Source organism: Actinoplanes sp. NPDC048988, from assembly GCF_043197815.1.
Classification (GTDB): domain Bacteria; phylum Actinomycetota; class Actinomycetes; order Mycobacteriales; family Micromonosporaceae; genus Actinoplanes.
This window is the reverse complement of sequence record NZ_JBICTW010000006.1, coordinates 283,439-340,547: the sequence shown is the minus strand read 5'-3', so window position 1 is coordinate 340,547 and position 57,109 is coordinate 283,439. Positions and strand designations below refer to the sequence as shown.

The following is a 57,109-nucleotide window of genomic DNA, read 5'->3' as shown; positions in this document are numbered from 1 at the left end:
GAGCTGACGTCGACCCCGTCCACGGCGACCGACCCGGCGTCGGCCCGGTCGAGCCCGCCGATCACGTTGAGCAGCGTGGTCTTGCCCGAGCCGGACCGGCCGACCAGCGCCACCATGGTGCCCGGCTCGACCTCGAACGAGACGTCCCGCAGCGCGTGGACCGCGCCCGGCCCCTGACCGAAGGTCCGCCGCACCCCCTGAACCCGCAGCATCGGCGCGCTCACGCGTCGGGCCGGATCGTGACGTGGTCCGGTTCCAGGGCCAGCCGCACCCGGCGGGTCAGGGCCAGCGCCTCCCGGTAGTCGCGGGGCACCTGAATGCGCCCGGCGCGGTCCATCACGGCGTACTCCTCAGCAATGACGTGGGTGCCACCGTCGTCGGCGGTGGCCGTGCGGCGCAGCACCTCACTGCTGGTCCGCCCGTCCCGGATGGCCACGGTCCGCTCGACCTGCCCGCTCACGGCGGCGTCGTGCGTGACCACGACGACGGTCACCCCCAGCTCCCGGTTCACCTCGCGCAGCGCCCCGAAGACCTCGGCCGAGGTGGCGGTGTCGAGCTCACCGGTCGGCTCGTCGGCGAACAGCACCCGCGGCTCGTTGGCCAGGGCGGCGGCGATGGCCACCCGCTGCTGCTGCCCACCGGAGAGCTGCCCCGGCCGGCGCCCCGCGCAGTCCGCGATCCCGAGCATGCCGAGCAGGTCGGCGGCCCGCTTGCGGCGCACCCCCTTGGGCGTACGGGCGGCGGTCATCGGCAGGTCGACCATCTGCTCAGCGGTCAGATAGGGCACGAGGTTGCTGGCCGTCTGCTGCCGCACGAACCCCACGGTGTGCCGCCTATACCGCACCCGGTCGGCCCGCGACATGGCGAGCAGATCCCACTCCCCCACCCGGGCGCTGCCGGCGGTGGGCGCGTCGATCCCGGCCAGAATCGACAAGAGCGTCGACTTCCCCGACCCCGAGGCCCCCACCACGGCGATCATCTCGCCCTGGTTGACCGCCAGATCCAGCCCTTGCAGCGCCTGCACCTCGATCGGCCCGGTCTGATAGATGCGCACCAGACTCTCGCACACGATCAGCTCACCCGCCGCCACCGCCGCCGGCGACCCGTCGCCACCCCCGCCCATCACGAGCGGCACGTTACCCCCGCCCGTCCACCTCCGATCCAGGAGTCCCAGCCTCGCCGGCGCGCTTCCCGATCAGCCCTGCGTCGTTGTGCTCGACGAGCTGCCATGGCTGACCGAGCAGTCCCTCGCGTCGGAGTTACGGGAAGGCGCCCGCCAAGTCCCGGGCTTCGCCCCCGCGACCACCGGCCTGCTCGCGGTCACCCGCTCCGGCGCCGACCTTCCGGCCGGCGCCGTCGACGTCGTCTGGGGCCCCGACGAGCTGGTCGCGGCCTGGCGTCCCTGACCTGCCCGCCGCGGGGCTTCGTCAGGACCGTGAGGTTTCGAGGAGCTCGTCGGCCTGGCGTTGCAGGGTGTCGCGGTCGCCGACCTCGGCCGGGGGCAGGGCGTCGGGTAGCGAGTCCTCGACGAAGTGGACTCGGCGGTCGTACCAGCCCCGGACGCACCAGGCGATCTGGAGCAGGCCGCTGACGAAGACCAGCAGGGCCAGGCTGCGGCCCTCGCCCGTGCCGAAGAACGAACCGACCGAACCGGCCAGCGCGCCGCCCGGGGCGAGCAGCGGCTCGATGTAGCGTTCGGCCAGCGGGCCCACGATGAGGTAGCCGACCGGCATCGTCAGCATCATCAGGGTCAGGAAGACGGCCAGGACGCGGCCCTGCAGGTCGAAGCCGACCTTGTTCTGCACCACCGCGATCCAGTGCGACTCGGCCAGCACCTCGCCGAACGTCAGCAGGAACATGCCCACCACCGCCGTCGTGACGCTGCTTCCGGCGCCGATGACCGTCATGCCGAGGCTGGACACGCCCATGAAGACGATCATGCCGCTGGCCCGACGGGCCGTGCCGCCCCACAGGGTCATGGCCAGGGCGCCGGCCAGGCCGCCGACGCCGCCCGCGCTGAGCACCGCGCCCAGCGCCGGCGGCGAGTGCTCGATGAGCAGCAGCGGGGTGATGACGGCGAAGCCGAGCGTGTAGAGGACATGGTCGACGACGAAGTAGCGCAGGACCGCGCGCAGGCCGGGACGGCGGCTGAGATAGCGCCAGCCGGCTGTCACCTCCGTACGGAAGGACTCTTCCCGTCGCCGCCACAGGCGGTCCGGGAAGCGCACCCACAGCAGGGTGAGCACGCCGGTGAGGAACGACGCGACGTCGATGAGCAGGACTCCGGTCAGGCCGACGACGCCGAACAGCGCCGCGCCGATCATCGGGGCGAACGTGGTGCCGGCCGCGACGCCGAGCTGGGTGATGCCGACCGCGTGGCCCAGGTAGCGCTTGGGCACCAGCTGGGCGACGGCCGCCAGATAGGCCGGGCGCTGGAAGGCGCCGGCCAGGGAGGTGACGGAAACGGCCAGATACAGATGCCATTCCTGTACGGTGCCCGCGAGCATCACGGCGACGACGGCGCCCATGGCGAGCGCCGCGGTCATGTCGCTCGCCAACATCACCCGCCGCCGGTCCCACCGGTCGGCCACCGCGCCGGCGAGCGGCCCGGCCAGGATGCCGGGCAGCAGGCCGATGGCGCTGAGCACCGCGAACTGGGTCAGCGACCCGGTCCGCTGGTAGACCCAGATGCTCAGCACGAGCGAGCTCAGCCCGCTGCCGACGAGCGACACGAACTGCCCGAGGGCGACGACCCCGAACCGTTTCACGCTCGGCTCGGCGGCGGCCTTCGGCGCGGGCGGTTCCTCGCCGGCCGGCGGCTTCGGGGAGCCCAGGCCGGTCAGAACCGCGGCCAGTTCGGTGGCGTGCGACTTGATGAAGAAGTGACCGGCGTTGGGCAGCACTTCGAGGTCCACGTCGGACGCGAAGTGCTCCCATTCGTGATAGCGCTCCTGATAGTGGTCGGTGACCCGGTCGCGCTCGCCGATCACGCTGACCACGGGCGCCTTCAGCAGCGGCGCGGGCGTGCCGCGATAGGCCGCCGTGAAGTACTCCTCGGCGTCCCGCTCGTCGTGCTTGACGTTGCGGACCACGAAAGCCTGTTCCGCCGGATCGTCGACGTCGGTGAAACCGCCGCGCCCGCGCAGGTATTCGATGTACTCACGCTTCGAGCCCATCCGCTGCAGCCGGGTGAACCAGTCGAGGACCGGCCCGGTGAGCCGGGCCGTGGGCAGGCCCGCGCCCAGGCCCACCCCGGCCAGGTCGAGCCCGGCCGCCTCGGCCTGCCGGGCGATCTCGACGGTGATGGCGACGCTGAGGCAGTGGCCGTAGAGCACGAGCGGCCCGGACAGGTTCTTCATCTCGGCCACCACCCGCTCGGCCACCCGGGACGCCGGTTCGAACGGTTCGAACGGCCGGTTGCGGTCGTGGCCGGGCAGTTCGACCGCGTGCAGCGCCCATTCCGGCGGCAGCACGTCGGCCAACGGCTGGTAGGCGATGGCGCTGCCACCCGAGTACGGCACGGCCACCACGGTCCGTCCGCCCGGCGAGGCGTCGTGCCCCGTCAGCCGGTAGAGGAGCGGCCGGCCCTCGGTTTCGGCCGAGACGGCGCCGTGCCGTTCGTCGAGGAGCGCGGCCAGGGCCCGTACCGTCGGATGTTGATAGAGGTCGACGAGGGCGGGCGCCGGATCGATGCGCCGCACCAGCTTGACCGCCGCGAAGGAGTCACCACCGACGGCGAAGAAGTTGTCGTCGATGCCGAGCTCGTCCAGGCCGAGCGTCTCCCGCCAGGCGGCGGCGAGGCGCTTCTCGGTGGGCGTGCGGGCTGCGGCCGGCCGGCGCGTGGGGTCCTCCGCGGGCACCGGCAGCCTCGTGCGGTCGGTCTTGCCGTTGGGGCTGAGCGGCAGGGCGTCCAGGAACACGACCCGGGCCGGCACCATGTGGGTGGGCAGCACCTTGGCCAGAGCGTCCCGTACGTCCTGTTCGGTCCATGCCTCTCCGGCCCGCGGAACCACGTAGCCGATGAGCTGGGTCAGGCCGGAGGCGCCCGGATGCACCGCGGCCGCGCAGGCGGCCACGCCCGGCAGCGCGCCGAGGGCCGCCTCCACCTCGCCCAACTCCACCCGGTAGCCGTTGATCTTCACCTGGTCGTCGAGGCGGCCGAGGAAGTCGATCAGGCCGTCGCGGTGGTAGCGGGCGGCGTCGCCGGACTTGTACATGCGCGCGCCGCCACCCGCGAACGGATCGGCCACGAAACGCTCGGCGGTCAGCTCGGGACGGTCGAAGTAGCCGGTGGCGACGGCCAGGCCGCCCAGATAGAGCTCCCCGACGACGCCGGGCGGCACCGGCTGGCGGTGCTGGTCCAGGACGTACACCCGGCAATTGGGGAACGGCCGCCCGATCGGCAGGGGCGCCTCGGCCGGCAGGTGGGAGACGTCGCCCTCGAAGAAGGAACTGTCGGCCGTCGCCTCGGTGACGCCGTAGGCGTTGACGACCCGCCCGGCGAGCGCCCGCGCGCGCCGGAACTCCCCCACGTGCCACTTCTCGCCGCCGCAGATCAGCAGCCGCACGAAGCTCAGGTCGGCGCCGGTGTCCTCGACGTGGTCGAGCAGCATCCGCAGGACCGCCGGCACGATCTCGGTGCACTCGACCCGCTCGGTACGCATCAGGCCGTAGAAGGCCGCCGGGTCGAGCAACGTCTCACGCGGGACCACCACGAGCCGCCCGCCCGTGCACAGCGCCCGGAAGGTCTCGCAGACGAACATGTCGAACGAGAAACTGGCCTGCTGCTGGTACGTCCACTCCGGACGCAGATCGTAGGCGCGCTGCCACATCCGCACGGCGTGCACGAGGTTGCCGTGGCTGACGACGACACCCTTGGCCCGCCCGGTCGAACCCGAGGTGTACATGACGTACGCGGGATCGGTGCGGGTGGTGACGAGCGGCGGGTCCGTATCGGCGAATTCGCTGGTACGGCGTGGATCCAGCACCTCGGCGCCATCCAGTACGGCGTTGTCGTCCCACGCCACCAGAATGCGGGACCGGCTGTCGGCCAGCATGTAACGCAGCCGATCCTCCGGGTACGCCGGATCGAGCGGCACGTACGCCGCGCCGGCCTTCAGCACACCCCACATGGCGACGAACAGTTCGAGGCCCCGGTCGAGACAGATCGCGACCCGGTCGCCCGGTTCCACGCCCCGCGCGCGCAGCGCCCAGGCCACCTTGTTGGCACGGCCGTTGAGCTCCCGGTAGTCGATCGTCTCACCGAGGTGGGTCAGCGCGGGCGCGCCCGGTGTGGTGGCGGCGATGTGCTCGAGGAACTGCTGGACGGCGACCTCGCCGGTCAGCTCGAACCCGGTGTCGTTCCACTGCCGCAGAATGAGGTCGCGCTCGTCCTCGCCCAGCATCGGCAGGTGCGAGACCGCCGTCTCCGCCTCACGGGTACCGGCGCCGACCAGGGCGAGCAGGTGCCGGGTCAGCGCCTCGATCCGCTCGGAGTCGTAGAGCTCGGTGGCGTAGTCGACGTTCAGGGTGGCGCCCTCGGCCGACAGGTCGAGCCCGATCGTCAGGTGGTCCATCGTCGTGCTCGGCCCAGCATCGCCGAGGTAGCGCAGCTCCGCCGAGTCACCGAGCGGCGTGTTGTGCACGATGAGCACGACCGGCCCGAGCCCGTTGCCTCCGTTGAGGTTGCGCCGCCCGGCCGCCGCGAGGATGTCGGGATAGGCGACGTCCTGGTGCTCGAGGTCGGAGGCGAAGGCGTTTCCCGTACGCGAGACCAGCTCCCGGAAGCTCAGCCCGCCCGGAACGGCACCCCGCACCGGAATCACGTTGATGGCCATGCCGATGTGGTCCTCCAGCGCCGGCCGGGTCCGCCCGGCCACGGTCGCCAGCACGGTCACGTCCTGCTTGCCGGTGTACCGGTACAGCAACGTCTGAAGCCCCGCGAGCAGCAGAACGAACAGGCTCGACCGCTGCTCCCGCGCGAAGTCACGCCACCCCGCGACCTCGTCGAGGTCGAGTGCCCGGGAGAGCCGCGCGGCGGTGTAGACCGGCGCCTGCGGCCGCGGCCGGTCGGTCGGCAGCTCGGCGCTCAGGTCCACCCCGTCGAGCCGCTCCCGCCAATAGCCGGTAGCCGCGGGCTGAACCGGCGGCCCCGGCAGCGGAACCGTTCCGCCGGCCGGACTCCGCCCGTCGCGCAGCGCCCGATAGATCTCGGCGAGTTCGGCCCCGAAGAGCCCCGCCGACCACCCGTCGAAGACCAGGTGGTGTACGGCCAACAGCAGTTCCGAGCCCTGGACGCGCACCCGGGCCAGCGGCGCCACGCTCAGGTCGAACGGCTCCACCGCCTCGCCCTCGACCAGCGGAATGGCAACGTCGTCCTCGAACACGAAATGCGGATCGTCGCCGATCGTCGCCACCCGCGCCCGCAGCATCGGGTGCCGGCGGACCATCTCGTCGAGGGCCGGCCGCAGAAGATCGCGCCGCACCGCTTCGTCGAACCGGTACCGGATCCGGAGCGTGTGCACGGGACGACCGGCACCGATCTGCTCGGCGATCCAGAATTCCCGCTGAAGCGGCGTCAACGGCAACGGCACCGCCACATCCCACACACCCGGCTCGGCGTCCGCAGCGCGCCGACCGCTTCCCGCCGCACCCGTCGGCGCGAGCCCGCCGGCACGCGGCGTCGGCGCGGCGCTCGATGCGGGCGCGGCGCTCGACGCGGGCGCGGCGCTCGACGTGGCCGCGGCGGTCAGCTCGGTCAGTGTGGGCGCGGCGTAGAGGTCGCTGAGCGTCAGCGCAACACCGGTCTCCCGGTGCAGCGCGCCGAGAAGGCGCACGGCGACCAGCGAGTCGCCACCCGCGGCGAAGAAGTCGTCCGCCTCGCCCGGAAGCAGCCGCCGCCACAGCCGCGCGACGGCGTCCGCGAGGCCCACGACCGAGCGGGAGCCGGCATCCACCGTACCGCCCGTGACGGGTTCGGAGTCGCCGGCCGGTGCGGGAGGGTTCGCGGCGGCCAGCGCCTGGCGATCGGTCTTTCCCTGCGGCGTGCGGGGGAAGGCCGCGTGCCGGATGAAGGCCGAGGGGAGCAGGTGCGGGGGCAGATCGGCGGAGAGCGTTTCCCGCACGGAGGAGATGTCGTCGGCCGTGGTCAGCAGATGCGCCACCAGGCGGTCGCCGTCGCCCAGCACCACGGCGTCGGTGATGCCGGGCAGGCGGCGCAGGGCGGCCTCGACCTCGCCGGGCTCGACGCGGAACCCGCGGATCTTCAGCTGGCGGTCGACGCGGCCCAGATACTCCAGTTGGCCGTCGCGCCCGCGCCGTACGCGGTCGCCGGTACGGTATTCGCCGTTCGGGAAACGCTCGGCCGTCAGCTCGGGGCGGTGCAGATATCCGGTGGCCACGAACGGGCCGCCGATGTGCAGTTCGCCCTCGTCGGCCGGGACGCCGTCGCGGTCGAGCACGCGGCAGCGCACGCCGGTCAGCGGGTGCCCGATCGGCACCGGGCCGTCGCCGGCCCAGGTGGTCAGGTCGGCCACGGTCACCACGACAGTGGTTTCGGTCGGGCCGTAGGTGTTGAGCAGCCGCACGCTGTCCCCGGCCACGCGCTGCCATTCACGCACCGCCGACACCGAGACGGCCTCACCGCCGATGATGACCGTGTGGACCGCCGGCGGCAGCGGCACCTCGCCGCGGGTGAGGGCGCCGAGCACTTCCAGCCAGTACGAGGTGGGCAGGTCGAGCACGGTCACGCCCAGCTCGGCGCAGCGCCGCAGAAACAGCTCGGGCCGGCTGATCATCTCGTCGTCCCGGATCACCACGGTGGCGCCCACGCTGAGCGGCACGAAGATCTCCTCGACGCTGGCGTCGAAGCTGATCGGCGCGAAGTGCAGCCACCGATCCTCCGCGGTCACGCCATACCGCTCACCCGCCGCCGTGCAGAAGGCCGCCAGCGCCCGCCGCGGCACAAGCACCGCCTTGGGCCGCCCCGTGGACCCCGACGTGAAAATCGCATACGCCGGCGCCTCAGCCCCAGAACCGGTGGGTTGGTCCGCGGGGAAGGGCAACGTCCGCGGGCCGGGGTTCGGCGGGATGGGGTTGCCCAGGATCAGGCGTGGGGCGGCGTCCGAGACCATCGCGGCCAAGCGGGACCGTGGGTACGACGGATCCAGGGGTACGTAGCCGGCGCCCGCCGCGAGGATGCCCAGCATGGCGATGACGGCGTCGCGGCCCCGGGGCAGGGACAGGCCTACCAGGTCACCCTCGATGACCCCCGACTCGCGCAGCTGGGTGGCTACGGCGGCGGCCCGGGACAGCAGCTCGGCGTAGCTGACGGAGCCGGCGCCGTCGGTGAGGGCGGGGGCGTCCGGGCGCCGGCGGGCCTGGGCGGCGATGAGGGTGAGCGGATCCCGGGCGGGTTCCGGCGAGTGGGCGAAAGGCATGCGCGACACCCTCGGAAACAAAGTGGACACCGGAATTAACGGCGGATGATCAGGTCCTGAATTCACCTGACGTGGGACCGTTTCGCCCGCACGCCAAGAAAGCACTGGTCATCGGCGGCGCAAAGCCTATGGGTAATGGGAAGTTCATAATCATTAGTGAACATGTCATTTATCAATGACGAAGTGTCACTCGGTTTCGGCGCGTGTTCGAAAAAGGCGTGTGACGATGCACCGCATGCGTTTTGCCTCCTCGATCGTCGAACTCATCGGAAACACGCCGCTGGTGCGGGTGCAACGGGTGGCCGCGCACGTCGCGCCGACCGTGCTGGCCAAGGTCGAATACCTGAACCCGGGCGGGTCGGTGAAGGACCGGGTCGCGATCCGGATGATCGAGGCGGCCGAGCGGGACGGGCGGCTGCGGCCCGGCGGCACGATCGTCGAGCCGACCTCCGGCAACACGGGGGCCGGGCTGGCGCTGGCCGCGCACGGCAAGGGATACCGCTGCGTCTTCGTCTGCCCGGACCGGGTCAGCCAGGACAAGCGGGACGTCCTGCGGGCGTACGGGGCCGAGGTCGTGATCTGCCCCTCGACCGTCCCCCGGGAGCACCCCGACTCGTACCACTCGGTCTCCGACCGCCTGGCCGCCGAGATCGACGGGGCCTGGAAACCCGACCAGTACACCAACCCGGACGGGCCGGCCAGCCACGCCGCGACGACCGGGCCGGAGATCTGGCGGGACACCGACGGGCGGGTCACCCACTTCGTGACCGGGCTGGGCACCGGCGGGACGCTCAACGGCACCGGCCGGTTCCTCAAGCGGATGGGGCCGGTCCGGGTGATCGGCGCCGCCCCGGAGGGTTCCGTCTACGCCGGCGGCAACGGGCAGGGCTACCTGGTCGAGGGGATCGGGCAGGACTTCTTCCCGCTCACCCACGATCCGGCGGTGCCGGACGAGATCGTCTCGGTGTCCGACGCCGAGACGTTCGCGATGACCCGGCGGCTCGCCCGCGACGAGGGGCTGCTGGTCGGCGGGTCGAGCGGCGCCGCCATGGTGGCCGCCCTGCGGGTGGCCGAGCGGCTGAGCCCCTCCGACGTGGTGGTGGTGCTTCTGCCCGACGGCGGCCGCGGCTACCTCACCAAGATCTTCAACGACGACTGGATGACCGTCCACGGATTCGACGTGCCCACGCACGCCGTCACCGCGGCCTGAGAACCGAAAGACACCCCACCATGCCGATGAGTGACGATTTCGACCGGCGCCTGCGCGCCGTTCTGCCGCGGATCGCCGAACGGTTCGGTACGCCGTTCTACCTCTACGACGCGGCCGGCATCGACCGGACCGCGACGGCGTTCACCGAGGCCTTCGCCGGAATGGACTGCCGCGAGTACTTCGCGGTCAAGGCGCTGCCCAATCCCACGATTCTGCGGCGGCTGGCCGCGCACGGTTTCGGCTTCGACTGCAGTTCGCTGCCGGAGATCGAGCTCGCGCGGGCCACCACGGGCGAGCTCTTCTTCACGTCCAACAACACCACCACGGCCGAGCTGCTGGCGGCGCTGGAGGCGGGCGCCTTCGTCACGGTCGACGACGAGGTCGTGCTGGACAAGCTGATCGCCGCCAACGCCGTGCCGTCCGCGCTCGGTTTCCGGATCAATCCGGGCCCGCTGGCGCCCGACTTCGACGCCGAGCTCTTCGGCCATCCCCAGGCGGCCAAGTTCGGCATCCCCGTGGAACGGCTGGCCGCGGTCGTCGCCAAGGCGGCACACCACGGCGTACGGGCGGTGGGTCTGCACATGATGATCGCGGCGAATTTCCGTACGCCGGAACCCACGCTCTTCGCCCTTGATCTGCTCACCGCGCAGGCGTTGCGGCTCAGCGTCGAGGTCGCCCTGCTGAACGTCGGCGGCGGCATGGGCATCCCCTACCGGCCGGGCGAGACGCCCCTCGATCTCACCGCGCTGGCCGCCGCCGTCCGTGACCGCGTCGGCGCCTGGCCGGCCGGTTTCCGGCCGCGGATCTGCTTCGAGAACGGCCGCTACATGACCGGGCCGCACGGCGTGCTGGTGACCCGGGTGGTCAACCGGATGTCGAAGTACCGCGAGGTGGCCGGCGTGGACAGCACGGTGAACGCGCTGCTGCGCTCGGTCGTGTACGACGGCGTCTACCACCACGTGACCGCCCCGTTCGCCGACGGGCCGGTCGAGACGGTCGACGTCGTCGGCTCGCTGTGCACCAACATCGACCGGCTGGCCGTCCAGCGGGACCTGCCGCCGGTGGCCGAGGGCGACCTGCTGATCGTGCACGACACCGGCGCTCACGCCCACGCGATGGCGTCGGTCTACAACGGGAGGCTGCGGCCGAAGGAGCTGCTGCTGCACGCGGACGGCTCGGTCGAGCTGATCCGCCGGGCCGAGACGGACGACGACTACTTCGCCACCCTGAGCTTCGAGCCGGAGATGATGAGCCCGGAGATGGCTCGGTGATTTTTTGGGAGCGCTCCGGTTGAACCCTGCGCGGGGTGGATCACGTACTGACCGGCGTCGACATGCATCGCCTGGAGATTCCGGTCCTACGAAAGGTCAAGCATGAGCCGCTCTCGCTACCGCGCGCCGGGACACACCTGGTTGTCCCGCCGCCGAGTCCTCGCCCTCGCCGCGACCGGCGTCGGCGTCTCGGCGGCCTCGGTCGCCGGGCTGAGCCTCGCCGGTGAGAACGAGCCGGCCGGTGACGGATCCCCGCTGGTCATCTCGATCCGGGACGCCAAGAAGGGCACCATCGACGTCTTCTCCGGCCAGAAGCTGAAGACGATCACCGACAAGAAGCTCGTCGCCAGCCTGCTCAAAGCCGCTTCTCGCTAAGGGGATCCCAGATGTCTTCACACCGCGAGGCGCCGGAGATCAGCAAGGATCCGGTGGCCGACAGCTCCGACCTGTACGCCTTCGTCAGCCCCGACGACCCGGACACGGTCACCCTGATCGCCAACTACGTGCCGCTGCAGCTTCCGGCCAGTGGCCCGAACTTCTTCGAGTTCGGCGACGACGTCGTCTACGCGATCCACATCGACGCCGACGGCGACGCCCGGGCCGAGGTGACGTACGAGTTCCGGTTCCGCACCGAGCTGCGCAACAACAAGACGTTCCTCTACAACACCGGCCCCATCGAGTCGCTGGACAGCGAGAACTGGAACCGCCGCCAGTTCTACTCGGTGACCAAGGTCGACAAGCACGGCAAGAGCACGGTGCTGGCCAATAAGCTGCCCTGCCCGCCCTGCAACGTCGGCAAGGTCTCGATCGCCGACTACGACGCCCTGGCCGAGGACGCCGTGCACAAGCTCAAGACCGGTGAGAAGGTCTTCGCCGGCCAGCGGGCCGACGCCTTCTTCGTCGACCTGGGCGCCATCTTCGACCTGGGCACGCTGCGCCCGTTCCAGGACAAGCACCTGGTCGGCCAGCAGCTGTTCAACTACGCCGGCAAGGCGGTGAACGCCACCGACAAGACGAACGTGCACAGCATCGCCCTGCAGATTCCGGTTCATCTCGTACGCCGTGACGGCAAGAAGAAGGTCCGCGGCCGCGACGCCGGCGCCGTCATCGGCGTGTGGACGTCGGCCAGCCGCCAGCAGGTCCAGGTCCGCGACGGCTCCTCGTCGGGCGACGTGGCCGTCGGCCCGCAGGTGCAGGTGTCCCGGCTCGGCAACCCGCTGTTCAACGAGGTCATCGTGCCGATGGCCGAGAAGGACAAGTGGAACAGCCTGCCGCCGAGCGAGGACAAGCGTTTCGCCGGCTTCGTGGCCACCCCGGAGCTGGGCGCGCTGCTGCCGGTGCTCTACCCGGGCCTGTTCGACAACCTGGCCGCGCTCAACAAGACCAAGAAGCCGCGGGCCGACCTGCTGGCGATCCTGCTCACCGGTGTCCCGGACGGCCTGATCGACGGCTTCCAGAACAACACCGGTGACGTGCAGGCCGACATGCTGCGCCTGAACACGGCGATCCCGCCGGCCAAGAAGGAGAACAAGTTCGGCGTCCTGGGCGGCGACGTGGCCGGCTTCCCCAACGGCCGCCGCATCGCCGACGACGTGGTCTCCATCTCGCTGCGCGCCATCGCCGGCGCGACGGTGCCGCTGGTCGACGCCGGCTTCAAGCCGGACGCCGCGGCCGCGCTGGTCGAGCAGGGGCTGAGCATCAAGGACTCGAGCGCCAAGCCGCTGAAGAAGTTCCCCTATCTGGGAACCCCCTTCGACGGCTTCTCGAACCCGTCATGACGCACACCCATCACCACACCATTCACCACACCATGGCCCCCTCGGGCCAGGGCACGGTGATGCTCGACATCGGCGGCGACATCGGCGCCCTGATCATCCACACCGACGCCCGCTGGCACGGCCACGAGATCGAGGTGAGCCCGGCCGCCGACCCCGCGCACCGCACGCACGCCGCGGTCCGGGCCCGCCACATCAGCGGCGGCGTCACCTATTGCGCGGTCATCGACGCGCTGCCCGCCGGTACGTATCTGATCTGGCAGGCGACGGTCAACCCCTTGACCCATCTGGAGGTACGCGGCGGGGCCGTCACGGAGTACGCCTGGCCGGCCCACGCCGTACCGGCCCGGGGTCTCGTCTCGCCCTGATCGCCTGGGCGGCGATCAGAACGGCGGCGGACGGCAGAAGCAGGGCCACGGCGACGTCCCCCGTGGCCCTGCTCGGCGACTGGACGGGTGAACGTCTAGAAGGGCGGGGCGTCCGACCCGGGCGAAAGCGGAAGCCGCTCGCGGTTGCCGTTCCGCTTCGCCGCCGGCCACCGCTCGTCGATGACGGCCGCCGCGGCCCGGCAGTCCGGGCAGGCGTCGTCCCGCCCCGGAACCCACGGGTACGGCGAGGCGGTGACCCGCTGGTGCCGGCCGCAGAGCGTCGCCCCGAAATACCCGTGCCCGTGGACCAGACCGTCCGCCGTCCCGTCGGCCCGCTCCCACCGCCGATCCACCGGCTCGTACTGCGGCCGCGTCACATCCCCCGGCCCAGCCCAGACCGTGGCCCGCGCATGACACCAGCCGCAGGCCCACTCCTGATGCGGCTCGGCACTCGGCAGCCGCCCCATCTCCCGCCCACACACGTCACACCGCACGCCGGCATTATGCGAGGCCGCGGGCTCTTAGGCTAGCCTTACTTGATCTTTTGAGTAGGGAGCTCGGCGGTTGTCCAGAAAAGCGAAGCCCGGCACGGCGATCCTGCGCCGGGCGGTCGTCCGCAACGGCAAGCGGCTCTGGACCGGTACCGCCCTGGCCGGGCTGTACCAGCTGTGCGCGGCGCTCGTGCCGGTGCTGATCGGGGTCATCGTCGACCGGGCGGTCGGCCGGGGCGACTGGGCGGCCCTGGCCACCTGGATCGGGGTTCTGGCCCTGGTTTATCTCGTGCTGGCGCTCTCCTACCGCTTCGGCGCGCGCAACCTTCAGCGGGCCATCGCCGAGGAGAGCCACCAGCTGCGGGTCGAGGTCGCCGCCAAGATTCTGCACCCGCGCGGGCTGCGGACCGACCAGCGCTCCGGCGACCTGCTCACCGTCACCACCACCGACGCCGAGTACACGTCCTACTTCCTCGACCACATCCCGCGGATCACCAGCGCCTTCGTCGCGGCCGCGGTCAGCGCCGTCACCCTGCTCGTGATCTCGCTGCCGCTCGGGCTGATCGTGCTCGTCGCGACGCCGATCGTGCTGGCCACCCTCAACCTCACCGCGCCGCTGATCGCGCGCCGCGTCGCCGACCAGCAGGATCAGGCCGGCAAGGCCACCTCGCTCGCCACCGACCTGGTCACCGGTCTGCGCCCGCTGCGCGGCATCGAGGGGCAGGACGCCGCCGCCGAGCGCTACCGGGTCGTCAGCCGCCGGTCGCTGGCCGCCACCGTGCGCGCCTCCCGCACCCAGAACGCGTACCAGGGCGCCTCTTCGCTGCTCAGCATGCTGCTGGCCGGCGGCGTCGCGATCACCGCGGGCTGGTTCGCGCTGACCGGCCGGATCACCATCGGCCAGTTCATCACCGTGATCGGTTCGGCTCAGTTCCTCATCGAGCCGTTCGGGGTGCTCGCCGTGGTGCCGAGCTGGGTGGCCACGGCCCGGGCGTCGGCCGACCGGGTCGCCGCGGTCACCGGGGCCGGGCACATTCTGCGGGAAGGGACCAAGACCGTTTCCGGTACGCCGTACGAGCTGCGCCTGGACGACGTCTCCCACGGACCCCTCTCCCGCCTCGACCTGCACGTCCGGTCCGGTGAGTTCGTCGGGGTGGTCGCCCATCGGCCCGCCGACGCGGAGGCCCTGGTGCGCCTGCTGGCCGTGCCCGAGGCGTACGACGGCGCCATTCTCCTGAACGGTGAGCGCCTGGAGACGGTGGACCGGGACGAGGCGCGGCGCCTGCTGCACGTCGAGCCGCACCAGACCGACCTGTTCACGGGCACGCTGGCCGCGAACATCGACCTGCGCGGCGGCGGGCGCCTCGACGACGCCCTGCGGGCGGCCTCGGTCGACTTCCACGAGGAGGGCCTCGACGCGGAGGTCACCGAGCGTGGCACCAACCTGTCCGGCGGCCAGCGTCAGCGTCTCGCCCTGGCTCGCGCGCTGCACGCCCGGCCACCGCTGCTCGTGCTGCACCATCCGACGACAGCGGTGGACGCCGTGACCGAGCAGGGCATCGCCGACGGCATCCGCGAGCTGCGGGACGGGCCCGGTTTCGCCACCGTGGTCGTCACCAGCAGCCCGGCCCTGCTGGCCGCGGCCGACCGGGTCGTCGTCATCGGCGACGGCACGGTCACCGCCGAGGGACGGCACGCCGACCTGAGCGTGCGCGACGAGGACTACCGGCGGGCGGTCCTGCGATGATCCTCCCCGTCGCGAGCCCGCGCGAGAGCCGGGCCTGGCTCGGCCGCGAACTGCGCGCCCGCCTCGCCTCCTCGATCGCCGCCCTGCTCACCGGGTTGCTGGCCGCGGCCGCCTCGATCGCCCCCGCGTACGCGCTGGGCCTGCTGGTCGACCGCATCCGGGCCGGCGGCGACACCGGGGCGATAGTGCCGGTCGCCGTGGTCATCGTGACCGCGGCCGTGGTCGGCGGCGTCGCGACCGGGCTGGCCGGCTTCCTGATCGGCCGGCTCGGCTCCCGGATCCTGGCCGACCTGCGGGAGAGCACCGTCGCCACCGCGCTGCGGCTGCCCGCGCTGGTGCTCGACCGGGCCGGCCGCGGCGATCTGCTGTCCCGGGTCAGCGCGGACATCGCCGCCATCGACCGGGCCGTCAAGGAGGTCCTGCCCGGCATGATCTCGGCGGTTCTGCTGGCCGGGCTGACCCTGGTCGCGATGGCCGGCATCGACTGGCGGCTCGGCCTGGCCGGCGCGGTCGCGGTGCCGCTCTACGTGATCGCCCTGCGCTGGTATCTGCCGCGGGCGGCCCCGTCGTACGCCGAGGAGCGGGTGGCCATCGCCGCCCGCTCGCAGCTGTTCGTCGAGGGCATGCAGGGCCTGCCCACGGTGCACGCCTACCGCCTGGAGGACCGCCAGCTCGACGGCATCGCGGCCGCGTCCGGCCGGGCCCGGGACATCTCGATCACCGTGTTCGGCTTCTACACCCGCTTCGTGGGCCGCGTCAACCGGGCCGAACTGGCGGGGCTGGGCATGGTGCTGGTGGCGGGCTTCTTGCTCGTACGGGCCGATCTGGTGTCCGTGGGTGAGGTGTCCGCCGCCGCGTTGCTGTTCCACCGCCTGTTCGGCCCGATCACGCTGCTGATGGCCACCTTCGACCGGGCCCAGGACGCCGGCGCCAGCCTGGCCCGGCTGGTCGGCGTGCTCGGCATGGACATCGAACGCCGGACGGCGGTGACGGCGCCGGCGGGACGGGAACTCGCACTCGACGACGTCACCTTCGCCTACGCTTGCGACCCCGTCCTCAGCGGCGTCTCGCTGCGGGTGGGGCCGGGTGAGCGGGTGGCGCTGGTCGGCTCCACCGGCGCCGGCAAGACCACGGCGGCGTCGCTGGCCGCGGGCATCCTCAAACCTTCCCAGGGGTACGTCACGGTGGGCGGCGTCCCGGTGAGCGAGCTGCCGCCGCAGACCATCGCGATCGTCAGCCAGGAGACCCACGTGTTCGCCGGGCCGCTGAGCGAGGACCTGCGCCTGGCCCGCCCCGAAGCCACGGACGAGGAAGTCGCCGCGGCCCTGGACCGGGTGGGCGCCCTGACCTGGGCCCGGGAACTGCCGGACGGCCTGGACACGGTGGTCGGCGACGGCGGCCACCAGCTGACGGCCGCGCGGGCGCAGCAACTGGCCCTGGCCCGCGTGGTGCTGCAGGACCCACCGGTGGTGGTGCTGGACGAGGCGACGGCCGAGGCCGGGAGCGAGGGCGCGCGGGACCTGGAGCAGGCGGCGACGGCCGCCCTGGAGGGCCGGACGGCGCTGCTGGTGGCGCACCGCCTCACCCAGGCCGCCTCGGCCGACCGCGTCATCGTCATGGAACACGGCAAAATCGTCGAGGACGGCCCGCACACCGATCTGGTGGCGGCGGGTGGCCGCTACGCGCAGCTCTGGGCGGCGTGGTCGAGCCGGGCCTGAACCTCCAAGCTTCGTCCAGCGACCGCACAGCGGGCCCATAGAGTTCCGCACTACACCGGAGGTGAACGAGGCTTCGCCCAGAGGGAGACTCCGGTGACCAACCCCCACCCGCCCATCGGATGGCAGCAGTACCAGCCCTATCAGCCCTACCCGCACCCGTCCCCGCCTCGCCGCCGGGCGAACCACCGGCTGGCGTTGGCGATCGGCGGCGGTGTGGCCGCCCTCGTCGTGGCCGCCGGCGGCGGATTCGCGGCGGGCTGGTCCGCCCACCCGTCCTCCTCGGCGTCCCCCGTGCTTCCGTTCACGCCCGGAAGCGACTCGCGATCCGGCGACGGCGGCCTCGGATCGGGGGCGGACTCAGGCTCCGACCCGGGGTTCGGCTCCGGGGCGGACTCGGGGTCCGGTTTCGGGTCGGGATCCGGCTTCGGGGCCGGGTCCGGCTCGGGCGGGGATGCGACCGGTTCCGCTACGGCCGTGGGCGGCGCCACGTCCAGCCAGGTGGCCGCGGTCGCCGCGAAGGCCGACCCGGCGCTGGTCGACATCACCACGGTGCTGGGCGCCCAGAACGCCGAGGCCACCGGCACCGGCATCGTGCTCACCGCGAACGGCCTCATCCTCACCAACAACCACGTGGTCGCCGGCGCCACCAGCATCACGGTCACCGACATCGGCAACGGCAAGAACTACCGGGCCGCCGTGGTCGGCTACGACCGCGGCGCCGACATCGCCGTACTCCAGCTCTCCAACGCTTCCGGCCTGGCCACCGCCACCCTGGCCTCGTCGGCGACCGTGCGGACCGGCGACCCGGTCGTGGCCATCGGCAACGCCGGCGGCACGGGAGGCACCCCGAGCGCGGTCGGCGGCGCCGTCACCGCCCTCGGCCAGTCGATCACCGCCTCCGACGAGTCGACCGGTTCCTCGGAGAAGCTGACCGGCCTCATCCAGGTGAACGCCGACATCAAGGCCGGCGACTCCGGCGGCCCGCTGCTGAACACCGCCGGCCAGGTGATCGGTGTCGACACCGCCGCCTCGGCCGGCTTCAGCTACCAGTCCTCGGGCCACGCCGGCTACGCCATCCCCATCGCCACCGCCGTCAAGCTGTCCGACCAGATCCGCGCGGGCCGGTCCTCGTCCACGGTCCATGTCGGCGCCACCGCCTACCTCGGCATCGAAACAACCGACAGCGCCAGCTACGCCACCACGGGCCCCGCAGTCCTGGGCGTCGTCGCCGCTTCCCCCGCCGCCACCGCCGGCCTGACCCGAGGCGACGTGATCACCTCGGTGGCCGGCACCAGGGTGGCCTCGGCCACCGCCTTGACCACCGTGCTGGACCGCCACCACCCCCACGACAAGGTCAAGCTCACCTGGACCGACGTCTCCGGTCAGTCCCACACCGCCACCGTCACCCTGGCCACCGGCCCCGTCGGCTGACCGGCGCCGATCCTCGGGCGGTCACCTCGGACAACCCTCGCGCAGCTCGCGGACCAGGGACGAGACGACCGCCTTGAGGCTGCCGTCGTTCGCGTCGGCCACCCGGAGCTGGCGCTGGTAGCTGGCGCCGCCGGCGACTATGTCGCGCAGTTTGGCCAGTTCGGCCGTGCAGCCGAGGGATTCCGCGATCGGCGCCAGGGCCGGCAGCAGTTCCTCCAGGTCCTTGGTGACCAGCAGTTCGTCGCCGGCGGCGTTCTGGATGATGATCGCCTCCATGCCGTAGCGGGCCGCCCGCCATTTGTTCTCGTGGACGAACCAGGGCTGGAGCCTCGGTACCTCACGGCCGGCGTCGAGTTCGGCCGAGAAGTGCTCGACCAGGCACTGCGTCAGGGCGGCGATGGCGCCGATCTCCCAGGCGGTGGAGATGCCGTCGAACGTACGGACCTCGATCGTGCCCCACGCCGGCGAGGGGCGGATGTCCCAGCGCAGCTCGTTCAGCTCCGCGATGACACCGGTGTGCGTCAGGTCGGCCACCAGTTGCTCGTACGCCGGCCAATCGGTCAGTTGCGGCGGCAGCCCGGCCGTCGGCAGTTGCTGGAACATCAGCGCCCGGTTGGACGCGTAACCGGTCCGCTCGCCCGCCCAGAACGGGCTCGACGCGCTCAGCGCCTGGAAGTGCGGCAGATAGGTGAGCAGGCCGTCGATGATGGGCAGCACCTTGCGGCGGTCCTCCACGGCGACGTGCACGTGCACGCCCCAGATCATCATCTGCCGCCCCCACCAGCGGGTACGGTCGATGAGAGTGTCGTACCGGGGCTTGCCCGGCGTCACCTGCTGCTGGAACCACTGACTGAACGGATGGGTCCCGGACGAGATCAGGTCGACGCCCATCGGCTCGGCCAGGTCGCTGACCCGCTGGGCGAGCCGGGTGAGGTCGTCCACGGCGTCACGGGCGCGCCGGTGCGGCGCGCTGACGATCTCGACGGTGTTGGTGAGCAGTTCGCTCGTGACGTGCGGAAAGCCGTCCGCCACACCGATCGCGGCCAGGAGTTCGGGCGCGGCGGGGGCGAGCTCCCCGCTGCGCCGGTCCACACAGGCGATCTCCCACTCGATCCCTAGACGCGATCTGTCCGACCGGGCGAAGTCGATTCCCATTCCCACACTGTACGTAGTCAGGTCTGGCCACAGCGTCACGACGACGGAGACCAGGAGGGTTATCGATGTCTGCCACAGCGGCCCCTGTCCGCGCATCTGACTTTCGGCCGAACGACCACCTCGGCCGAAAGAGATAAATCGCGCCAACCTCACAGGATCCTCACAGCTGTCCTCTTTGGATGTTCGGAGCGACCGCCGCACCGGCGGGCGCCCGACCGGAAGGACCCCATGACCGATCCGATCAAGCACCGCCGGCGATCCCGCGTCATCAGGTACGGCGCGGTGGCGACGACCCTCGCGCTGACCGCCACCGGCGTGGGCGTGGCCCAGGCCGCGGCCGCCCCTCCCCCGGTGTCGTTCGTCGCCGCCACCGGGCACGTGACGGCCGAGCGCTACGACTACGACGGCGAGAAGTACTTCGACTTCGACCTGGGCCTGCACGTCATCGCCGGCAAGGACCCGCTGGAGATCTGGGCCCGCCGCGCCGGCTACGACAAGCCGATCGTGGCCGAGCGGACCGTGGTCCAGAACGGCAAGAAGAAGAAGGTGGCGCTGCCGGCCGGCCTGGTCACCGACTTCAACGGCCTGAAGGACTTCACCACGATCACCATCACCGACTCGGCCGGGGCCGTGGTGACCGAGTACAAGACGCCGTTCTGCGGCAACAGCTGGGTGTCGGCGCGGACCCGGCCGGACGCCCCGGCCACCAACCCGTACCCGACCGGCTGCGGCGGCTACAACCCGTTCACGCTGGGCGCGGTCTGGGGTGTGCAGGCCGGCTGGGACGCCGCGGTCACCGACCAGCCGCAGACCGAGGCCTTCGACCTGCCGGTCGGCGAGTACACCGCCACGGCCAAGGTGAACCCGGCGTACGTCTCGCTGCTCGGCATCCCGGCCGACCAGAGCACCGCCAAGGTCGACGTGACAGTGGTCGACGCCGAGACCGACAAGGGTGGCCTGGCCCGGCTCAAGGCCTCCGAGGCGCCGGCCGCGCCGAGCGCGGAGGACGAGCACGCCGAGGCGGGGCCGCAGGTCTCCACGTACGTGCCGGAGCTGCGCGCGCCGGCCAAGCGGCCCACGCCGCTGAAGGCCGCGCCCAGCGGCGGCCCCCGGCCCGACCTGCGGTCGCTGCCGGCCTGGGACATCGCCCTGTCCACCGAGGAGGGCAAGGACTACGTCAACTTCGGCGCGACGGTGTGGAACGCGGGCACGTCACCGCTGCTGGTCGACGGCTTCCGCCGTACCGGAACCGAGCTGATGGACGCCTACCAGTACTTCTTCGACGCCAAGGGCAACCAGGTGGGCAGCCGCCCGGCCGGCACCATGGAGTGGGATCCGCGCGAGGGGCACAAGCACTGGCACTTCACCGACTTCGCGCAGTACAACCTGCTCGACTCGAGCCAGAAGCTCGCGGTGCGCAGCGGCAAGGAGGCGTTCTGCCTGGCCAACACCGACGCCGTCGACTACACCATCGCGAACGCGAAGTGGCGCCCGGAGAACACCGACCTGTCCACCTCGTGCGGCGCCAACACCGTCGTCGCCGTCCGTGAGGTTCTCGACATCGGCAACGGCGACACGTACAGCCAGTACCGCCCGGGCCAGTCGTTCGAGATCACCGATCTGCCCAACGGCACCTACTACATCCAGGTGCTGGCCAACCCGGCGAAGAAGCTGGCCGAGCTGGACACCACGAACAACTCCGCCCTGCGCCAGATCATCCTGGGCGGCACCCCCGGCAACCGCACCCTGACGGTTCCGCCGGTGCACGGCATCACCGGCTGATCCCGGCCCTCGTCTCGCGGGCGTGGTCGAGCTCCCACACGCCCAGCCGGGCGAGCAGCGCGAGGGCCCGGGGCCGAACCGGCGCCGCCGGGTCCTCGCGTGGGTCGGCGAGATCGGGGCGGGCCGCCAGCGCCGCCGCGAGGGCGCCGGCGGACGACGGCGAGCGCATGAGTTCGACGGCCGGTCCTCGCTCCGGGTAGCTGTCGGCGATAGCGCCGACTCCGGGCGGCGGGGTGGCGCCGACGGTCGCGGCCAGGGCGCCCAGCAGGAAGTCGGTCAGCTCGCAGCGGCCGGCGGGCAGGCCGGGCAGCACTCGCGCCACCTCGGCGCCGGCGCTGCCCGGGCTGTCCACGGCCATCTGGAGCAGCAGGGTGAGGGCGTCCGCGGCGTACCGGTCGGGGACGCCCTCGGTCGCGACCAGCTCGGCCAGCGCCGGCACGGCCGCGGTGATGGTCAGGGCGCCGCCGGCCACGGCCTCGAACAACGCGTCGGCCCGCCGGAATCCGCGTTTCGGGGCCGGCCGGCAGCGCAGCCCTGGGGGCAGCACGACCTCCGGAACGACCGAGACCGGCAGGGCGGCCCGGATCGCTTCCGACTCCTCCTGGGTCATCTCGTGCACCCGGCCGTCCTGCGGGAAGATCCGCAGCGTCATCAGCGAGGCGCCCCACGAGCCCGTGGACGAGCCGCCGTGGAGCCGGGCGATCGCGGCCACCGCCGCGATCTCGTCCCTCGGCTGAACCGGCGGGCCCTCGGACGGAGGCTCCTGCAGCACGGAGAGGGCATTCCAGCCGGTGTCCGGCTCGGGCTGGCGGCGCACCGCCACGAAGCGGTGCCCACGAGCCGCGAGCAGCTCGGCGGCCGCCCGCGCCGAAGCCTCGTCCGGCACGGTGACGGTGTAGGTCTGGGTATAGACGCGCATCTTGGCCGGAACCCTATCCCATTGATTGACATCGATGAGTTGCCGAGCGAGGATGCCTGGGAGCGCTCCCGGCGAAAGGGGACCGTCATGCGACGTCTGTGGATTCTCGCGACGGCGGTGCTGCTGGCCGTCACCGGCTGGGCGGTACCGGCCCGGGCGGCCGTCGACTCCAACATCAGCTTCGTCGGGCGCTGGAACAGGACCAACGCCTCGGCCTACGTGCCCTACTGGGCCGGCGCCTACCTGCGGGTCGGCTTCACCGGCCGGACGGTGAAGCTCAAGCAGCGCAACACCGTCGACCTGTGGGCGAGCATCGACGGCCGGCCGTTCACCGCCGTCAAGGGCTCCGGCACGATCAACCTGACGCCGACGGCCCTGGCCGCCGGCAATCACACGCTGATCGTCAGCTACCGGCAGGTGGCCGGCTCCTACACCGGCGACGCGGTGTTCCAGGGGCTGATCCTGGACGCCGGGGCCACCACGTTCAAGCCGCCCGCGCGGAGCCGGATGGTCGAGTTCATCGGCGACTCGATCACGGCGGGCACGACGAGCAGCCAACTGGCGGTGACCGGCTACGGCTTCAAGACCGGCGAGAAGCTCGGCTACGACCACAGCCAGATCGCCATCGGCGGCATGTGCCTGTCCGAGACCGCCGACGGCTGCTGGGCGCACGAGACCCGGTACTGGATGTCCAGCGGCGGCCAGGCCGGCACCGACGCCTGGGACTTCTCCCGCTACACGCCCGACACCGTCGTCATCAACCTGGGCACCAACGACAAGAGCCACGGCGTGAGCGGCGCCGACTTTCAGGCGAAATACACCACTTTCCTCAGCCGGCTGAGGGCGAGGTTCCCGTACGCGAAGCTTCTGGCCCTGCGCACTTTCATCGGCCGCTACGCCGCGGAGACCCAGGCGGCCGTACGGGCACGCACCGCCGCCGGCGACGCCAATGTGGCGTACGTGGACACCACCGGCTGGCTGCCCGCGGACGGTCTCAGCGACTCGGTGCACCCCAACGACAAGGGCCACCAGGCCATCACCGACCGGCTCGCCCCGATCATCGGCGCTTCCTCGTCGCTCTGCGCGACCGCCACCCCGGCCGTCGCCACCGCCCCCGCCGCCGCGGCGACCACCGTGTGGATGGCCGGCGACTCCACGATGATGAACGCCTCCGCGTGCCCGATCGGCTGGGGCAGCCAGCTCGCCTCGTACCTCACCTCGGAAGCCACCGTGCGCAACAGCGCCGTCGGTGGCCGCAGCATTCAGACCTGGCTGTACGAGGGCAACGTGACCGGCACGAAGAACGCGGCCGGCGAATGCGTGCTCAGCTCGACCTCCTACAGCTCACGGTGGACGGCCATGCTCGCCGGCTTCCAGCCCGGCGACCACCTGATCGTCCAGTTCGGCATCAACGACGGCACGTCGGCCTGCCCCCGGCACGTGGGCTCGGCGCGCTTCAAAGAGCTGCTCGGCGTGATGGCCTCGGCCGCGAAGGCCCGCGGCGTGAAACCGATCTTCGTGACTCCGGTCGCCGCCATCACCTGCAGCGGCGGTACGGCCGTGGGCAACCGGGGCTTCGTCACCGAGACGAAGGACGCGGCCGCCGCCAACGGCGTACCGGTGATCGACCTGCACGCGCGCAGCGTCGCCCTCTACAACACGCTGAAGCTGTGCCCCAACAACGGCGACTACACCACGGGCGCGGTCGGCGCCTTCTTCTGCAACGACCACACCCACTTCGAGGCGGCCGGGGCCAGACAGATCGCCGGTGTCATCGCCACCGCCCTGCGCGAGCAGAACCTCCCGCTCGCCGCCTACCTCAGGTGACGTCCGTTTTCTTCAAGACCTCACTTCCTTTCCGCCGTACGGTCGTCGCATGGCACCCACTTTCCAAGCGATCGGCCTGGCCGTGGCCGACATGGCAACCTCCCTGGCCTTCTACCGCCGCCTGGGCCTGGACTTCCCGCCCGGCGCCGAGAAGGAACCACACGTCGAGACGACAGTCGCGGGCGGCATCCGCCTCATGTGGGACACCCACGCCGCGCTGAAGTCCTTCGAACCGGACTACCGCCCCGGCGAGCCGTCCGGCGGCTGGGCGTTCCTCTGCGCCGACCCGGCCGAGGTCGACCGCGTCCACGCCGAACTCGTCGCGGCCGGCGCCACGTCGGTCAAGGCGCCCTGGGACGCGCCCTGGGGGCAGCGGTACGCCCAGGTCGCCGACCCCGACGGCAACGTGGTGGACCTGTTCGCCTCATCGCAGTAGGGCGCTCAGCGGCACGCCGGCCATCGCCCGCACCTCACGCGCCAGGTGGGCCTGGTCGGCGTAGCCGGCGTCGGCGGCCACGGCCGCGAACGCCGCCCCGCCCCGGGCCAGCGCCACCGCCCGTTGCAGCCGGAAGACCCGGTGCAGCGTCTTCGGCCCGTACCCGAAAGCGTGGTTGGCCCGCCGCTGGAGCTGCCGCGCGCTGAGCCCGCACCGCTCGGCCACCACACCGACCGGCACCCCGGCCCGGGCCGCACCGGCCACCGCGACCATCACCCGGTCGGCCCCCTGCCAGTGCCGCCACGCGGCCGCCGTCAGCGCGGCCAGCGGATCGTCCGCCTCGGCGACGGCCCGCACCTCGGCCGCCGGCCACAGGTCTTCCAACGGCACCTGCCGATCGACGACCTCGCAGGCCGGCACCCCGAGCACCCCCGCACCGGTGCCGGCGCCGAACCGCAACGCCACATGCCGCCGCCCCACCACCGGCATCCCGAGCTGGGCGGTCGTGTCGGGCCCGGCCACGAACACCGTGCCCTCCCGCCAGATCAGATCGAGACATCCGTCCGGCAGGATCCGCGTGGGCCCGTCGCGCGCCTCCGTCACACTGCGCCACGCGACGACGTACGGCAGCTCCGATTTCCATTCCTCGTACATGCCCCGACCTTGCCACGGGGGTACGACAGAATTACCGGATCTCGTTTCCCCGCTGGTCGAGCTTGTGCGACTCCCAGTAGCGGTCCCACTCGTCACCGACCTGCCGCGGCTGTTTGCCCTGCGGGAAGCGCACATACCCCTCGGGCACCGGGTCACCGTCCGGCACGCAGGCCCGCCCGGTGTAACTGTCCACGGCGGCCACCGGGTACTCCCCCGAGCTGCAGATCGACTCCTCGAACGAGCATCCGGCCACGCCGGTCATCATCAAGGCCACCACCAGGAACCGTCTCATGCCGTGAAGTCTTGTCGCCCGCGGAAAAGCGTGCATGGGTACGCGTACTCAACCGCTATCGTGCCGCCATGGCCGACACACACGAGCGCTTCGTGGCCTCCGGGCCGCTGCGGATCTGGACCGAGCGGACCGGGGACCCCTCCCGGCCGGCCGTTCTCATGGTGATGGGGTCGGCCGCTCAGGGCATCAGCTGCCCCGACGAGCTGGTCGGCCGGCTCGTCGAGCGCGGGGCCCAGGTCATCCGGTTCGACCACCGGGACACCGGGCAGTCCAGCGTGATCGACTTCGACGCCCACCCGTACACCATCGGCGACATGGCCCGCGACTGCCTGGCCGTGCTGGACGGCTGGGAACTCCGCACCGCGCACGTGGCCGGGGCCTCCCTGGGCGGCATGATCGCGCAGTGGCTGGGCGTGCACGCGCCCGAGCGGATCCGGTCCCTGACGGTGATCTCCAGCTCGCCGATGGGTCACGATCCCCGCGAGCCCACGGACGATCTGCCGCCGCCGACCGCGGAGTTCCGCGCACACCAGGCCCTCGGCCTGCCGCCGGGCGTGGAGTCCGACGTGGCCCTGTTCCGGGTCTTCAACGGTCCGGTCCGGCCGTTCGACGAGGCGGCCGCGCGGGCCATGCTGGAGCTGGCCCTGTCCCGGGCGATCGACCCGGCGGCCGCGGCCAACCACCACCGGGCCGTCTGGCGGGACGACCCGAGCCTGGCTGCCCCACTGTCGTCGATCACCGCACCCACCTCGGTCGTGCACGGCGACCAGGACCCGATCTACCCGCTCGGTCACGGCCGGGCCGTGGCCGCCGCCATCCCGGGCGCGACGCTGCACGTCGTACCCGGAATGGGCCATGTCCTGACCGCCCCCGGCCTCCCCGAGGAGGTCGCCGACCTGATCCGGTTGTGACCCACCCGAGCACCGGCATCGGGTCCGGCGGCTCAGGACACCTGGGCCGGCTCGAGCGGCCGGCCGGGCATTCATCCCGTTCCCCGCGGCCAAACCGGCCGCAGTCCGGCCGAACGCGGCCGGCCCGGCTCCGGACATCACCTCGTCACCGACGCCCGCAGTGTCCCGTTGGCGACGGCGGTGACCGGCGGTGACCGCAACGATGTCATCCACAGCTCATCCCGCTGCTTCGCGCCATCCCGCTGATCCGCATTGAACGCGGACGGCCCCGCGGCCGGACCCTGAAGATCCACGCCGACCAGGGTAACGACCAGGACGGGAAGCGCGCCGGGGTCCGCGAACTCGGCACAACCCCGGCCCTCGTCCGCCGCGGCACCGAAAACTGCCCATGAGCTGGGCCGGCTTTCGGGAGCAAGGCGGCGGGACCCAGTTCGACAACTCGCTGAAGAGACCGCCCAAGCGCCACCGGCAGACTGGCGCCGGCACGCGGTTCACCAAGCTGGCTGAACAGCGCAGTCAGTTGGCGCGCAGGAAAGCCGTCAGGCGGTCGGCCTCGTCGGTGAGGTCGGTTTGCTCGGCGCGGGTCAGGGGGCACAGTGCGGTCGCGGTGACCGGGCCGGCGGGTGGGGCGGTCCAGGTGGCGGCGACGCGGCCGTCGATGAGGACGACCCGGGTGCCGGCGACCGAGAGGTTGCGGTGGTCGTCGTCGATGATGCGGGTGCGGTCGTGGTAGCCGAGGATCGCGTTGTCGAAGGCCGGCAGGAAACGGACCTGGGCGCGTCGGCCAGGTCGGGCAGGCGGCGGCCCCGGTCGTCGCGGAACTCGGTCAGTTCGTCGCGGAGGGCCGCCACCGACTCGGGGAGGCCGGCCAGGCCGCACCACGCGCGCAGGTCGGCGGTGGCCGCGGGACCGAAGGCGCTCAGGTAGCGGCGGATCAGGTCCTCATCGGCCGGGCCCGGTGGCTCGTCGCCGGGAATCCAGCTGGACAGGGGCAGGTAGCGCCCGCCGGTTGTGCTTCGCCAGACACCGCGCGGTGGCAGCTGGACCGTGGGGAGCAGCGCCGTCAGCGCGGTCTCGCCCAGCACGCGCGGGGTGACCGTGGGCCGGTGTACAGCCAGCTCGCGGCCGGCCTCGCCGACCGAGCGGGGGCGGCCGTCGGCCAGCCGCGCCTCGGCCCGGGCGGCCAGCTCGTCCAGGTCGACTTCGGACAGGACAACTTCGGACAGGTCGACTTCGGACGGGTCGACTTCGGACAGGTCGCGGCGGTACGCGCCGAGGACCCGCTGGCGCAGCAGGGCCTGATGCCGAGGACGCCACGCTCGGGCGTCCTCGGCGGTCACCAGGTGCACGGTGCGGCGCATGAGGTGCATCCGTACGACCGCTCGCTCCTGAAGCAGCCGCGAGAGCTCCGCCGGGTCGAAGGCGCTCAGGCCTGCGCCTGCAACCCGCCCAGGTGGGCCACCGCGTCCCGCACCGGCATGCCGGTGCGCTCGAGCAGATGCTGACGGGCGAGCGTCGCCCGGTTGAGGGCCCGTGTGTCCAGTGGCTCTGTCACGGGCCCCAGCCTCACAGAGACAGCGGCGGGATGTTGTGGTTGACGCGGAACAGATTGGCCGGGTCGTAGCGGCGCTTGATGCCTTGCAGGCGGGGATAGTCGGCCGGGGACCAGGCCAGGGCGGCGGTCTCCGGGGTGGCGTCGGGCGCGAACATGAAGTTCAGGTAGCGGCGGCCGGTGGACCACGGGGCCAGGGCGTCGATCAGCTGCTGCTCGTGGGCGTGCAGCGCCTCGGCGTCCGGTGGGCCGCCCGCCGCGACCAGGAACACGTTGTACAGGGTGTCGTCGCGGTTGCCGACCGCGTTGGGGACGGCGGGTGGCCGGGCCAGCGCGCCGCCCAGGTGCCTGATCTCGGCCAGGATCAGGGGGCCGGTCCGGCGCAGGATCTCGTCCACGGCTTCGGCCGGGAGGGCGCGGAGCAGGGCGCCGTGTTCATAGAGGGGCAACGGGTCGACCGGGTCATTGTGGACAGACGCGATTGCGGTGTACGGGAGTTCGGCCACCGCGTCGATGACCGGCTCGCCCAGGGCGCGGAAGGGCGCGATGAGCCGTTCGCCCTCGGCCGGATCGCCCAGGTAGGTGATCCGCAGGTGGGCCACCGGGCGGTCACGCAGCGGCTCGGGGACGAACGGCAGCGGCGGCAGATGCAGCAGGCCGACCGAGGCCGACATCTCCTCGGGCAGGTCGGCCGTCCACCGGCGGAACAGGTGCAGCACCTCGCCGGCGAGCTCGCCGGGGAAGAAGATGCCGCCGCCGTAGAAGGTGCGGATCGGGAACAGCCCGAACTCGAGGGCCGTCACGACCCCGAAGTTGCCCTTGCCGCCGCGTACCGCCCAGAACAGGTCCGGCTCGCTGTCGGCGGTCACCCGGCGCAGCTCACCGTCGGCGGTGACGATCTCCAGCGCGGTCACATGGTCGGCCGCGTAGCCGTGTTTGCGGCCGAAGGGCCCGAGGCCACCCCCGATGGTGTACGAAACCACGGTCACCGTCGGGGAGGAGCCGTTCAGGGCGGCCAGGCCGAGCTTGCCGGCCTGCTCGATGAGGTCGGCCCAGACGACGCCGGCCTCGACCCGGGCCGTGCGGGCCGGCTCGTCGATGGTCAGGCCGGTCAGGCGGCGGGTGGTGACGAGCACCGAGTCGGCCGACGGGACCGAGCTGCCGTGCCCGGCGCCCAGGACCGCGACCGGCAGGTTGAGGGCGGCCGCGTAGCGGACCGCCGCCTGGACGTCGGCCGCGTTCATGGCCCCGACCACGACGGCCGGCGTGTGCACGACCGTCAGGTTGTAGGTGTGCAGCTCGTTCGCGTAGCCGTCGTCGGAGGGGGTGAGGACCGGTCCGGTCACGCCGGCGCGCAGATCAGCGATGGTCACGCAGGGGTCCTTCACAGAGAGGCGGTCAGGCCGCCGTCGATGAGAATGTCGGCGCCGGTGACGTTCCCGGCCCGGCCACCGGCCAGCAGCAGCACCAGGTCGGCGACCTCCTCGGGCTGGGTGAAACGGCCGGTCGCGGTGCCGCTGACCGCGGCCTTCGCGACGTCCGACGGGGCCATGTCGCCGGCGCCGCCGACGGTCTCGGCCACGCCGCCGGCGCCGAGCCACAGGTCGGTCGCCACCGGGCCGGGGCTGATCGTGTTGACCCGGACGCCCTGGGGGCCGACCTCCTTGGACAGCGCCTTGGAGAAGTTGGCCAGGGCCGCCTTGGCCGCGCTGTAGTCGATGACCAGCGGGTCGGGCAGTGAGGCGTTGACCGAGCCGACGGTGACGATCGTGCCGTGGCGGTCGAGCAGGTAGGGCAGGGCCGCGCGGGTCACCCGTACGGCGGACAGGAAGTTGATCGTCAGGGCTTCCAGCCACTCGTCGTCGGTCACCGAGAGGAAGCCGCCGGTGCGGGGACGCACCCCGCCCACGTTGTTGACGAGGATGTCGAGGTGGCCGCCGAGCGCGGCCACGGCCGACTCGACCAGCGCCGCCGGACCGTCCGGGGTGCTCAGATCGGCGGTGATCGGGTGCACGCCGGGAGAAGGGGTGCTGTGGCGCGCTCCGGCCACGACGGTCGCGCCCTCGGCGGCCAGGGCCCGGACGATCGCCAGCCCGATGCCCTTGCTGGCCCCGGTGACCAGGGCGGTCTTGCCCTTCAGCGCCAGGTCCATCAGAGGCCCTGCTTCTTCAGCCAGGTGAGCGCGGTCTCGGCGACCTCGCCCCAGCCGGAGTCGATGGTCAGCGAGTGCGCCTTGTCCGGGAAGTCGATGATGTCGGTGACCGCGTGCGAGTGCCGGTACTGCTTGAGGGTGGCGCGGACGACGTTCTCGGGAACGGTGTGGTCCTTGCCGCCGGCCATCAGCAGCAGCGGGCCACGCGACTCGTTGGCGGTGTCCACCTTCGCCGGCGAGTGCGGGTTGAAGTTGGCCGTGGCCGCCTCGAAGAGCGGCTTGCCCGGCGCGGGGATCGACCACTGGTCGTACAGCCGCCGGGATTCCTCTTCGGTGATGGCGTTGCCGAACGCGTACCGGAACTGCTCGGCGGTCAGCGCGACGGCCTTGCCGCTGTTGGCCGGGTTGCCGAGCACGGGGAAGCTGGACCGCAGCGCGGACAGCGGCACCGGCAGCACGCCCTTGATCTGGGCGGCGTCGATGGCGACGGCGGCGGCTCCGAGGTCGAGGCCGAGCAGCTTCTGGGCGATCATGCCGCCGAACGAGTGCCCGATCAGAATCGGCTTCTCGGGCAGTGTGCCGATGACCTCGCTGTAGTGGGCGACGACGTCGTCGATGCCGTGCCCGGCCAGCGCGTCCGGGTTGGCGCGGGTCTCCTCGACGGTCGGCGCGTCGCCCGGCCAGCCGGGGGCGATCGGCTGGTAGCCGCGCTCGGTGAACAGGTCGATCCAGGGCTGCCACGAGGAGGAATGCAGCCACAGGCCATGGATGAAGACGACGGGAAGAGTCATGCCCCGAGACGTTAGGGAGCGTCAGTGGGCAAAGTGTGGGCATCGATCTTCTTGCGTACGCCCGACGCCTCCGGCCGCCCCAGGTCGTCGAGGACGGCCACGGCCGACCGCCAGGCGGCGACCGCTTTGTCGGGCCGGCCCGCCCCGGCGTGGGCGTCGCCCAGGTTGCTCAGCACCTCGGCCTGGGAACGCCGGTCGCCGATCCGCACGCACAGCTCGGCCGAGGCGGTGAAGCACTCGACCGCCTGCTCGTGCCGGCCGAGACCGGTGTGCGCGAGGCCCAGAGTGTCCAGGGTAGCCGCTTCGCCGTGCCGGTCGCCCAGCTCGCGGAAGACCACCAGGGCCTGCTCGCACCGCTGCCGGGCCTGTTCCGGGCGGCCCAGTCTGGCCTGCAGGAAGGCGTTCTCGTTGAGGCACTTGGCCAGGCCGGCGCGATGACCCGCGGCGAGGTACAGGCTCTCGGCCCGGAGGTAGTGATCGAGGACCCGGTCGTACTGCCCGGGTTTGACGTACGTGTAGCCGATGCCCCGCTCGACGTGGGCCTGCCGGACCTTCTCGCCGAGCTCGGTGTAGCGCTCGATGGCGTACGTGAAATGCGCCCGCGCCTCGTCGGCCCGGTCGGCCCGGGCCAGCGCGTGGCCCAGGTCGCGGTAGCTGTCGGCGAGCAGCAGCGGGTCGTCCAGCTGCTTGGCCGCGGCCAGCGCGGTCCGGCGGGTGGTGACCTGATCGTGGCGCAGGTCCTGGCGGCGCTGGAACGTGTCGAGCGTCCAGGCCAGCCGCCAAGCGGCGAGGCCGGTCGAGCGGTCCACGAGCGCGCGCAGCACCCGGTACTCGGCGGTGAGCCAGCCGAGCGCCTGGTCCTCCCCGGTCAGCTTCTCGGGGCGGCTGCCCGGCGCGGGCTCGGCGAGCGGAAGCGGGTCGAGGCCGGGGGCCAGCAGCATCGCGGCCCGGTGGGCGGTGTGCAGATAGTGGTCGAGCAGCCGGGACTGTGCGGCCTCGTCCGTGCCGGCCAGGTCGGCGGCGTAGGCGTGCAGCAGGTCGTGGGCGCCGTACCGTCCGGGCGAGGTCTCGCTGAAGAGCCCGGCGCGGACCAGGTCGGCGAGCAGGGTGCGTGCCTCGGCCGGGCCCAGGCCGACCAGACTCGCCGCGGCCGCGACCGTGATGTCGGCCCCGGGGTGCAGCCCGAACAACCGGAACAGCCGGGCCGGCCCGTCGGCCAGGATCCGGTACGACCAGGAGAACACCGTCCGCACGTCGCTGTCCGGGTCACCGGTGGTGAGCTGGTCCAGGCGGTCCGCCACGTCGAGTTCGCCGGCCAGCTCGGCCATGGTCAGGCCGGGCTGGGTGGCCGCCCGGGCGGCCACGATGGCGAGGGCCAGCGGCAGGCCGCCGCACCGCCCGATGATCTTGTCGACCGCGGCCGGCTCGGCGGCGATCCGCTCGGCGCCGAGCCGTGCGGCCAGCAGCTCGCGGGCCCGGCCGGTGGAGAAGGTGCCGAGGGCGATCGGGCGGGCCCCGTCCGAGACGACCAGGCCGGCCAGCCGGTCGCGGCTGGTCACCAGCACCACGTGGCCGGGCGTGCCCGGCAGCAGCGGGCGCACCTGCGCGGTGTCGCGGGCGTTGTCGAACAACAGCAGCATCCGCCGGCCGGCCAGCCGGCTGCGGTAGAGGGCGGCCCGTGAGTCCAGGTCGGCCGGGATCTGGTGCGCCGGAACGCCGAGGGAGCCGAGGAGGCGGATCAGCGCGTCGGCCGGATCCATCGCGGCTCCCGGCCCGAAGCCGCGCAGGTTGAGGTAGAGCTGACCGTCGGGGCACCGATCGGCGACCCGGTGGGCCAGCTGAACGGCGAAGGCGGTCTTGCCGACGCCGGCCATGCCGCTGATCGCGCCGACCCGCTCCCGGTCGGGCAGCGTGAGAGCGGCGGCCAGCTCCGGCCCCCGGCCGCTGAAGCCCGGCAGGGCATGCGGGAGCTGGGCCGTCACCGGCCTCTTCGAGAGTTTCCGCGCGGCCGCGACCAGTTCGGGGCCGGGCTCCACGCCCAGATCGGCGGCGAGCCGGGCCCGGGCCTCGTCGTATCGGCGCCGAGCATCGGCCGGCCGGCCGGCCCCGGCCAGCATGAGCAGGAGGCGGGCCTGCAACGACTCGTTCAGCGGGGCCCGGTCGGCCGCCAGCTCGACCGCGCCCACCAACCGGGCGGACGCGCCGGTCACCAAAGCCGCCTCGGCCGCGGCGGCCTCGTACTCCCGGTCCAGCGCGGTGAACAGGGCCTGGCCGCGCACCTCGGCCGGGAGGGTGGCGGCCGCGGGTCCCTGCCACAGCTCCAGGGCCTCGGCGAACGCCTTCTCGCCGATCAGCGCCCGGAAGCGCAGCAGGTCGACCTCGTCCGGACCGGCCGCCAACCGGTAGCCGCCGCCGGCCCGGACCAGCCAGCGGCCCACGCCCCGCACGGCCAGCTCCGGCTCGAGGGCCCGGCGCAGCAGGCCGACGCTGCGGTGCACCGCGTTGACAGCGGTCGCGGGCGGGTCGTCCCACCACAGGGTGTCGACGATCTCGGCCAGGCTGACCGGCTGCCCGGCCCGGGCCAGCAGCACGGCCAGCACCGAGCGCTGCTGTGGGGCGCCGAGGTCGATCTCGGCGCCGTCCCGCCAGGCCCGCACCGGGCCGAGAACCGTGAACCACATCCGCCCCATGAGCGCGACGCTAGGACCCGTCGGCGCCGCTCGCGAGCGTCACATGACGGTTGCGCACGATGGCACCCAACTGCGCCCGGGAGGTGATCGCCAATTTCGGGAAGATCCGGTGCAAATGCGAGCTGACCGTACGGTGTGACAGGTACAGCCGTTCGCCGATCTCCCGGTTCGTCATGCCGTCCGCGGCCATCTGGGCGATCTGCAGCTCCTGGGCGGTCAGCCGTTCGTGCGCCTCCACGGTGCGGCGCCGGCTCGTCTCGCCGGAGGCGCGCAGCTCCTGCCGGGCCTGCTCGCCCCACGGGGTGACGCCGAGGCTGTCGAAGGTGTCGCGGGCGGCCCGCAGCAGACCGCGGGAGTCGGCGATCCGCCGCTGGCGGCGCAGCCATCGACCGTACGCCAGTTGGACCCTCGCCCGGGCGAACGGTCCTTCCTCGAGAGCCGCCCGGAACAGTTCCTCGGCCCGGTCGTCGCCGGCGAGAACGGCCCGGGCGTGCCGGAGGCCGCCGTGCAGCGCGGCCGACGGGGTCTGCCGCCCGAGCTCCTCGATCTCGGTGACGATCCTTTTCGCCTCGTCCCCATGTCCACTGTGCACCGCGGCGTCGGCCAGATCGGCCAGGGAAAAGCAGCGCAGCGCCGGATGGAAGGCGGGATCGGCCGGGTCGTGCATGTGCTGGAGATGCTCGTACGCCTCGGCGTAGCGTCCCGCGCCGAGCGCGGCCAGCCCCCGGGCGAGCCGGGCCGTGGCCAGCACCGGGCGGACCCCGCCGGACAGGGCGCCCTGCTCGGCCACGGTGGCGAAGCCGCGCGCGGCCTCCTCGTCGCCGCGCAGCGCGGCCAGCACCGCCGCCGTCGACTGGCCGATCCCGACGAACAACGGCTGGGACGTCTCGACGGCCAGCCGGGCGCATTCCTCGGCGGCCGGAATGCCGGCGTCCAGATCGGCCAGGTGGGCCGCGCTCCACGCCTGCGCGCCCAGAGCCCGGGCCAGCAGGCCGAGCCGGCCCTGCTTTCGCAGCGCCGGCAGGGCGGCCGCCGAGCAGGCCTGGGCCAGGTCGAAGGCGCCGACCAGGATGGCCGCCGAACCGACGAGCCGCATCGCGTCGGGGTCGTCCCCCGCGCGTTCGGCGCTCCGCCGGAGACTGGCGATGACCTTGGCGCCCCGCTCGATGGGCGCGGCGAACGCGAGGATGGCCAGCAGATCCGGGTTGTCCCCGGCCACACCGAGCGCCTCGGCGGCGTCGACGATGCGGGGCCGGGCCGCGGGGTCGGCCCCGGTCCAGAACGACCGCAGCGCGGCGCCGTTGAGCAGCCGCAGGGCGACGTCGATGTGCCCGCCGGCCGCCACCCGCTCGGCCGCGGCCGCGATCGCCTCCGGCCGGCGGTGTTCCTCGCGCAGGCCGCCGCCGAAACTCGCCTCGATCCAGAGCAGCTGACCCCGTTGCCGCGCCGACAGCTCGGCCGTCTGGGCCGCGTGCACCAGGCGCGTCACGACGTCGCGGCGGCCGAGCTCCACAGCGGCTTCGGCCGCGCGCAGCAGCCGTTCGGCCCGGCGGGCCGGGTCGGCGGTGAGCTGCGCGGCCCGCTCCAAGGCCGACAGCGCCGCCGTCGCCGCGCCGCGCCGGCGGGACAGCGCGGCGGTCTCCTCCAGGCCGGCGGCCACACTCTCGTCCGGCTCGGTCAGCGCCGCCGCCCGGTGCCAGACGGCCCGTCCGGGCTCGCCGGCCAGCACCCGGGCCAGGGCGGCGTGCGCGGCGTGCCGCTCGGCCAGGCTCGCCCGCTGATGGATGGCCGAGCGCATCAGCGGATGCCGGAACCGGATCCGGGTCTCGTCCGGCTCCAGCAGCGACGCCTCCACCGCGGGACCGAGATCGGCCGCTGTCGCCGAGGCCGCGCCGAGCACCTCGGTCAGCGCGTCGCCGTCGTTGACCGCGGCCACCAGCAGCAGGGTCCGGGTGGCGGCGGGCAGCTGGGCGACCCGGGCCGCGAACGCCTCCTCCAGACGGTCACTGAGCGGCCGCAACGCCTCAGCCGCGGGCGCGGCGGCCAACTCCACCAGGGCGAGCGGATTGCCGGCGGCCTCCTCGAGCACCTGGCGGCGGATCCCCGGCGGCAGCGCGCCGGCCCGGGCGTCGAGCAGGGCGGCGGCGGCCTCGTCGCCGAGCCGTTCGAGGCGCAGCACCGGCAGGCCGGCGCCGAAGGCGGACGGGAAGCCGTCGCGCACCGCGGCCAGCATCAGCACCGGGTCGGCGTCGAGCCGCCGGGCCACGAAGCTCAGCACCTCGGCGCTGGCCGCGTCGAGCCAGTGCGCGTCCTCCACGACCAGCAGCGCCTTCCCGTCGGTGTCGCCCAGCACGTTCAGCGCGGCCAGGGCGACGAGGAACAGGTCCGGAGTGGCCGCCGCGGCCATGCCGAACGCGGCCATCAGGGCGTCGCGCTGCGGGGGCGGAAGGGACTCGGCGCGGTCCAGGACGGGCCGCAGCAGGTTGTACAGACCGGCGAAGGGCAGCCGCGACTCGGCCTCGACACCGGTCGTGGACAGCACGAGCAGCCCCTCGGCGGCGGCGACCCGGCGGGCCTCGGCCAGCATCGCCGACTTGCCGATCCCGGCCTCGCCACGGATCACCAGCGCCCCACCCCGGTCACGGCCGCCGCGGACCAGGCCGTCCAGCAGCCGAAGCTCGGCGTCCCGCCCGTACAGGGACTGCTCCTCCATGCCTTCACTCCCCCGCTTTCGCTGATCGTGAGCTTAGGCGGTGGCGAGTCGAGGACGGAGAGGACGACCGGCCGATGACGGTCCTACGCTCGGCGCAGACGACCGGATCGCCCCCGGCGTCCACCGGGCCACCGGCGGGCCGGAAGGTCGACTGGTCGCCGGCCGGAGTGGACCGGGTGTGGGTGGTCCGGGGCGGCACCGAGTTGTGCAGCTTCGAGGTCGTCCGGCCCCGGGATTCCTAACCCACGACGTACGAGAAAGGCTCCGGAATCGAGTTGCGAATGGTGAGGTACCGCGGCCGGCTGGGCTACGGCGGCGTCGGCGGCACCCCGTCCGACACTCAGACGAAGATCAGCAAATACGTCAACGGCGAGAGCATCGACGCTACGGCGCGGGGGCGGGCGCCACATCGCCTGCGCCGGATGAGGCGGTCAGCAGGCCGGGCAGCTCCGACATGTGCGTGAAGACCAGGCTGGCGCCGGCCTCGCGCAGCACCGACGGTGACGCGTGGGTGGGGCTCACCGGCGCGAATCCGAACACCGTCGCCCCGGCCGCCACGCCGGCCGTGATGCCGGCCACCGAGTCCTCGATGACGACCGCGGCGGCCGGGTCGACGCCCAGCGCCTCGGCGGCCGCCAGGTAGACGTCGGGCGCCGGCTTGCTGCGGGGCACCTCCATGCCGCTGAAGACCCGGTCGCCGAAGTAGCCGTCCAGGCCGGCCAGCTTCAGCTGCATCTCCACCTTGCCGCGGTCGGCGCCGCTCACGCAGGCGAACCGCTCGCCCATCAACGACGCCACGGCCCGTACCGTCTCCTGTACGCCGTCGATCGGGACGAGGCTCGACCGCAGCGCCTCGTCGCGGCGGCCGCGGAAGCTGGCCAGCCAGGCGTCGTCGATGCGGAACCCGGTCTGCTTCTGGATGATCGCCCACTCGTCGCGCAGCGCCTTGCCGACGAACAGGTCGATGCAGTCGCGCTCGGAGATCTCCCAGCCGAGGTCGATCAGCATCGTCCGGAGGACGCCGTTGGTGATGGGCTCGGAGTCGACGAGAACGCCGTCGCAGTCGAAGAAAACAGCTGAGATCACGGGGTATTTTATCCGGCGGCCACGAGAGCCTTGATGCTCACGGTGGCCGCCCCCCGCGCCCACTCCTCGAACGGCAGCGGCCGGATCGAGAGTGGACAGTCGGCGGCGGCGCCGAAGGCCCGGCGCTGGAAGCCGGCCCGGATGTGGGGCTCGAACAGGTCGTACGCGGCCAGGCCCTCACCGGAGACCACTATCCGGGCCGGGCCGACCAGGTTGGCCACCGCGGCGATGCCGGCCCCGATGGCGTCCCCGGCCCGGGCGAAGACCTCGCAGACGGCCACGTCGCCGCGGCGGGCCAGCTCCACCGCGTCCTCGAACGTCAGGTCGGGCCGCCCCGACGCCGAGCGGGCCTGCCGCACGATGGCGTCGGCGCCGGCGATCGCCTCGACGCAGCCGCGGCTGCCGCAGTGGCAGGCCGGGCCGTCGACGTCGATGCCGATGTGGCCGATCTCGCCGGCCACGCCGTGCGCGCCGGAGACGAGCCGGCCGCCGACGACCAGGCCGCAGCCGATGCCGGCGCCGACGGTGACGAGCGCGAACGACTCGGCCCCCACGCCTTCGCCGAACCAGTGCTCGGCGATGGTGAGCGCCTTGACGTCGTTCTCGACCGTGACGGCGAGGCCGGTGATCTTCTCGGCGCGTTCCCGCAGCGCGACGTCGTGCCAGCGCAGGAACGGCGAGTAGCGGACCAGGCCGGTGACCGGGTCGACGTCGCCGGAGACGGCCAGCCCGAGCCGGCGGGTCCGCGGCCGATAGCCGCCGGGGCCGTCGAGCAGGTCGTCGACGAGCTCACCGAGCTGGGTGAGCACCTGGTCGACGTCGGCCCCGGCCAGCCGGCGGTGCGCCGACACCCGTACCTCGGCGCGCAGGTCGCAGACCACGCCGATGAGTTCGTCGGCGGTGATCTTCACGCCGACGAAGAACTCGCTGCCGGCCCGGATGGCCAGCGGGCTGGCCGGGCGGCCGGCGCCCGGCCCGGTGCGCTCGGTGGCGGCCATTTCCTCGAGATAGCCCAGATCGATCAGCGGGCGGGCCGCTTTGGTGACGGCGCCGGAGGACAGGTCGAGGCGGCGGGCGAGGGCGACGCGGGTGATCGGCCCTTCGGTCAGGACAGCGGTGAAGACGGCTGTCACTGCGGGCGCTACGGCGTCAGCCTCGGGAAACATGGCCGAAATCTAAGCTCAATAATTTCCTTCGTCAAGTATTGATTTAGTCCTCAATACGGACCTACGCTCGCCGCGCCGCATCGATGCCCTTCAGGAGACTCCCATGCCTTCCACTGATCTCTACTACGATCGGCCGGCCGAGCGCTGGTTCGAGGCCCTGCCGATCGGCAACGGACGGCTAGGCGGCATGGTGTACGGGGGCATAAGCACCGAAATCATCCGCCTCTCCGAGTCGACCGCGTGGTCCGGGGCGCCGTCGGACACCGATGTGAGCCCGACCGCCCTCTCGCAGCTTCCGGTCATCCGCGGCCTGCTGTTCGAGGGCCGGTACGCCGAGGCCCAGCAGCTCGCGGCCGAACATCTGCCCGGACGACCCACTTGTTTCGGTACGAACGTGCCTCTCCCCCGCCTGCGCCTGGATTTCGACGGTGTCTCGGCCGAGCGCTACCGCCGCGGTCTCGACCTCGACACCGGCCTCGTCCGCGTCGACTGCGACGACCACGTACGGGAAATCCTCGCCTCCCACCCGCACGGCGTCATCGCCATGCGGATCACGGCCGGCCGGCCCCTCGGCTTCACGGCCACCCTCGACGACACCATCCTGCCCGGCGCCACCACCGCCACCGACGACGGCCTCGCCTTCAGCGGCCGCGCCGTCGAGACACTGCACAGCAACGGCGAGGACGGCGCCGTCGTCGAGATCCGCTGCCGCTTCGTGCTCGAGGGCGGAACCCTGCGGCGCGACGGCGACACGGTCGCTGTCGCCGGCGCCGACGCGGTCGTCGTGCTGATCGCCGTCGGCACCGACTGGGCCGGCGAAGACGCCGCCGGCCGGGCCGAGAAGCTGCTCGCCGCCGCGCCGGACTACGAGACCCTGCGCGCCGCCCACATCGAGGACCACCAGAGCCTGATGCGGCGGGTCCGGCTCGATCTGGGCGAGCCGGTCGCGCTTCCCACTGACGTACGCCGGGAGCGCCTGGCCCAGGGGCACCGGGACGACGACCTGATCGCGCTCTACTACCAGTACGGCAGGTACCTGACCGTGGCCGGCTCGCGCGCCGACTCGCCGCTGCCGCTGGCCCTGCAGGGCGTCTGGAACGACGGTTTCGCCAGCGGCATGGGCTGGAGCAACGACTTCCACCTCGACATCAACACCCAGCAGAACTACTGGGCGGCCGAGTCGGGCCACCTCGCCGAATGCCAGACCCCGCTGTTCGGCTTCCTCCAGCGCCTCGCCGAGACGGGAAAGGGTACGGCCCGGCAGATGTACGGGGCGGGCGGCTGGGTCGCCCACACGGTCACCAACGCCTGGGGCTACTCGGCGCCCGGCGCCGGCATCGGCTGGGGCCTGAACGTCACCGGCGGGGCCTGGCTGGCCCTGCAGCTGTGGGAGCACTACGAGTACGGGCTCGACGAGGACTACCTCCGCGAGCAGGCGTATCCGGTCCTGCGCGGCGCCGCCGAGTTCCTGCTCGACTACCTGGTGCCCGAGCCCACTAACGGCTGGCTGGTGGCCGGCCCGGCCGAGTCGCCGGAGAACGCGTACCTGGCCCCGGACGGCGCCCGGTGCTCGGTGGCGATGGGCAGCACCGCCGACCGCGCCTTCGCCGAGGCGATCCTGCGCATCTGCACGCAAGCCGCCGACATCCTCGGCGTCGACCCCGCACTTCGCGCCCGCGCCGAGGCGGCCCGCGCCCGGCTGTCCCCGTTCCGGATCGGCCGCCACGGCCAGCTCCAGGAGTGGCTGCACGACTTCGACGAGGCCGACCCCGCCCACCGGCACACCGCACACCTGGTCGCAGTCTTCCCGGAACGGCAGATCACTCCCCGCCGTACCCCCGAATTGGCCCGCGCGGCCGCGGTCACCATCGAGCGGCGGCAGGCCGCGCCCGGTTGGGAGCAGACCGAGTGGGTGGAGGCCAACTTCGCCGCCTTCCAGGCCCGCTTGCTGGACGGCGACAAGGCGCTGCACCACATCACCCGCCTGATCGCCGACGCCAGCGAGACCAACCTGCTCAGCTACTCCCAGGGCGGCATAGCCGGCGCCGAACAGAACATCTACTCCTTCGACGGCAACTCCGGTGGCGCCGGCGCCATAGCCGAGATGCTCCTGCAGTCCGACGGCGCCGAGATCGAGCTGCTGCCCGCCCTCCCCTCAACCTGGCGCGACGGCTCGGTACAGGGCCTACGAGCCCGGGGCGGGTTCACCGTGGACCTGACGTGGCGCGACGGCCGCCTGCACGAGGCCCGCGTCCGCGCCGATCACAAGGCCACCGCCCGCCTCCGCTACCGCGACACGGTCACCGGCCTCACCTGGGAGCCGGCACAGGAGCACATCGTCGACCGGACGCACTTCCGGGCCTGACGACCCGCGTCATCGATGAGGCCGGCGGGGTATCGCCGGCCTCATCGAGGCGCTTCGTCACGAAACCGTGGCAGCGCGCGGGCCGGAAAATGTCAGAGGGCGCCGCTAGCCTGCTGGCATGGCCAAGACGGAGCCCGTTGTGCTGGAAGAAATGATTTTCGCCGACGCCGGGGAGTTGCGGGCGTGGCTGGCTGAGCACCATGACACGTCGCCCGGTATCTGGCTGGCGCTGACGAAGAAGGGTGGCGCCGTCACCACGCTCACGTGGCAGGACGCGGTTGACGAGGCGCTCTGTTTCGGGTGGATCGACGGGCAGGCCCGCAAGCACGACGAGACGATGTCGTGGATCCGGTTCACGCCCCGGCGAGCTCGCAGCTCCTGGTCTCGGCGCAACGTCGGGCACGTGGCCCGGCTGGAGGCGGCGGGGCGGATGCACCCGGCGGGCCGGGCCGCGGTCGAGGCGGCCAAGGCGGACGGGCGGTGGGAAGCCGCGTACGCGCCGCCGTCGGAGGCCGTGGTGCCGGATGACCTGCTGGCCGCTGTCGCCGCCGAGCCGGCCGCTCAGGCCATGTTCGAGGTGCTGACCAGCGCCAACCGGTTCGCTCTCATCCACCGGCTGAACGCGGTGAAGCGGGCCGAGACCCGGGAGCGGAAGATCGTCGAGTTCGTGGCCATGCTGGCCCGGCACGAGACGATCTACCCGCAGAAAGCCCGGCCGACTGCCTGAGCAGCCGGCCGGGCTCGCGCGTGACTACTTGTTCGTCGACTTGTACCGGTCGTACGCCTTCTGGTTGAGCTCCAGGTAGCGCTTCATGCCGATCCCGTCCAGGCCCTTGACGAAGGCGTCCCAGTCGGTGTCGATGTTCTTCGAGCCGGTCACGAAGGCCAGCTCACCCTGGCTGACGTAGCTGTCCAGGTTGGTCTTCAGGGTGGCCAGCTCGGAGACGTCGCTCGGGTCGACCCAGATCTGCGCCTCGGGGAAGACCTTCGCCTTGTCGACGTGCGGCTCGTACAGCTTGGACGCCTCGAACAGCCGGCGCTCCAGCCCCTGCTCGGAGTAGATGTCCTTCGGCACGGCCTGCTCGTTGCGCAGCTTGGTCGTGACGTTGTACTGCGACATGGACGACCAGGCGACGTTCTTCGGGACGTCGGCCGAGTCCTTGGCCTTCCAGGTCGGCTTCACGCTCTCGTCCAGCGCGATGTCGCCGGCGGCGGGCTTGACCCAGGCGACGTTCTCGGGGCCGGCGTTGACGGTGAGCTGGCCCTCGTCGGTGTAGATGTAGTCGAGCATCTTGAGGGCCGCGATCCGGGCCTCTTTGCTGGACTTGTTGGTCAGCATGAAGGTGTAGCCGGTCGAGGTCGGGTTGTTGTACGCGGTGTAGCTCTTGCCGGCCGGACCGGTCAGCGGCGGCGCGGCGTCGTACTGCTTGTCGCGGCCGTCCTTCTGGCCCAGCTGGACGAAGATGCCGGGGTAGAGCACCGGCGAGGAGCCGATCCGTACGGCCTTGGGGTCGTTGCCCGTGGCCTGCAGCGCCTCGGCGTTCTGGGTGAACGAGGCCCGGTCGATCAGGCCTTCGGAGTACAGCGAGTTGATGTACTTGAGGCCTTCACGCCACTCGGGCTTGTCGACCGGCGTCTGCACCGTGTCGCCGTTGAGCTCGAGCAGGGACGGGACACCGTTGCTGGCGCCGAACGGGGCGTACGCGAAGGCGCCCATCAGGTAGCCGATCAGCGTGCTGTCCTGCGTGTCGGTGGTCATCGGGATCTCGTCGGCCTTGCCGTTGCCGTTCGGGTCCTTGGTCTTGAAGGCCCGCAGGACCGCCCGCAGCTCCTCGGTGGTCTTCGGCATCGGAAGGTTGACCTTCTTCAGCCACTCCGAGTTGATCCAGAGCTTGTTCCAGTACGTGCAGTGGAAGCAGTCGGACCACTGCGGCAGCGCGTAGATGTGGCCGTCCGGCGTGGTCGACATCGCCTTGAGAGTCGCGTTGCCGTCGAGCGCCTTCTGGACGTTCGGCGCGTACTCCTTGATCAGGTCTTCCAGCGGTACCGCGACACCCTGCTGGCCGAGCTTCTGCACCTCGGGCTTGGTGAAGGCGTCGACGTACGGGGTCAGCATGAACAGGTCCGGGTAGTCACCGCTGGAGATGGCGATCTGCCGCTTCTCCTTGGCCGGCCCGCCGTCCATGGTGGTGGTCGTCCACTGGAACTTGATCTTGAACTTGTCGCTGACCATCGTGGTGGTGGCGTTGGTGTCGAGCTTGGTGTCGGCGTCGGCCGCGGCCATCGCCGTGATGATCACCTTGTCGCCGTCCATCTTCGCCTGCGGGGCGTCGTCCTTCTTGCTGGACGAGCACCCGGCCGCCACCAGCGTCGCGGCGACCCCGACGGCTATGAATGATCTCCTCATGATTCCTTCCATTTCTGTGAATCAGCCCTTGACGGCGCCGACGAGCACGCCCTTGGTGAAGAAGCGGGCAACGAAGGGGTAGATGATCAGGACGGGCAGGCTCGAGATGACGATGAGCGCGTACCGCAGAACGTTTGCCAACTGCATTTGATGCATCGACTGGGCCAGATCGACGGAGCCGGCCCGGCCCGGGGTGTTGAGGATGAGAATGTTGCGCAGCACGATCTGCAGCGGGAACAGATCGGGGTCTTTGAGGTACACCAGGGCGTCGAAATAGGTGTTCCACTGATAGATCGTGTACATCAGGGCGAGCACGGCCAGCAGCGGCTTCGACAGCGGCAGCACCACCGACCACAGGGTCCGCAGGCCGCCCGCCCCGTCGAGCTGCGACGCCTCGTAGAGCTCGTCCGGGATCGTGTTGGCGAAGAAGGTGCGCGCGATGATCACCTGCCACACGCCGATCGCGTTGGGGATCAGCAGGGCCCAGCGGGTGTCCAGCATGCCGAGGTCGTGCACGACCATGTAGGTCGGGATCAGGCCGCCGGAGAACAGCATGGTGAAGATGAGCAGCGTCATGATGACGTTGCGCCCGTAGAAGTTCTTCCGGGACAGCGGGTACGCGATGGCCACGGTCAGCGTGACGCTGATGATGGTGCCGGCGACCGCGTAGATCAGCGAGTTGTAATAGCCCTGCAGAACTTCGGAGTTGTTGAGGGCCGAGCGGTACGCCTCGAGGGAGAACTCGACCGGCCAGAGGCTCACCCGGCCCGCGTTCACCGCCTCCGGGCTGCTGAACGAGCTGGCCACGATGTAGATCAGCGGCAGCAGCACCAGCGCCAGCAGCACGACGAGCATCAGCGTGACGACGATCAGGAAGATCCGGTCGCTGAACGGCTCCCGGACCTTGGCCGGCTTTTTCGAAAGGGTCGTCGCGCTCATCGCCACAGTCCGTTTCCGGTGACCCGCTTGGCGACGAAGTTGACCACCAGGAGCAGGCAGAGATTGACCACTGAATTGAAGAGACCGACGGCCGTGGCCATGCTGAAGTCGGCGTTGATCAGGCCGGTCTTGTAGACGTACGTGGGAATGATTTCCGATTGGGCGAGATTGAGGCTGTTCTGCAGCAGATAGGCCTTCTCGAACCCGATCGCCATCATGTTGCCGACGCCGAGAATGAGCATGATGACGGCGGTCGGCATGATTCCCGGCAGGTCGATGTGCCGGATGCGCTGGAGCCGGCTGGCCCCGTCGACCTTGGCCGACTCGTGCAGCGCGGGGTCGATGCCGGCCAGCGCGGCCATGTAGATGACCGCCGAATATCCGGCCGTCTGCCACACGTCGGACCACACGTAGACGTGCCGGAAGAAGTCCGGATCGCCGAGGAAGTCGATCGGGCCCACCCCGACGTTGCCGATCCCGTCGTTGACGATGCCGTTCGGCGCCAGCAGCAGGATCGTGATCGAGACGACCACGACCGTGGAGATGAAGTACGGCGCGTAGGTCACCATCTGCACGGTGCGCTTGAACCAGCCGTTGCGGATCTCGTTGAGCGCGATGGCCAGCAGGATCGGGATCGGGAAGCTCGCCAGCACCAGGTAGAACGCCAGGATGAAAGTGTTCTTGAGCAGGGTGCCGAAGACCGGGTTGGTGAACAGCCGCTGGAAGTTGTCCAGCCCGACCCACTCGCTGCCCCAGGGACCCAGCACGGGGCTGTAGTCCTTGAACGCGATCACGTTGAAGGCCATCGGGACGTACTTGAAGATCACGAAGTACGCGATCGGGATGAGCGCCAGCAGGTAGAGCTGCCAGTGCAGCCGCCACGACTTCTGGAACTCGGCCCGCCGGCTGCGCCGGCGCACGACCGGCGCGGAGGGCCGTTCGGCCGCTCCGGCCTGCGGAATCTTGTGCGGCGTGATGGTTGCCATCAGACCTCCTGTGGACGGCCTGAAGGCCCGGTCCGCACCGGAACGGCCCTCGTGGCCGAGGTCATCGGCTGATGGCCGATCTCGGGAAACATGGCCGAAACCTAAGCTCAATAATTTCCTTCGTCAAGTATTGATTTCCTTAAGTCGGCGGTCCTAAGCTCGTCGCACCTTGTGCCCGCCCTCTCACCAGCGCCGAGGCCCCCGACACCGACCCACCGACCGGTCGAGGGCCACTGTGGATGTTCGGCGCGGGCCGGGCTTCGTACCCCCGCTTCAGGAGGTAACACCGTGAGGTTCCGTTCCGCCGCCGTCCTCGGTTTGGCGATGCTCCTGCCCCTGGGCGCCGGCGCTTCCGCCGCGCAGGCCGACCCGGGCCCCAAGCCCAGCCCGAAGGCCACCGGCGCGACCCGGGTGCCGCCCTCGGCCGCACCCGCGACGAAAGCCGCCGGGCCGGGCGCCTCCACCCCCGACCCCTGGGCCGTCAAGCCCTACATGGGGTGGAGCAGCTTCAGCATGCAGGTCTACTCCGGCAACGGTAAGTGGATCACCGGCGACCAGCTCATCAAGCAGTCCGACGCCATGAAGGCCAAGCTGCAGAAGTACGGCTACAACTACATCAACGTCGACGCCGGCTGGAACGACGGTTTCGACGCCAACGGCCGGCCGAAGCCCAGCACCACCCTCTACCCGCAGGGCTTCCAGAAGGTCATCGACCACGTCCACAAGAACGGCCAGAAGTTCGGCCTGTACATGATCCCGGGCATCTCCCCGGACATCTACAAGGCGAGCCTGCCGATCGCCGGCGCGCCCGGCTGCACCACGCACGACATCGTCAAGCAGCCGATCCAGCAGGCCGACTACTGGAACCTGGGATACCGGATCGACTTCTCCAACCCGTGCTCGCAGAAGTACATCGACTCGATCGCCGACCTGTTCGGCTCGTGGGGCGTCAACTTCGTCAAGTTCGACAGCGTCACCCCCGGCTCCGGCATCAGCGACCTCTCGCTCGACGCCCGCGACGACGTCGCCGCCTGGTCGTCGGCGCTCAAGCGGAACAAGATCTGGTTCGAGCTGTCCTGGGCCCTCGACCCCAAGTACGCCGACTACTGGCGCTCCAAGGCCAACGGCTGGCGCATCGACTGGGACGTCGAGTGCTACTGCGCCGACGAGGCGCTCACTCAGTGGCAGAACATCGCCCGGCTCTTCCCCGACCTGGCCACCTGGTGGCGCAACGGCGGCAACGGCGGCTGGAACGACCTCGACTCGCTCAACATCGGCAACGGCACCATGGACGGCCTGACCCAGGACGAGCGCCGGACCGCGATGACCCTCTGGGCCATCTCGGCGGCTCCGATCTATCTCGGCAACGACCTGACCAAGCTTGATTCGTACGGTCTGAGCCTGCTCACCAACCCCGAGGTGATCGCGGTCGACCAGGCCGGCACCCCGGCCCGCCCCGTCTCGGCGACCGCCCAGCAGCCGATCTGGTACGCCCTGAACGCCGACGGCAGCTACACCGTGGCCCTGTTCAACCTGGGCCGCACCGACAAGGACATCACGGCGAACTGGTCGGACCTCGGCCTCACCGGCGCCGCCACCGTCCGTGACCTGTGGGCCCGCAAGGACCTGGGCCGCTTCGCCACCGGATACACCGCCACCACCGTGCCGATCCACGGCGTGCGCCTGCTCAAGGTCACCCCGCAGGCCGGGGCCAAGGTCGCCGTCAACAACGACGCCCTGCGCGTCGGCTACACCGGCGACTGGTCGCGCAACGGCGGCCAGGAGGTCGCGGCCACCTCGCAGCCGCTCGAGCTGACCGTCACCGACACCGGCGCCACCACCCCGCCGTCGACGTCGGGCCCGGTCCGCACGATCACCCACGACAACACCGACACCGGCATCGCGTACGCCGGCACCTGGTCGCAGAGCAGCGGCCGCGGCCTGGGCGACTACAACGACAACGTGCACTACACCGAGCGCAACGGCGACTCGTTCCAGTACACGTTCACCGGCACCGGCGTCTCGTACGTGACGGAGATGGACACCTCGCAGGGCGAGGTCGACATCTACCTCGACGGCGCCTTCGTCAAGACCGTCAACACGGGCCGTGAGCAGGGCCAGCCGCGCCTGTCCCAGCAGGCCGTCTTCTCGGTCAACGACCTGCCCAACGGCAGCCACACGCTGATGGCGGTCAAGAAGTCCGGCCAGTTCATGCTGCTCGACCGGATCGACGTGCTCCAGCCGAGCCTGCTCGACCCGCCGACCGCGTCCTTCGACAAGAAGGCCCCGGCCGACGTCACGGTCAAGCTGCTGCGCGACGGCAGCGAGTTCATCGGCGTCAAGGGCCTGACGAAGGGCACCGACTACACCGTGTCGGGTTCGACCGTGACGCTTCGTTCCGCCTACCTGGCCACCCTCGCGACCGGCAAGGCGCAGCTCGACTTCGCCTTCCGCGGCGACTACCTCGACGACGTCCACGCGACCAAGGTCAACGGCGATTCCGTGTCGTACGCCTTCAGCGGCACCGGCGTCGAATGGATCACCGCCGTCGGCCCCGACCAGGGCCTGGTCGACATCTACCTCGACGGCAAGCTCACCAAGCGGGTCGACACGAGCAGCGCCGCCCGCGCCACCCAGAAGACGGTCTTCGCCGTCACCGGCCTGAAGAACACCAAGCACACCTTCAAGGCCGTGAAGGTCTCCGGTGACGTCCTGCGCACGGACGTCATCCGCTACACGACCAAGTAACCCCCCGCTGAAAGGGCCGGGACGCAGCGCCGCGTCCCGGCCCTTTCGTATGGTTGCCTGGCGGCGGGGAAGCCCTCAGGCTGGGAACATGATCAAGATCAGCGTTTTCGGGGGCCTGCGGGTGTGGCGCGCGGGCACCGAGGCCGCGCTCGGAACGGTCCGCGCCCGGACCGTGCTCGCCGTCCTGCTGGCGGCGCGCGGGGCCACTGTCGGGGTGGCCGAGCTGATCGACACGCTCTGGGGCGACCGCCCGCCGGCCAGCGCCGAGAACCAGGTCCAGCGCCTGATCGGGCAGGTCCGCCGGTTGTTCGAGCCGGACCTGCCGAACCGGGAACCGGGCGCCTGGCTCCTCCCGGTCGGCGAGGGCTACCGACTGCGGCAGGACGCCCGGACGTCGGATCTGATGGCGTTCTTCGAACTGGCCGCACAGGAGCGGATCGAACAGGCGCTGACCCTCGCCCAGGGACAGCCGTTCGCCGGGTTGCCGGCGAGCGTGCGGGAACTGCCGGCGTTCACCGCCATCGAGACCGCCCGGATCGACGTGGCCGTCCGGGCCGCCGACCCTCGGCTTCTTCCCCTGGTGAGCGCGGTCGCGGCGTCGGCGCCGTTCCACGAGCCCCTGCAGGCCCGGCTGATCCGGTTGCTGACCGCGGCCGGGCGACGGGCCGAGGCGCTCACCCGCTACGAGCAGGTACGGCAGCGGCTGGCCGAGGAGCTGGGCGCCGGCCCCGGCGCCGAGCTTCAGGCGGCGCACCGGGAAGCGCTGACCGAGCCGGACGCGCCCGACGGGTCCCGGCCGGCCCAGCTCCCGCTGCGGGTGACCGCCTTCAGCCCTCGGGCCGACCTGACCGCCGCGCTGGAGGCGGGACGCCGCACCGGCCTGATCGTGCTCAGCGGCATGGGCGGCGCCGGCAAGACCGCCCTGGCCGTCGACTGGGCGCACCGGATCGCCGGCGACTACCCCGACGGCCAGCTCTACCTCGACCTGCGCGGCTTCGCACCGGGCGAGCGCCAGCTGCGCCCGGCCGAGGCGCTGGCCACGCTGCTGATCAGCCTGGAGACCGGACCGACCGGCCGCGACGATCCGGACGCGCTGAGCGCGCGGTTCCGGTCGGCGCTGGCCGGCCGGCGCATGATCGTGCTGCTCGACAACGCCCGCGACTCGGCCCAGGTCCGGCCGCTGCTGCCCGCCTCGCCGGGCAGCCTGGTCGTGATCACCAGCCGCAACCGCATGCCCAGCCTGGTCGCGCGCGAAGGAGCCTGGCCGGTGCACGTCGGGCGGCTCAACCGCGCGGCCGCCCGGGACGTCCTCGCCCGCCGGCTGGGCGCGGCCCGGCTGGCGGCGGAACCGGCCGCAGCCGACCGGCTGGTGGACCTCTGCGCCGGCCTGCCGCTGGCGCTGTCCATCGCGGCCGCCCGGATCGCGATCAGTCCCGAGGGGAGCCTGACCGACGTCGTGGCCGACCTGGGGCTCCCCGAGCACCGGCTCGACGTGCTCGACACCGGGGAGCACGACAGCGTACGGTCGGCCTTCTCCTGGTCCTACCGCGTCCTGTCCGAGCCCGCGGCCGGGCTGTTCCGGCTGCTCGCCGTCCACCCGGACACCGATGTCTCGGCCGGCGCCGCGGCCAGCATCGCGGGCGGCGAGGTGCGGGCCGCGCTGACCGAGCTGACCGTCACCACCATGCTGACCCCGCTCGGCGCCGGCCGGTACACGGCGCACGACCTGCTCAAGGCCTACGCCGCGGAACTGGCCGACGACGGCCGGCACGACGCGGAACGCCGGCTGGTGGAGCACTACGTGCACTCGTCGCGTAACGCCTACCTGACCTTCAAGCTGCTGCCCCCGGCCGACCCTGGGCCGCCTCCGCCCGGCGTCTTCCCGTCCCGGCCGCCGGACGTGGGGGCGGCGCAGCGCTGGTACCGGGCCGAACGCGCCACCATCGCGGCCGTCACCGATCTCGCCCTGCGAAGAGGCTGGGCGCGGGACGCGGCATTGATCATGGTGTACGTCCGGCCGATGCGGTCGTCCCAGCCCGCCTCGTCGGCCGAGATCCGCCGGCAGGCGACGCGAGCGGTGGAGGCGGTGGCCGGCCTGGGCGATCCAGAGCTCGAGACACTGATTCTGCGGGAGGCGGCGGTGCAGCACAGACCGCACTCGCCCGGCCTCGCCCGCGACTACCTGCTGCGGGCACTGGCCATCGCGGAGGGCCGGGACGACCTGATCGGCCAGGCGCAGGTCCTGCGCAACCTCGCCGCGGCTCCCATCACCGTCGGCAGCGGGCAGGTGACGTACGCCGAACGCGCGGTCGAGGTCGCTCGCCGGGCCGGTGAGCCGAGCGTGCTGGTGTACGCGCTGGAGACGCTGGCGCGCCTGCTGGACGAGGACGATCAGCCGGCCGCCGCGGCCCTCGCCGCGGCCGAGGCCTTCGACCTGGCCGGCGCGGCCGGTCTGCCGGACATGCATTGCTACCTGGCCTCGTCCCGAGCCTGGATCGCGCTGAAACTCGGGAACGACGAGGAGGCGGCGCGGATGGCGCAGTGGGCGCTGGAGCACAAGGATCCCGACGATGAGCTCACCACCTGGTCGTCGGCCCTGTCCCTGGCCGTGGCGCGGCACCGCCTCGGCGAGAGCGACCGGGCCCGCGCGGCGGCCGAGCTGGTGCGCTCGCTCGTCCGGGGGCGGGAGACCGTCTTCGCCGACGCTGTCGGCCCGGTCGAATACGCCCGGGAAATGGCCCAGATCGACGACATTCTGGCTGGCCAGGGCACTGCATCCGACGTGCAGTGATCGTGCAGTGGTTCCTGGTGTGCTCGCCTGGACACACAGAGAGGAACCGAGATGGACCACTGGCTACGCCGTCACTCCCTGCAGGACTTCCTCGAGGAGGGCCGCAGCCGATGAACCCCACCGTCGTACTCGTCCACGGCGCTTTCGCCGACGGGTCGAGCTTCGCCAAGCTCGTGCCCGAACTGCTCGACGCCGGCTTGAAGGTGCTCGTCCCGGCGGTGCCGAACCGGTCGCTGTCCGGCGACGCGGCCTACCTCAGCTCGGTGCTGCGCTCGATCGACGGGCCCGTGGTGCTGGTCGGTCACTCGTACGGCGGCGCCGTCATCACCGTCGCCGGCGCCGAGGAGAACGTCGAAGCCCTGGTCTACCTGGCCGGCTACGCCCTGGAGGAGGGCGAGAGCCTGGCCCAGCTGCAGGGCCGGTTCCCCGACTCGGAACTGGCCTCGGCGCTGGTCTACACCTCGTACCCGATCGAGGGGTCGACCGAGACCGGCACCGACGTCAGCGTCGACATCGCGAAGTTCCCGAAGATCTTCGCCCACGACATCGACCCCACGCTGGCCCAGGTCCTGGCGGTGTCGCAGCGCCCACTGGCCGCGGCCGCCTTCACCGAGCCGGCCGCCGTCGCCGCCTGGCGCACCACGCCCGCCTGGGGCGTGATCTCCTCGAGCGACAACACCATCAACCCGGACGTCGAGCGCTTCGGCTACCGGCGAGGCGGCATCCGCCCGGTGGAGATCGACTCCTCGCACGTCGTGATGATCTCGCACCCGCGCGAGGTGGCCGGCGTGATCCGCGAGGCGATCGCCGCGATCAGCCGCTGACACCGGGGCTCATCATGGAGTCATGCGCGCCGCCCGCCTGATCCGCATGGCCCTGCTCGTCCAGTCGAGTCCCGGTCTGACCGGGGCCGCGCTGGCCCGGGAGCTGGAAGTCTCCGAGCGCACGGTGATCCGCGACGCGCAGGCGCTGCAGGAGGCCGGGGTGCCGATCCGGTCCGAGCTCGGGCGCGGGGGTGGTTATCACCTCGCGCCCGGATACCGGACCCGGCTCACCACGCTGCATCCGACCGAGGCGGAGACGCTGTTCCTGTCGGGGCTGCCCACCGCGCTGCGCGATCTGGGTCTGGCCGGCGCCGCCGACGCGGCCCGGCTCAAGCTGTCGGCCACCCTGATCCCGTCGGTGCGGGCGGCCGCCGAGTCGTCGACGCGCCGCTTCCTGCTCGACGCGCCGGCCTGGTTCCGGGAACCGTCGGCCCCGGAACTGCTGCCCGAGCTGGCCCGGGCGGTGTGGTCCGACCACACCGTCGAGCTGACCTATGCGCGGCCGGACCGCGCGACCGTGACGCGACTGCTCGAACCGTACGGTCTGGTCTTGAAAGCCGGGGTCTGGTACGTCGTGGGCCGCGTCCCGGATCGCGACGGCGCCTGGCGCACGTACCGGGTCGACCGCGTGCGGGCCACCGCCGCGGGCGAGCCCTTCGCCCGCGACCCGGCGTTCGATCTGGCCGCGCACTGGGAGGCCGGCGCGGCCGAGTTCGCCCGGGCCATGATGCGCGCGACCGTCTCCCTGCGTACCACCGAGGCCGGTCTGCGGCGGGTACGCGCCGTGGCCGATCCGGCCGGGCTGGCCGCCGCGACCGGCCCGGACGAGGACGGGCTGGTCACGGTCGAGCTGCCGGTGGAGTCCGAGGAGGTCGCCTTCGGCCAGCTCGTCAGCCTGGGCGCGGCCGTCGAGGTGGTGGCCCCGGCGGGCCTGCGCGCCCGGTTCCGTGAGCACGCGCAGGCCCTGATCGAGCTGTATCAGCGGTAGTCGTCGGACGTGGCCTGCTTGCCGCCGTAGACGACGTCCTCGAAGTAGGCGATGGAGTCGGGCTGGGTGCCGTCCACATCCCGTACGTCATAGGCCTTCGCCAGCTCCCCGCTGGAAACCGACTTGCCGTTCCAGCGGGACGCCCGATCCGGGTCGGCGGCCAGCGCGGCGACCCCGCGGGCCAGATAGTGCGGTGACTCGGCGATCGCGAAATGCGGCTCCTGCCGGACGGCGTCGCGCCAGTTCTCCTCGGTCACGCCGAAGTGGGCGAGCATCTGTTCCGAGCGCAGGAAGCCGGGGGTCACGGCCACCGCCGTACCACCGAACTCCTTCAGCTCCTCCCCCAGCCCGAACGCGATCCGGATCGGCGCGTTCTTGGCGAGGTCGTAGTAAAGGTTCTCGCGGTAGCGGCGGTTGAACGAGGCAGTGCCGTCGGTGACCTCCACGTGCAGCGGGGCCGGCGAGCGCACCAGCAGCGGCAGGACGAGCGCGGCGGTGATCAGGTGCGACCGCACGCCGAGCTCGAGGATGCGCAGGCCGTCGGCGAGCGGGGTCTCCCAGCTCTTCTTGCCGAAGACCGAGCCGATCAGCAGATGCTCGCCACCCCAGAGGTCGTTGACCAGGATGTCGAGCCGGCCCTGCTCGCGGTCGATCCGTTCGGCGAGGGCCCGCACCTGAGCCTCGTCGAGATGATCGGTGGGTACGGCGATGCCGGTGCCGCCGGCCGCGGTGACCAGTTCCCCGGTCTCCTCGATGGTCTCCGTGGTCCGGCCGACCTCACTGACACGGTCGTGGGTGGTGCGGCCGGTGACGTAGACGGTGGCCCCGGCCCGGCCGAGTTCGACAGCGAGCGCCCGCCCGGCCCCACGAGTGGCCCCGGCCACGAGCGCGATCTTGTTCTTCAGGTCCATGTCTCCACGGTGACCGCCAATGGTGACAATCTCCGTCACCATTTATCCGGCATCTGTCGCTGGGGGCATGAAGCCCCAGGTCGCAGACAGATCGATGTTGCCGTCCCGGGCGCGCGGCGCTGAGCATCGACCTCGCTGGATCCCCGTTGACGAAAGGAAAGCCACATGATCACCAAGAGGCTGGCGCACCTGGCCGCCGTCATACTGACCGTCGGCGCCGGGCTCGTCGCCACCGGCACCGCGGCGCACGCCGACGTCTACGCGCTTCATGTGCAGAACGCGGCCGGCGAAGAGTGCGTCGCCGCCGTCGAGTCCCCGTCCGGCTCGTTCAACCACGCCACCTACAAGAACGCGACCGTCGGCACCAAGAGCAAGTCGTACGGGTGCGTGCTGCAGGTGTTCTGGTATTCGACCAGCAACGAGTACTTCGGGATCACCGACCGCCCCGGGGGTGACGGCACGCCCTGGACCTCCTACCGGGCCATCCACCGCATCCGGATCTGCCAGTCCGGCAATACGGCGGCGGGCTACCCGGGCCGGTGCTCGCCGTACATGTGGTGGAACGGAACTCTTCACTGAGAGCCGCCGGGGCGGCCGCTCGACCCCGGACGGCCGAACTGACGCCGACCTACCGGAGCGAGTTTCGGTAACACAATCACGAGCTTGAATGTATGGGAGCGCTCCCGTAGCGTCTTCAGGCATGATTCTCCGTCGCATCCTGGTCGTCCTGGCGCTGGTGGCGTCGTTCCTCGGAGTCGTGACCGGCCCGGCCGCCGCCGCGCCGGTCACCGACGTGGCAGCGGGTTATCTGCACACCTGCGCGATCCCGGCCGACGGCTCGCTGTCGTGCTGGGGCGGCAACGGCAGCGGCCAGCTCGGCGACGGCACCACCACCGCCCGTACCTCCCCGGTCCGGGTCGGCACCGGATGGAAAGCCGTCGACGCGGGCACCAGCCACACCTGCGGCATCCGCACCGACGACTCGCTCTGGTGCTGGGGCAGCAACCGGCGCGGCCAGGTGGGCGACGGCACCACCACCAACCGCACCGCCCCGGTGCGGGTCGGCGACGCCACGTGGTCGACGGTCAGCGCGGGCGACGCGCACACCTGCGCCGTCCGTACCGACGGATCCCTGTGGTGCTGGGGCTTCAACCGGCTCGGGCAATTGGGCACCGGCGGCTCCGACTACTACTCGACCACCCCGGTGCGGGTCGGCACGGCGAGCAACTGGGCGAGCGTCGCCACCGGCTTCGGGCACACCTGCGCGGTACGGGCGGACGGCACGCTGTGGTGCTGGGGCGACGGCAGCAGCGGCCAGCTCGGCCTCGACGCCGTCGCCTACACCACGACGCCGGCCCAGGTCGGCACGGCCACCACGTGGTCGCAGGTGACGACCGGGTATGCCTTCACCTGCGCCGTCCGCTCCGGCCAGACGCTCTGGTGCTGGGGCGAGAACGGCTACGGCCAGCTCGGCGCGAACGTCACCTTCCAGCGGACCCCGCTGCAGATCGGCTCCGGCGCCGCCTGGACGGCCGTCGACGCGAGCTTCGACACCGCCTGCGCCACCCGCGCCGACAGCACCCTGTGGTGCTGGGGCAACAACATGGCCGGCCAGATCGGCGACGGCAGCACGACCAACCGCTACACGCCCACGGCCACCGGCACCTCGGCCACCCGCGGCTTCGCCGTCGCCTACCACACGTGCGCGCCCCGCTCCGACGACAGCCTCTGGTGCTGGGGCTTCAACGTGTCCGGCCAGCTCGGCGACGGCACCACCACCAACCGCACCGCCCCGGCCCGGGTACCCCTCCCGTAGGTCACCGGCCCTCCACCGGCCAGGGTGTTCAACCGGTACGCGTGAGGGGCCACAGACCCGATAGTCGAGGCATGTCCAAGGTCGCAGTAGTAACGGGAGCCTCACAGGGAATCGGCGCCGCCACGGTCGCCGCCTACCGCAAGCTCGGCTATCGGGTCGTCGCCACCTCGCGGAGCATCGAACCGTCCGGCGACCCGGGGGTGCTCGCCGTGCCGGGCGACATCGCCGATCCCGCGGTCGGCGCCCGGGTGATCGACGCCGGCCGGGCCGAGTTCGGCCGCGTCGACACGCTGGTCAACAACGCCGGGGTCTTCGTCGCCAAGCCGTTCACGGAGTACACCGGCGAGGACTTCGACCGGGTGGTCGGGGTCAACCTGCGCGGCTTCGTCGCGATCACCCAGCGCGCGGTCGCCGCCATGCTCGAGCAGGGCGGCGGCCACGTCGTCACCATCACCACGACCCTCGCCGAACGGTCCACCGCCGGCGCGCCGGCGGCCCTGGCCCCGCTGACCAAGGGCGGTCTCAACTCCGCGACCAAGGCCCTGGCCATCGAGTACGCGGCCCGGGGCATCCGCTTCAACGCGGTCTCCCCCGGCGTCGTCAAGACCGGCATGCACCCGCCCGAGACGTACGACGCCCTGGCCGGCCTGCATCCGATCGGCCGGATGGGCGAGATCGGCGACGTCACCGACGCCATCCTCTACCTGGAGAACGCCTCCTTCGTCACCGGCGAGATCCTGCACGTCGACGGCGGCCAGAGCGCTGGTGGACGATGACCGAGATCGCGCTTCGCGGCCTCCTCGACGCCTGGCGGGACGCGGTCGACCGGCACCTTCCGGACCGGGTCGCCGCGCTGTTCACCGACGACGCCGTCTTTCAGGGCCTGCATCCGTACAGCGTGGGCCCGGCCGGCGTGCGGGAGTACTACGCCGGGCAGCCGATGGGGATGGCCGTCACTTACGACGTCCTGCAGGACCGCATGCTCGCCGACGACGTGGTGCTGGGCTTCGCGGCGGTCGAGTTCACGTTCGCCCCGGGCAGCCGGCCGCCGCTTCCGCTCACCCTCACCGTCGTCGCCCGCCGCTCCGGTGAGACGTGGCGGATCGCCCACTACCACGTCTCGCCGCGGATATAGCTACGCGCGCAGGACCGACTGCTGGAAGTCGAACACGCGGGCCGGGTCGTACTTGCGGATCACCTGGCGCAGGCGGGGCAGGTTGGTGCCGTAGTAGGCGCTCGCCCAGTCCTTCTGGCCCGGGTTCAGATAATTGACGTACGAGCCGTGGCCGACGATCGGGGCCAGCGCCTGCTGCACCGCGAGCACAGCCGGGCCGTTGGCCGCGTTGCCGCTGTAGACCTGCACCGAGGCGTGCGCGCCGCGGTGGACGAACGCGGTGTCGGCGGCCCTGATCCGGCCGACCTGGCCGCGCAGGGAGTCGAAGAGCAGGACCATGCCCTTCTGCTTGCGCATCAGGGCGACCACCCGGTCGGCGATGGAGGCGGTGACCGTACGGTCGAGCATGCGCGACGCGGCCCGGAAGGCCTCCTGGCCGGGGGTGTGGCAGACGGCGACGGTCTTGGACAGGCACCCGGCGAAGTACTTCATCGCGGTCAGGTAGTTGTAGGTGTGCACCGTCCGCGAGGTGGGACTCGCGCCGACCGCGCTGATCAGCGCGGTCAGGTGCCGGGTCAGCGCCGACGCCGAGCCGGTCCAGGCGCCGGTCACCCGGTTGGCCGGGGTGCTCGCGGCGGTGACCGC

44 protein-coding genes and 2 pseudogenes (2 of these 46 cut by a window edge) are annotated in these 57,109 nt (G+C 71.7%); 24 read left to right on the top strand and 22 right to left on the bottom strand.

From position 1 onward, the window contains the following. Together ACGFJ7_RS22130 and ACGFJ7_RS22125 are read right to left on the bottom strand one after the other, a co-directional pair. Positions 1-212, bottom strand: partial view of an ABC transporter ATP-binding protein gene (locus ACGFJ7_RS22130; protein ID WP_360256519.1) — the start only. It extends 463 nt beyond the left edge of the window; 212 of the gene's 675 nt are visible here — the first part of the coding sequence; it begins with the start codon at positions 210-212; its stop codon lies off the left edge, out of view. An 8-nt stretch (positions 213-220) separates the two neighbouring features. Continuing rightward, positions 221-1,123, bottom strand: coding sequence for an ABC transporter ATP-binding protein (locus tag ACGFJ7_RS22125; protein ID WP_360256624.1), 903 nt, complete (start codon positions 1,121-1,123; stop codon positions 221-223). Between ACGFJ7_RS22125 and ACGFJ7_RS22120 the strand changes: the two genes are divergently transcribed. Beyond that, positions 1,047-1,406, top strand: coding sequence for a hypothetical protein (locus ACGFJ7_RS22120; RefSeq protein ID WP_392643639.1), 360 nt, complete (start codon positions 1,047-1,049; stop codon positions 1,404-1,406). The genes ACGFJ7_RS22125 and ACGFJ7_RS22120 overlap by 77 nt on opposite strands. A 21-nt stretch (positions 1,407-1,427) precedes the next feature. On the opposite strand, the gene ACGFJ7_RS22115 is transcribed toward ACGFJ7_RS22120, so the two are convergent. Next, positions 1,428-8,438 (bottom strand): amino acid adenylation domain-containing protein, encoded by a 7,011-nt coding sequence (locus ACGFJ7_RS22115; RefSeq protein ID WP_392643476.1) that lies wholly within the window; start codon positions 8,436-8,438, stop codon positions 1,428-1,430. A gap of 235 nt (positions 8,439-8,673) precedes the next feature. On the opposite strand from ACGFJ7_RS22115, the pseudogene ACGFJ7_RS22110 reads away from it, so the two are divergent. From ACGFJ7_RS22110 to ACGFJ7_RS22090, 5 genes and pseudogenes are all read left to right on the top strand, one after another. After that, positions 8,674-9,645: pseudogene (locus ACGFJ7_RS22110) on the top strand (pyridoxal-phosphate dependent enzyme); the annotation flags it as partial. A gap of 29 nt (positions 9,646-9,674) precedes the next feature. Then, on the top strand, positions 9,675-10,919 hold the full coding sequence (locus ACGFJ7_RS22105) for a diaminopimelate decarboxylase family protein (RefSeq protein ID WP_392643474.1): 1,245 nt from the start codon (positions 9,675-9,677) through the stop codon (positions 10,917-10,919). Between the two features lie 102 nt (positions 10,920-11,021). Next, entirely contained in the window at positions 11,022-11,294 is a 273-nt protein-coding gene (locus ACGFJ7_RS22100) for a hypothetical protein (protein WP_360256510.1), read from the top strand. Positions 11,295-11,305: 11 nt separating this feature from the next. Then, entirely contained in the window at positions 11,306-12,697 is a 1,392-nt protein-coding gene (locus ACGFJ7_RS22095) for a DUF4331 domain-containing protein (RefSeq protein WP_360256507.1), read from the top strand. After that, complete coding sequence (locus tag ACGFJ7_RS22090) at positions 12,694-13,062, top strand: phospholipase (RefSeq protein WP_360256504.1); 369 nt, start codon at positions 12,694-12,696, stop codon at positions 13,060-13,062. The genes ACGFJ7_RS22095 and ACGFJ7_RS22090 overlap by 4 nt, the downstream gene beginning before the upstream one ends. Before the next feature lie 95 nt (positions 13,063-13,157). Here the strand turns inward: ACGFJ7_RS22090 and ACGFJ7_RS22085 are convergent, their stop codons facing one another. Beyond that, positions 13,158-13,556: a hypothetical protein gene (locus ACGFJ7_RS22085; RefSeq protein ID WP_360256502.1), complete on the bottom strand. Its 399-nt coding sequence runs from the start codon at positions 13,554-13,556 to the stop codon at positions 13,158-13,160. A 70-nt stretch (positions 13,557-13,626) separates the two neighbouring features. On the opposite strand from ACGFJ7_RS22085, the gene ACGFJ7_RS22080 reads away from it, so the two are divergent. The 3 genes from ACGFJ7_RS22080 (at position 13,627) to ACGFJ7_RS22070 (ending at position 18,449) form a co-directional block, all read left to right on the top strand. Then, positions 13,627-15,300, top strand: a complete 1,674-nt coding sequence (locus ACGFJ7_RS22080) for an ABC transporter ATP-binding protein (protein WP_392643472.1) — start codon at positions 13,627-13,629, stop codon at positions 15,298-15,300. Next, the gene (locus ACGFJ7_RS22075) at positions 15,297-17,018 is read left to right on the top strand and encodes an ABC transporter ATP-binding protein (RefSeq protein ID WP_392643470.1); all 1,722 of its coding nucleotides are present in this window, start codon (positions 15,297-15,299) and stop codon (positions 17,016-17,018) included. Before ACGFJ7_RS22080 ends, ACGFJ7_RS22075 begins: the two co-directional genes overlap by 4 nt. 93 nt (positions 17,019-17,111) lie before the next feature. Continuing rightward, the gene (locus tag ACGFJ7_RS22070) at positions 17,112-18,449 is read left to right on the top strand and encodes a S1C family serine protease (protein ID WP_392643469.1); all 1,338 of its coding nucleotides are present in this window, start codon (positions 17,112-17,114) and stop codon (positions 18,447-18,449) included. Positions 18,450-18,470: 21 nt separating this feature from the next. Here the strand turns inward: ACGFJ7_RS22070 and ACGFJ7_RS22065 are convergent, their stop codons facing one another. Next, on the bottom strand, positions 18,471-19,604 hold the full coding sequence (locus ACGFJ7_RS22065; RefSeq protein ID WP_392643467.1) for a glutamate--cysteine ligase: 1,134 nt from the start codon (positions 19,602-19,604) through the stop codon (positions 18,471-18,473). Positions 19,605-19,832: 228 nt separating this feature from the next. On the opposite strand from ACGFJ7_RS22065, the gene ACGFJ7_RS22060 reads away from it, so the two are divergent. Further along, complete coding sequence (locus ACGFJ7_RS22060; RefSeq protein WP_360256490.1) at positions 19,833-21,386, top strand: lysyl oxidase family protein; 1,554 nt, start codon at positions 19,833-19,835, stop codon at positions 21,384-21,386. On the opposite strand, the gene ACGFJ7_RS22055 is transcribed toward ACGFJ7_RS22060, so the two are convergent. After that, entirely contained in the window at positions 21,376-22,305 is a 930-nt protein-coding gene (locus ACGFJ7_RS22055) for a hypothetical protein (protein ID WP_392643465.1), read from the bottom strand. The genes ACGFJ7_RS22060 and ACGFJ7_RS22055 overlap by 11 nt on opposite strands. A gap of 87 nt (positions 22,306-22,392) precedes the next feature. Here ACGFJ7_RS22055 and ACGFJ7_RS22050 point away from each other — a divergent pair, with 87 nt between their 5' ends. Together ACGFJ7_RS22050 and ACGFJ7_RS22045 are read left to right on the top strand one after the other, a co-directional pair. Further along, positions 22,393-24,132 (top strand): GDSL-type esterase/lipase family protein, encoded by a 1,740-nt coding sequence (locus ACGFJ7_RS22050; RefSeq protein WP_360256485.1) that lies wholly within the window; start codon positions 22,393-22,395, stop codon positions 24,130-24,132. A gap of 49 nt (positions 24,133-24,181) precedes the next feature. After that, positions 24,182-24,568 carry a VOC family protein gene (locus ACGFJ7_RS22045; RefSeq protein WP_392643463.1) on the top strand — a complete coding sequence of 129 codons (387 nt, stop codon included), beginning with the start codon at positions 24,182-24,184 and terminating at the stop codon, positions 24,566-24,568. On the opposite strand, the gene ACGFJ7_RS22040 is transcribed toward ACGFJ7_RS22045, so the two are convergent. Continuing rightward, entirely contained in the window at positions 24,557-25,222 is a 666-nt protein-coding gene (locus ACGFJ7_RS22040; RefSeq protein ID WP_360256481.1) for a helix-turn-helix domain-containing protein, read from the bottom strand. The two genes, ACGFJ7_RS22045 and ACGFJ7_RS22040, sit on opposite strands and share 12 nt — an antisense overlap. Positions 25,223-25,253: 31 nt before the next feature. Beyond that, complete coding sequence (locus ACGFJ7_RS22035) at positions 25,254-25,514, bottom strand: SCO0607 family lipoprotein (protein ID WP_392643461.1); 261 nt, start codon at positions 25,512-25,514, stop codon at positions 25,254-25,256. Positions 25,515-25,582: 68 nt separating this feature from the next. On the opposite strand from ACGFJ7_RS22035, the gene ACGFJ7_RS22030 reads away from it, so the two are divergent. Continuing rightward, positions 25,583-26,425, top strand: coding sequence for an alpha/beta fold hydrolase (locus ACGFJ7_RS22030; RefSeq protein WP_392643459.1), 843 nt, complete (start codon positions 25,583-25,585; stop codon positions 26,423-26,425). Positions 26,426-26,941: 516 nt separating this feature from the next. On the opposite strand, the pseudogene ACGFJ7_RS22025 reads toward ACGFJ7_RS22030, so the two are convergent. The 7 genes and pseudogenes from ACGFJ7_RS22025 to ACGFJ7_RS21995 form a co-directional block, all read right to left on the bottom strand. Further along, positions 26,942-27,795 (bottom strand): annotated as a pseudogene (locus tag ACGFJ7_RS22025) (DNA glycosylase AlkZ-like family protein). Positions 27,796-27,851: 56 nt separating this feature from the next. Beyond that, positions 27,852-27,980, bottom strand: coding sequence for a hypothetical protein (locus ACGFJ7_RS22020; protein ID WP_392643457.1), 129 nt, complete (start codon positions 27,978-27,980; stop codon positions 27,852-27,854). 11 nt (positions 27,981-27,991) lie between these two features. Further along, complete coding sequence (locus ACGFJ7_RS22015; protein WP_392643455.1) at positions 27,992-29,350, bottom strand: FAD-binding oxidoreductase; 1,359 nt, start codon at positions 29,348-29,350, stop codon at positions 27,992-27,994. 11 nt (positions 29,351-29,361) lie between these two features. Further along, positions 29,362-30,129 (bottom strand): oxidoreductase, encoded by a 768-nt coding sequence (locus tag ACGFJ7_RS22010; RefSeq protein ID WP_360256471.1) that lies wholly within the window; start codon positions 30,127-30,129, stop codon positions 29,362-29,364. Further along, positions 30,129-30,920: an alpha/beta fold hydrolase gene (locus ACGFJ7_RS22005; RefSeq protein WP_360256469.1), complete on the bottom strand. Its 792-nt coding sequence runs from the start codon at positions 30,918-30,920 to the stop codon at positions 30,129-30,131. The genes ACGFJ7_RS22010 and ACGFJ7_RS22005 overlap by 1 nt, the downstream gene beginning before the upstream one ends. Before the next feature lie 11 nt (positions 30,921-30,931). Continuing rightward, complete coding sequence (locus ACGFJ7_RS22000) at positions 30,932-33,610, bottom strand: tetratricopeptide repeat protein (RefSeq protein WP_392643453.1); 2,679 nt, start codon at positions 33,608-33,610, stop codon at positions 30,932-30,934. Positions 33,611-33,620: 10 nt separating this feature from the next. After that, entirely contained in the window at positions 33,621-36,323 is a 2,703-nt protein-coding gene (locus ACGFJ7_RS21995; protein ID WP_392643451.1) for an ATP-binding protein, read from the bottom strand. Positions 36,324-36,397: 74 nt separating this feature from the next. Between ACGFJ7_RS21995 and ACGFJ7_RS21990 the strand changes: the two genes are divergently transcribed. After that, positions 36,398-36,565 carry a hypothetical protein gene (locus tag ACGFJ7_RS21990; RefSeq protein ID WP_360256463.1) on the top strand — a complete coding sequence of 56 codons (168 nt, stop codon included), beginning with the start codon at positions 36,398-36,400 and terminating at the stop codon, positions 36,563-36,565. A gap of 142 nt (positions 36,566-36,707) precedes the next feature. Here the strand turns inward: ACGFJ7_RS21990 and ACGFJ7_RS21985 are convergent, their stop codons facing one another. Both ACGFJ7_RS21985 and ACGFJ7_RS21980 read right to left on the bottom strand, forming a co-directional pair. Then, the gene (locus tag ACGFJ7_RS21985; RefSeq protein ID WP_360256461.1) at positions 36,708-37,409 is read right to left on the bottom strand and encodes an HAD family phosphatase; all 702 of its coding nucleotides are present in this window, start codon (positions 37,407-37,409) and stop codon (positions 36,708-36,710) included. An 8-nt stretch (positions 37,410-37,417) separates the two neighbouring features. Beyond that, positions 37,418-38,575: an ROK family protein gene (locus ACGFJ7_RS21980; RefSeq protein WP_360256459.1), complete on the bottom strand. Its 1,158-nt coding sequence runs from the start codon at positions 38,573-38,575 to the stop codon at positions 37,418-37,420. A 103-nt stretch (positions 38,576-38,678) separates the two neighbouring features. Between ACGFJ7_RS21980 and ACGFJ7_RS21975 the strand changes: the two genes are divergently transcribed. Together ACGFJ7_RS21975 and ACGFJ7_RS21970 are read left to right on the top strand one after the other, a co-directional pair. Further along, on the top strand, positions 38,679-40,940 hold the full coding sequence (locus ACGFJ7_RS21975; protein WP_392643448.1) for a glycoside hydrolase N-terminal domain-containing protein: 2,262 nt from the start codon (positions 38,679-38,681) through the stop codon (positions 40,938-40,940). A gap of 118 nt (positions 40,941-41,058) precedes the next feature. Continuing rightward, positions 41,059-41,667 carry a YdeI family protein gene (locus tag ACGFJ7_RS21970; RefSeq protein WP_392643446.1) on the top strand — a complete coding sequence of 203 codons (609 nt, stop codon included), beginning with the start codon at positions 41,059-41,061 and terminating at the stop codon, positions 41,665-41,667. 24 nt (positions 41,668-41,691) lie between these two features. Here the strand turns inward: ACGFJ7_RS21970 and ACGFJ7_RS21965 are convergent, their stop codons facing one another. From ACGFJ7_RS21965 to ACGFJ7_RS21955, 3 genes are read right to left on the bottom strand one after another with little or no spacing between them, the layout of a single operon-like run. Continuing rightward, positions 41,692-43,347 (bottom strand): ABC transporter substrate-binding protein, encoded by a 1,656-nt coding sequence (locus ACGFJ7_RS21965; RefSeq protein ID WP_392643444.1) that lies wholly within the window; start codon positions 43,345-43,347, stop codon positions 41,692-41,694. A 21-nt stretch (positions 43,348-43,368) separates the two neighbouring features. Further along, complete coding sequence (locus tag ACGFJ7_RS21960; protein ID WP_360256450.1) at positions 43,369-44,286, bottom strand: carbohydrate ABC transporter permease; 918 nt, start codon at positions 44,284-44,286, stop codon at positions 43,369-43,371. Continuing rightward, positions 44,283-45,272, bottom strand: a complete 990-nt coding sequence (locus tag ACGFJ7_RS21955) for an ABC transporter permease subunit (RefSeq protein WP_360256447.1) — start codon at positions 45,270-45,272, stop codon at positions 44,283-44,285. The genes ACGFJ7_RS21960 and ACGFJ7_RS21955 overlap by 4 nt, the downstream gene beginning before the upstream one ends. A 288-nt stretch (positions 45,273-45,560) precedes the next feature. Here ACGFJ7_RS21955 and ACGFJ7_RS21950 point away from each other — a divergent pair, with 288 nt between their 5' ends. The 4 genes from ACGFJ7_RS21950 (at position 45,561) to ACGFJ7_RS21935 (ending at position 52,623) form a co-directional block, all read left to right on the top strand. Then, on the top strand, positions 45,561-48,020 hold the full coding sequence (locus ACGFJ7_RS21950; RefSeq protein ID WP_392643442.1) for a X2-like carbohydrate binding domain-containing protein: 2,460 nt from the start codon (positions 45,561-45,563) through the stop codon (positions 48,018-48,020). A gap of 88 nt (positions 48,021-48,108) precedes the next feature. Beyond that, on the top strand, positions 48,109-50,811 hold the full coding sequence (locus ACGFJ7_RS21945) for a BTAD domain-containing putative transcriptional regulator (protein WP_360256442.1): 2,703 nt from the start codon (positions 48,109-48,111) through the stop codon (positions 50,809-50,811). A 110-nt stretch (positions 50,812-50,921) separates the two neighbouring features. Next, positions 50,922-51,635 carry an alpha/beta hydrolase gene (locus ACGFJ7_RS21940; protein ID WP_360256440.1) on the top strand — a complete coding sequence of 238 codons (714 nt, stop codon included), beginning with the start codon at positions 50,922-50,924 and terminating at the stop codon, positions 51,633-51,635. Positions 51,636-51,657: 22 nt separating this feature from the next. Continuing rightward, positions 51,658-52,623, top strand: a complete 966-nt coding sequence (locus ACGFJ7_RS21935; RefSeq protein ID WP_392643440.1) for a helix-turn-helix transcriptional regulator — start codon at positions 51,658-51,660, stop codon at positions 52,621-52,623. Here ACGFJ7_RS21935 and ACGFJ7_RS21930 read toward each other — a convergent pair. After that, positions 52,614-53,534, bottom strand: coding sequence for an SDR family oxidoreductase (locus tag ACGFJ7_RS21930; protein ID WP_360256436.1), 921 nt, complete (start codon positions 53,532-53,534; stop codon positions 52,614-52,616). The two genes, ACGFJ7_RS21935 and ACGFJ7_RS21930, sit on opposite strands and share 10 nt — an antisense overlap. A gap of 165 nt (positions 53,535-53,699) precedes the next feature. Here ACGFJ7_RS21930 and ACGFJ7_RS21925 point away from each other — a divergent pair, with 165 nt between their 5' ends. The 4 genes from ACGFJ7_RS21925 (at position 53,700) to ACGFJ7_RS21910 (ending at position 56,485) form a co-directional block, all read left to right on the top strand. Continuing rightward, the gene (locus ACGFJ7_RS21925; protein WP_360256434.1) at positions 53,700-54,113 is read left to right on the top strand and encodes a hypothetical protein; all 414 of its coding nucleotides are present in this window, start codon (positions 53,700-53,702) and stop codon (positions 54,111-54,113) included. Between the two features lie 121 nt (positions 54,114-54,234). Continuing rightward, positions 54,235-55,350, top strand: coding sequence for a hypothetical protein (locus tag ACGFJ7_RS21920; protein ID WP_360256432.1), 1,116 nt, complete (start codon positions 54,235-54,237; stop codon positions 55,348-55,350). A 71-nt stretch (positions 55,351-55,421) separates the two neighbouring features. Then, positions 55,422-56,126, top strand: coding sequence for an SDR family NAD(P)-dependent oxidoreductase (locus ACGFJ7_RS21915; RefSeq protein ID WP_392643438.1), 705 nt, complete (start codon positions 55,422-55,424; stop codon positions 56,124-56,126). Beyond that, on the top strand, positions 56,123-56,485 hold the full coding sequence (locus ACGFJ7_RS21910; RefSeq protein WP_360256427.1) for an SgcJ/EcaC family oxidoreductase: 363 nt from the start codon (positions 56,123-56,125) through the stop codon (positions 56,483-56,485). The genes ACGFJ7_RS21915 and ACGFJ7_RS21910 overlap by 4 nt, the downstream gene beginning before the upstream one ends. Here the strand turns inward: ACGFJ7_RS21910 and ACGFJ7_RS21905 are convergent, their stop codons facing one another. Then, on the bottom strand, positions 56,486-57,109 hold the 3' portion of the coding sequence (locus tag ACGFJ7_RS21905) for an FAD-binding oxidoreductase (protein WP_392643436.1). The gene runs 837 nt beyond the window's last position; 624 of the gene's 1,461 nt are visible here — the last part of the coding sequence; its start codon lies off the right edge, out of view; it ends in the stop codon at positions 56,486-56,488. It abuts the gene before it with no gap.

Excerpts from the sequence above, each read along its gene's own strand:
- ACGFJ7_RS22120 (WP_392643639.1), top strand. The coding sequence starts at position 1,047 with ATGCGCACCAGACTCTCGCACACGATCAGCTCACCCGCCGCCACCGCC.
- ACGFJ7_RS22125 (WP_360256624.1), bottom strand. The coding sequence starts at position 1,123 with ATGGGCGGGGGTGGCGACGGGTCGCCGGCGGCGGTGGCGGCGGGTGAG.
- ACGFJ7_RS22115 (WP_392643476.1), bottom strand. The coding sequence starts at position 8,438 with ATGCCTTTCGCCCACTCGCCGGAACCCGCCCGGGATCCGCTCACCCTC.
- ACGFJ7_RS22105 (WP_392643474.1), top strand. The coding sequence starts at position 9,675 with ATGAGTGACGATTTCGACCGGCGCCTGCGCGCCGTTCTGCCGCGGATC.
- ACGFJ7_RS22100 (WP_360256510.1), top strand. The coding sequence starts at position 11,022 with ATGAGCCGCTCTCGCTACCGCGCGCCGGGACACACCTGGTTGTCCCGC.
- ACGFJ7_RS22095 (WP_360256507.1), top strand. The coding sequence starts at position 11,306 with ATGTCTTCACACCGCGAGGCGCCGGAGATCAGCAAGGATCCGGTGGCC.
- ACGFJ7_RS22090 (WP_360256504.1), top strand. The coding sequence starts at position 12,694 with ATGACGCACACCCATCACCACACCATTCACCACACCATGGCCCCCTCG.
- ACGFJ7_RS22075 (WP_392643470.1), top strand. The coding sequence starts at position 15,297 with ATGATCCTCCCCGTCGCGAGCCCGCGCGAGAGCCGGGCCTGGCTCGGC.
- ACGFJ7_RS22065 (WP_392643467.1), bottom strand. The coding sequence starts at position 19,604 with ATGGGAATCGACTTCGCCCGGTCGGACAGATCGCGTCTAGGGATCGAG.
- ACGFJ7_RS22060 (WP_360256490.1), top strand. The coding sequence starts at position 19,833 with ATGACCGATCCGATCAAGCACCGCCGGCGATCCCGCGTCATCAGGTAC.
- ACGFJ7_RS22055 (WP_392643465.1), bottom strand. The coding sequence starts at position 22,305 with ATGCGCGTCTATACCCAGACCTACACCGTCACCGTGCCGGACGAGGCT.
- ACGFJ7_RS22050 (WP_360256485.1), top strand. The coding sequence starts at position 22,393 with ATGCGACGTCTGTGGATTCTCGCGACGGCGGTGCTGCTGGCCGTCACC.
- ACGFJ7_RS22045 (WP_392643463.1), top strand. The coding sequence starts at position 24,182 with ATGGCACCCACTTTCCAAGCGATCGGCCTGGCCGTGGCCGACATGGCA.
- ACGFJ7_RS22040 (WP_360256481.1), bottom strand. The coding sequence starts at position 25,222 with ATGTACGAGGAATGGAAATCGGAGCTGCCGTACGTCGTCGCGTGGCGC.
- ACGFJ7_RS22035 (WP_392643461.1), bottom strand. The coding sequence starts at position 25,514 with ATGAGACGGTTCCTGGTGGTGGCCTTGATGATGACCGGCGTGGCCGGA.
- ACGFJ7_RS22030 (WP_392643459.1), top strand. The coding sequence starts at position 25,583 with ATGGCCGACACACACGAGCGCTTCGTGGCCTCCGGGCCGCTGCGGATC.
- ACGFJ7_RS22010 (WP_360256471.1), bottom strand. The coding sequence starts at position 30,129 with ATGGACCTGGCGCTGAAGGGCAAGACCGCCCTGGTCACCGGGGCCAGC.
- ACGFJ7_RS22005 (WP_360256469.1), bottom strand. The coding sequence starts at position 30,920 with ATGACTCTTCCCGTCGTCTTCATCCATGGCCTGTGGCTGCATTCCTCC.
- ACGFJ7_RS22000 (WP_392643453.1), bottom strand. The coding sequence starts at position 33,610 with ATGGGGCGGATGTGGTTCACGGTTCTCGGCCCGGTGCGGGCCTGGCGG.
- ACGFJ7_RS21995 (WP_392643451.1), bottom strand. The coding sequence starts at position 36,323 with ATGGAGGAGCAGTCCCTGTACGGGCGGGACGCCGAGCTTCGGCTGCTG.
- ACGFJ7_RS21990 (WP_360256463.1), top strand. The coding sequence starts at position 36,398 with ATGACGGTCCTACGCTCGGCGCAGACGACCGGATCGCCCCCGGCGTCC.
- ACGFJ7_RS21980 (WP_360256459.1), bottom strand. The coding sequence starts at position 38,575 with ATGTTTCCCGAGGCTGACGCCGTAGCGCCCGCAGTGACAGCCGTCTTC.
- ACGFJ7_RS21975 (WP_392643448.1), top strand. The coding sequence starts at position 38,679 with ATGCCTTCCACTGATCTCTACTACGATCGGCCGGCCGAGCGCTGGTTC.
- ACGFJ7_RS21970 (WP_392643446.1), top strand. The coding sequence starts at position 41,059 with ATGGCCAAGACGGAGCCCGTTGTGCTGGAAGAAATGATTTTCGCCGAC.
- ACGFJ7_RS21965 (WP_392643444.1), bottom strand. The coding sequence starts at position 43,347 with ATGAGGAGATCATTCATAGCCGTCGGGGTCGCCGCGACGCTGGTGGCG.
- ACGFJ7_RS21960 (WP_360256450.1), bottom strand. The coding sequence starts at position 44,286 with ATGAGCGCGACGACCCTTTCGAAAAAGCCGGCCAAGGTCCGGGAGCCG.
- ACGFJ7_RS21955 (WP_360256447.1), bottom strand. The coding sequence starts at position 45,272 with ATGGCAACCATCACGCCGCACAAGATTCCGCAGGCCGGAGCGGCCGAA.
- ACGFJ7_RS21945 (WP_360256442.1), top strand. The coding sequence starts at position 48,109 with ATGATCAAGATCAGCGTTTTCGGGGGCCTGCGGGTGTGGCGCGCGGGC.
- ACGFJ7_RS21940 (WP_360256440.1), top strand. The coding sequence starts at position 50,922 with ATGAACCCCACCGTCGTACTCGTCCACGGCGCTTTCGCCGACGGGTCG.
- ACGFJ7_RS21935 (WP_392643440.1), top strand. The coding sequence starts at position 51,658 with ATGCGCGCCGCCCGCCTGATCCGCATGGCCCTGCTCGTCCAGTCGAGT.
- ACGFJ7_RS21930 (WP_360256436.1), bottom strand. The coding sequence starts at position 53,534 with ATGGACCTGAAGAACAAGATCGCGCTCGTGGCCGGGGCCACTCGTGGG.
- ACGFJ7_RS21925 (WP_360256434.1), top strand. The coding sequence starts at position 53,700 with ATGATCACCAAGAGGCTGGCGCACCTGGCCGCCGTCATACTGACCGTC.
- ACGFJ7_RS21920 (WP_360256432.1), top strand. The coding sequence starts at position 54,235 with ATGATTCTCCGTCGCATCCTGGTCGTCCTGGCGCTGGTGGCGTCGTTC.
- ACGFJ7_RS21915 (WP_392643438.1), top strand. The coding sequence starts at position 55,422 with ATGTCCAAGGTCGCAGTAGTAACGGGAGCCTCACAGGGAATCGGCGCC.
- ACGFJ7_RS21910 (WP_360256427.1), top strand. The coding sequence starts at position 56,123 with ATGACCGAGATCGCGCTTCGCGGCCTCCTCGACGCCTGGCGGGACGCG.